Here is a 57,443-nt window from a genome sequence, read left to right on the forward strand (position 1 = left end):
CGGAGCGGAAGCGGGTGTAGATGGAGGTATCCACTTTGAGGTAGCCGTAGCCGGGGGCGGAGGGGAGGTGGAAGGCGTCGCCGTTGCCGAGCACGGTAGCGGACTCCGACTCGGTGAAGGTGCGCAGGCAGAGCCGATAGGACAGGTATGTGTCCAGGCCGCGGAGCTTTCCCGCCTCGATCCGCTGGCTGGCGAGCAGGAGGTGGACGCCGATCGACCGGCCGATGCGCCCGATCATGAGCAGGAGGTCGATGAAGTCCGGGTTGGCGGTCAAGAGCTCGCCGAACTCGTCGATGATGACGAAGAGGTGCGGCATGGGCGCCATGCTCGGGTTCGACTCGCGCAGATGTCGGTAGTGGCCGATGTCGGGGGAGTTGCCGGCGTCTCGCAGTTGCTCCTGGCGGCGGAGCACCTCACCGGCGATCGAGGAGCGCGCCCTCTCGGTCAGGCCGGCATCATCAGCCAGGTTGTCCATGAGCCCGACGATGTGCGGCATGGTGGCGAACGGGGCGAAGGCCGCGCCGCCCTTGTAGTCCACGAGGATCATCGAGAGGTCGTCTGGTGAGTGCGTGGTGGCCAGAGCAGCGATAAGCGTGCGCAGGAGCTCGGATTTCCCCGAGCCGGTGGCGCCGATGCACAGGCCGTGGGGGCCAACGCCCAGTTGGGCGGACTCCTTGATGTCGAGGAGCACGAGCCTGCCGTCGTCGTCAGAGCCGATGGGCACGCGCAGGAAGTCCCGCAGCGGGCGCTTGGCCCACGATGCGCGAGTGTCGACGTGCCGGGGGTCGGCCACGCCGAGGAGGTCGCTGAGCGAGGTGGTGGCGGCCTCCGACTCCTGGCGGTGGGCCGCCGCTCCCAGCGAATGAGGCGCGAGGGCGCGCGCGAGTCCCTCCATGAGGGCCGGGCCGACGGCGTCGGGCTCGCAGAGGAAAGGCTGGGGTGTATCGGGAACCGACGGATCCATGGATGCGCCGGGCCGCTGTTGAGTGCGCAGGTCCTCCACGAGGATGCCGTCATCGGTGACGGTCAGGCGCCAGGAGGGCGAGGAGGGCTCGTCGAGGCGGTCCTCGACGAGGTGGAGGGTGGTGACCCCGATATCGCCGGGGGTGAGCGATTGGTCGGGGATGCTCAGTGCCTGCGCCGGACCATTGAGCTCGGAGACGACCAGGAGGCGGGGGGCGTGGTACGCGGTACGGATCCATGATCCGCGCGATCCCACTTCCTTCGTCGCGGCAGCGATGTCGGGCCGGAGCAGGCGCTCGAGCTCCTGGTGGTTCGGGGCGACGCGGCGCAGGGCTATCGGGCCGTCAAAGGCCCCGGCCACGCGCAGGTGCGGCAGTCGTGCGGCGCAGTCCCAGGCGCTGGCCCGCTCCGGCTCGTAGGCGAGGGCGACCAGCAGGTCCTCGGGGGCGTGGAGAACAGCGGCCTGCGCGAGTAGGGCGCGGGCGATGGCCGCGGTCGAGTCCCTCGGGCCGATGATCGAGACGTCACCGGCGCAGTCGAGGTCAAGCGCTGCCGGCAGGCCGTGCTGCACGCTGTGGCGGCGCAGCACGGCCTGCGCCTCGGTCATGAGCAACGGGTCGATCTGGGGCGGCATCCCGCCGCCGGGAATGCGCACCATGGGGACGGGGAGGTCGGCGATGCCCAGGCGCAGGTGGAGGAAGTCGCTGTCCGACAAGCGCCGTTCCCAGCGCCGTTCCGGAGCGCGCGCCATGATGACCAGTGCTGAGGGATCGGGCTGGGTCTGGAAGAGGTCCTCCCGGTACTGCGCCGATCGCGCGGCAGCCTCGCTGTCAGTCGAAGAGAGCTCGTCGAGGTATTGGTCCCTGCGCTCTCGACGCTGCCGCCCCTGCCCGGAGCGCCGGGAGATCATCATCGCCCCCATCCCGAGCATGGTGACGACCATGACCACAGCGCCGAGCATCGCGAAGATCGGGTTGCCCCGCATGACGGTCATCATGAGCATGGATGAGCCCGCGCCGGCCAGGGGCAGGAGCATCTGGAAGGGGAAGGGCTGGCCCGCACCGGTATCGGTCAACTGGGGCGGGATCGGCAGGAGGGCCCCTTCCGGGGGCTCGACGGGGGCGACGACGCGCCCGGGCCTGTGAACGACCTCGATCATGGGGATACCTTCCCGATGGATGGCAGGAGCTGGTCGCGACCGCCGAGTCTCCTCTCGCTTGCGAGCGCTCGGCGGGAGCGCCGCGAGAGGGCGGCGATGCAACCGCTGATCGACGTGGCGGCAACATCGGCGATGGCGCGGGAGGTCAGTGGGTCGAGGAGGCCGGGCGCCGAGGCCGAGCCCCCGTCCCCGGCAAGGGAATGGTCGAAGGGCACGAGGCTCTCCCCCACCCCGAGCTCGGGCACGAGGGGGTAGCCGGGCCTGGTGGCGACGACGACGTGCAGGAGCGCGCCGCGCTTGCCCCGGGCATCGCTGAGCAGGCGAGCGGCCAGATCGCGTCCCCTGTCCATGCTGGCGCGCTGGGCGGGGGAGACGAGGATGGTGCTGTGATGGCGCCGATGGAGATCGAGGAGCGCGGGGCCGAGGTCGTCGGCGGTCCCGGTCTCGGTGACGGCTGTGTCGAAGAAGCGCAGGTAGTCGCACTGGGCGCGGGCCCAGGAGAGCATGAGCGCATCAGGGTTGTCCGGGCCCTCGGGCAGGCGCAGACAGGACAGGAGGCCGTCGGGGCTGCTCCCGAGGGCCTCGATGGCCTGGGCGACCGTCCTTGGAGCGCGCGCTGCGGGCATCTCCGCGGCGCTGGCGGAGTACGGGAGGAGATCGGCGGCGGAGCGGGGGCCGGGCGACGCGCTGATGAGCAGGCCTGGACGGCGTCTCTCCCGCGCCATCAGGGAGGACAGCAGCAGTGCGATGGTTGTCGCCCCGGCACCCGGGGCCGTGGGCACGACGAGGATGCGGCCTGTGAGCGGCAATGGCCTGCGAATGGCCCGCGATGTCTCGATCGCACGGGATCGATGCCCCGCTCCCCCGCCGATGAGCGTGCCCCATCGTCGCAGTGCGCCGAGAGGCCCTCCTGCCGTGCGCCGCGCCCGCGCCGTCATGCGAGCACCGCCAGTAGATGCGAGTAGAGGCCAGTCAGCCCGCATAGCAGGGGAAACGTGGCGACCGTCGCCAGCGTCTCGAGCCTGTCCCCGATTCGCCGCAGGCGGATGCGATCACGCGCTGGTGGATTCAGCAGGCTGGTGGTCGTGATGAGGATGGCAGCCGCGCCGATCGCCCATGGCCTGGAGATCTCGGGAATGCGTGCGGACAGGACGAGGACGGGGATCAGCGCGGCCATCCATAGCGCGGCGACCTCGGTGGTCAGGGGGAAGGCGCGCGAGCGCAGGAGCACTGCCAGGCTCAGGCACAGGGTCAGGGCGATCGCCCATGGGTCGGTGCTCGCGGCGAGAGCGGAGATGGACGCGCCCAGGCCGATCGCGGTGACGAGGACCGCGCTGAGAAGGTGGTCGTGGGCGCGCTTGACGCTCCGGTGGAGGCGGTGGCGGTCGGTCAGGCGGCCGGCCATGGCTTCGTCGTCGAGGCGGGAGATCCCCGAGGACGTCAGTGCCGACCATGGCAGAACTCCCAGGATGATGAGGCAGACCAGTCCCATGGCGCCGTGGGCGATCGCGCTGGATGCCGCGGCCCTGTCGAGGGCGACCCATATTCCGACGAGCCCGAGCCCGAGCAGCGTCCCCGACGCCCAACCGATGCGATGCTGGCCCAGGCAGTGCGCGCCCGCGCACACGAGGAGGAGGACGATCGAGGCGATGGTGGCGCCGGCGATATGCGCCGCCCAGGCTCCCGGCAGGAGGAGGCCGCAGGCGAGGAGCCCTCCCAGGGGGCCGACGACGGCGCGGTACCTGTTGGATGCGGCCGCGATGATCGACTCGGCGACCATGGCCAGGGCGCCCGGCACGAGGGCGGCCCATGCTGGGGAGGCACTGGCGCCGGCGGTGTCGGAGGCCCATGGCCAGATCGCTGACGCGAGGGCGATCGCGGTGATCGAGCCGACCAAGCGCATGCGGTCGCGCTCGGACCATCGATCCGGGTGGGTGTCAGTGGCCTCGGCCAAACCGTTCGAGATGTCGGCGACCTGCATGGGCGCGGGGGCCTGGTCATCGGCGACGACCCTGATGATCTCGCCGTCGAAAACGGATTGCGCGGCGAGGTCGAGCTCGAGATCGACCAGCGCGCCATCGGGCCTGACGAGGCTGACGGAGGGGATCTGGTGTCCGGCGGTCAGCCCGAGCAGATCCATGAGCATGGGCATTTGGATGCCCATCGGCTCATCCGACGGCAGGACCGCCTCCGCGCGGGAGCGCTCGGTGACGAGGGTCAGTCGGGTGTAGGGCATCACTGGTCGCTCACCCGTTCCGAGGGGCCTGGGTCTGATTCAGCGCCCGGGGCCGCGTGCGGGGTGGCGGGGGCCTGCACGGGCTCCGGGGTCGTGTACGGGGTCGCCTCGCGCATGGGGGTGCCGCGCGTCCCGGATGGGTTGCGGATCGTGTCCAGGTGCGTGGAGAGATAGCCGTAGCCGACGCAGCCGGCGCTGATGAGTGCGGCGACCACCAGCGAGCCGATCATCGGGGGCGCCGTGCGCCGGACGGCCGTCGAGGATCGCCCTCGCAGTAAAGCGATCCGCAGCCGGGCGTGGTGGACCTTCGCGGATTCCAGGATGGCGGAGTCGTTGTCACGCGGCATGCCGTCCACCTCCTGCGGGTGTCGCGCGCGTGGCTCGGATCATGCGGGGATCCTCTCCAGCTCGGCGGACAGTCTGACCGTGCCCAGCTCGATTGTGCAGGGAAGGGGGATGCGGTATCGCGTCGAGGGTGCGCATTGCTGGATGGCGCCGTTGAGGCCGATGATCCGGGTGCCGCCGGCCGAGCCGAGATCGGCCAGGTAGAGAGAACCGTCAAGGAGCTCGAGATGCGCATGGTTATCGGAAAGAGCAGTTCCCATTGCCGGGATGTCCACGGTCCCGTGAGGGGCGAGCGCTGGGATCTGCCGCGTTGCGCCCCCGATGATCGTGGGCGAGGACAGGAGCCACGTCCATCCATGGACGGAGCGCAGGCGGAGCGCGTACCTCGGCGAGGGGATGGGTGGCGCCGAAGGACGGGCGGGCTGCGGGGGCACCGCGGGCGGCAGGCTCGAGGGGGTCGCCGTGGGCACCGCTGAAGGCGCGGGGGCGCCGATATCCATCTGGGACGATCGGGGCCCGGGAGCGCTGGAGGCCGGTGGTTGTGAGGCGGGTGGGGCGGGGACGGGGTTGAAGGCGGCCGCGGTGGGCGCGGGCGGGAACGGTGGGGGCGGGATGTCGGAGGGGCGCGGTGTCCGCGGTTGCGGCGCGGCCCATGCGGCCTTCCGGGGGACGGCCTGGGTGGCGGGGACTCCGGAGGACTGGGGCTCGATCCTCGGCGTTTCACCGAGGGGGCCGCGAGATGGGTCGGGGCCGCGGCGCATGTCAACGGTCGTCGCCCCCATGGCGTGCCCCAGCGCGACCTGCGCGATGAGACCGCGTGGTGTTCCCGTGGGGAGCCCGGCCTGCTCGTCGACCGTGCGGAGACCGAGAAGCGCCCCTCCTGCCCACCGCCCGCGCCGACCATGGCAGTCGAGGAGGTGAAGGAGGGCGAGGGGGCACACGATGATGAGGACGAGTCGGACCCAGGCCGGACCCGGCAGGATGACACCGACCGCCAGAGGGACGACGACGAGGACGACGTCGATGATGTCGGCGGCGAGCACGGCGATGAGGGCGGCGGGGACCCATGGCCGACTGTCCGAGGCGGGGTGGGCGCGTGCCTCGGGGTGGGGTGTCATGGGGCTCCTTCCTGGGGTGGTGGGCCGGTGGCGGTCTGTTGTCACTGTAGCGATGGGGGTGGGCGTGCGGTATGTCCGTTGTCCCACGTTGGTGTGGGGATTGTCCTGGTGGGAGTTGGGGTGTGAGGGGTGCGGACGGGGTTCGCGGTGGGATGGGTGGGATAGAGCGGGGCGGTGGGCCGGGACGCGCAGCGGAGGGGTCTCGTGCCTGATGGGAGGGTCTGCTAGGGTGCGGTTGCCGCCGCGTGTTGCGGTTTTGTGATCGGGTTGGCGGGCGGGGCGCCCGTCGGCCTTGAACACGTCGAGTCCCGGAGGATGGAGGTCCTTGGTATGAAGTTCGATATGGCAGAGTCGGCGCTGGCGGAGTTGGCGAGGAAGACGTCGACGTCACATGACGATCTGGGAAGTCTGGTCAAGAAATTGGTGGCGGCGGCCGAGCCGCTGGAGGGGCGGTTCAATGGGGCCGCTCGAGCGGCGTTCGACTCGTTCAAGGGGCGGACGGACCAGGTGGCCAATGATCTGAATGGGGCGTTGGCGTCGGTGCTGGGCGGTATCAAGGGGATGGATTCGGCATTCACGAGGGGCGTGGCCGATATGGTCGAGTCAACGAGGCGGGCCGAGTCGGGGGCGAATTTTGATGGGGCCTCGTTCGGGCCGAGGGCCTGAGGCGCCTGTCGGATACTGGAGGAGTTTGAGATGGCGAACAATGTTGAGCAGCGGTCTTTTGACATGGGGGCGTCCAGTGAGGCGCAGTCGAATTTTGAGTCGGTGGCGTCTCGGCTGGAGTCGTTGATCGATCAGCGCGATGCCGACGTGAGGGCCGCGATGGCGCAGTACCAGGCCGACGGAGTGTCGGAGGAGTATCACGCGAAGGAGCAGAATTGGAGGACCGCGGCATCCGAGGTGAAGTCGATCATCACGACGCTGCGCTCGTCGATGCAGTCGAATGACGACACTGCGTCCGCAGCGTTGAAGGCGGCCGCCGCCGCGGTCCAGGAGATCGGCGGCTGAGACGCCGCCCGCTATCGTCACTCGGGAGGCAGAGCCCGGGTGAGCCGCGACTGCACGCGAGCCGCTTGACGGCTGGCACTGCGGATTTCGGCAAGCTTCGGGGACGTGAGACGGTGCGGGGGCCGAAGGCCATGTGCTCGGGCCCTGCATCGCCCCCGTGTCACGGCCGTGGGGCTCATGCCGGAGCCATGGGTGCCGATGGCGCTTGCCCGGTGGTCGTGTCCCCTGTCTGCTCGGTCTGCTTGGCTGCTTTTTCGGCCCTCTTGGCGGCTCGGCGGGCGCGGTCGCGCTCCCGGCGCCGGGCCAGGGCGGCCTGGCGCTTCTCCCACTGGGCCGCCCCGGCGGCCATCCAGTCCGGGATGAACTCCGGATCACGCGGATGACGCTCCAACTCCACATAACACGAATGCGGCTTCGGGCGCTCGGGACCATGGCCATCATCGAAGACCGGTTCCCTCATCCAATCCAGCTCACTGCGCAGCACCCACTCACCGGCCACCATCCAGAAATGAGCGCACGTCCACGCCCCACGACCAGGCAACGCCTGCCAATCACGAAGATCCGAAAGCCCGAAAGCGATATTGGGGGGGATCCTGACAGTTTTTTTCTCCCCATCGACCGTGAGCCAGTCTTTGCAGCTTATAGAACGTCCGATCCCGAGCATTTCAGAGTCGAAGCGCTCAAAACCCGGCACCTGCTGGACCCACTCACGGATCGCGGCCTCAAGACTCTCAAAATCCTCATACTTCCTTCCCGGCACACCATCGAACCCGTTAACCATTAACGCACACCACCCTCCAAGATCGCCTCATTCGGATAAATTTTCCTCCCGTCCGCGCCCCGTCCATCGACCCAGGAGACATGGAATTCTTCTGGTATGCGGGCTGTGGGGTCGAGGCCTCTGAGGGACCCGGTGGGCGAGGTGATACCAGGGTCGGCGTACTTGACTGCGATGCGTATGTCCCTGTAGTTGCCGGGATCATCACGGACCCTCCGCTCGAAGGTGTGGAATGTGTCGGTGTTCTCGACCGGCAGGTTGACGTCCTTGTGCATCGGAACCACGTTGATCGCCTCCGGCGGGCCCCCGAAACCATGAGCAGCCAGATGACCGCCCTGATACCCGCTGTCCCCGCCGAGCTTGCCGATCTGGGCCTGCATGCTCTTCGAACGCTTGCGCCACTGCGCCACCTCGAACCCATCAGCCTCCACCAGAACCGTGCGCCCCGCCCCATCAGTCGTGTAATGGAACGTCCCATCCACCGTGTACGTCACATTCGGCAACGGATCATTCAAGTCCTTATTCATCGGATTGACCCGCTCACCCCACACATGGAACCGCTCCACAGCCGACGACAGCTCCGCATGCCTGATCTGCCCAGACGCATCAGTGTAATAGTCACCCCTGCCTTCCACATGGTAGACCGCATTGGGCTCCAAATCCACACCACGACCAAACGGCGTACGAGCCCCAGGCATCAGCGCATCACCAGCCGAAACATCCACCCGACGCCGCTCAACGCCCTCGGGCAACTCCGGGCGATGAGCCCGATTGAACCCATCAGCATCACCAGCCACCCGCCGCTGCTCCAAATGCCGCCTGATCACCTCCGAACCACCCGACACAGGGCCCCAACCGTCTCACCAGGAATGGCAGGCGCTCCATCCGCGCCGTCGAGACCTCGCGGGGCGGGTCGCAGCAGGAGCGCCCCCGGTTCTCGGTGGCACGGAGTCCTGAGCGGCAGGTAGCGTTGTCCCGTCCTTGATACGACTCTTGCGGAGGAGAAGGCATCATCGGAGCGAGCATGATGGACCATCCGAGCCCCGGCGGCGCCGATGCGCGGAGCCAGGCGATCAGCGACGTTGAGAGCCTGCTCGCCGGTTACCTGCGTGATACCGGCGCGGCGCAGCTCGGCATCAACGTCGAGGCCGTCGGGCTGCGGTTCAGCGCCCACTCCGCGGTTCTCATCGATGGCGCCTGGCATGCCGACGCGGTCCCGCCCCCTCTCATCCAGGCAGTGGTCGGACTGCGCGCCGCGATGGCTGATCCCTCGCGGGGTGCGTGGACCTGCGCGCGGTTGGAGCTCGCCACCCCGGATGACCGGTTGAGCATGGAGGTCGACTACAACCGCGCCCCGGTGCTCGCCCCGCCGATGACCCCCGACGACGTCGCTCAGGAACTGCGGCGGTTCCCCCGTGAGGCGACGGCGGTACCGGAGTGGATGCGGCCCGGGATGGTTATCGCGGAGACGCCCGGTGCTCGCGGCATGGCGGCAGTGCCAGGGGCGCCGATGGTAGCCCCGGCTCGGCCCCGCCCGCCGCGGGTCGGCGCGCTCTGGCGCTGGGCGTGGAGGACATTCGCGCGCCATCCGCTGATGGCGGCGATCCCACTGAGTGGCGGGGTGGTGGTGGTCGGCACCCCGCGGCTCGTCAACGCTGTCCTCGATGGTGACGCCGCCGCTTTCGTCAGCGTTATCTCCGCATTGGTCATCATTGCCCTGACGATCACAGCGTGCGATTGGGCGGCGCTGCGGGCCGCCCGCCCCGGGGACCCGAGGTGGGCGAGGAGGCTCCTTCCTCTTCAGCCCGTGCGGACCGCGCTGCTCACGATCCTTCTCGTTCCCGGGTACATTGTCGCTTTCGTCGTCGGCCTCGTACCACTGTTCGTCACCCTGTTCTTCTTCCAGGCGGCGCCCGTGGTGTGCATGGAGGGGCGAGGCGGGGTGCGGTCCTCACTGAGGATCTCCTTCCGCACCATGCAGGACGCGGGAGGCGTGGCCGCCCTCTGCGTCGTCCTGTGGGCCCTCACCTGGATCCTCGGCGTCACGATCATCGTCCCGCTCCTGCTCATGCCGGTGGCCAGCCTCATGACGGTAGGCCTTTACCTGGCGCTGACCGACCGTCCTATCGCCTAGCCCCGGGCAGGCCCGGGTCGGGCTCCCAGCGCCCATCGGCCCCGCGATGCCACGGCCAGTCCTCGGGCGGGGGCATGCGGCGACCGTTGAGGGAAACGATCCCGCCGCTCATGATGGCGGCGTCCTGGACGATGTCCAGGTACGGGTCGAAGAGCTCGCCGGCGCCCACTGTGCACACGGTGAGGATGACCGGCCGCCACTCCGGCGGTAGGTCGACGTCGTGCAGCCTCAGGACCTCGCGCGGGTCGGAGACGATGAAGGGGCGTGGCACGTGGAGCGCCGGTGTGAGCGCGTCGGCATCGTCGAAGAGCATGACGGCGCTGCCGTTCTCCTCGCGGCGGATCGTGGCGTGCTCGAGCCGCGCCATGGCGACGCCGAGGATGAGGGTGACGTCGGGGACGTCCGGGGTGATGATCGTGGCGATCCTGGGCACGTTCGGCTCCTGCTCGGTGAGTCGATTCGGGGCGTGACTCGCTCACGCGCCTGGCGCGGGGTCGGTTCTCCGGGATGCGGGGCCCCCGGGTGGGGCGTCGTCGGCCGGCTCGGGGCGCCCGAGCACGCGGGCGACCGTCGTCGTCCCCTCCTGATCAAGCGTTTCGATGAGGTGGATGAGCGGCGCCCAGTCGCCCGGCGCCGCAGTGGTGAGGGGTGCCACGAGGTTGAGGCGCTTGCCCGCGCCCTCCACGGTGCCGCCGTGCCGCTCGGCGATGGCGGACGGGTTGACGCCGAGTTGTTTGAGCCCCGCCCGGCCGACGAGGACGGCGACCGGGGAGGCGGGAACGCGCGCGGAGGTCGGCAAGGAGGTATCCGGGAACCCCTCGGTGCGGGTGACGAGGGCGAACTGCGGCCGGGTCTCCTGGGAGAGCGCGCGCAGCAGGGCCAGGGCCCGGGGCTCGTGCTCAGAGGCATCCCTGCCCGGCACGGCGATGGCGAGCTCCACGTACTCCTCGATCCCCAGGCGGGTCCGGTTGACGCTCATCGTCCCGGTGGCGGTGAATCCCTCGCCGTGGAGGGCGATGGTGAGGTCGATGGCGGGCATCTTGCGGCGGGCGAGCGAGGTGATCCCCGCTCGGTCCCAGGGGGCGCCGGCGGGTTCGTAGCGGCCCCAGGAGACGCCGACCTCGCCGTGCGGGGCGAAGGCCTCGGCGATGAGCTCGACGCTCCGGCCCACCATCGTGGAAGTCCTGGCGGGATGGTAGAGCGATGCGGAGACATATATCACATCAATGAGGCCCCGGCGAATGAGGTGGCGAGGGGAGAGGGACGGGGCGCTCGTGGGGCCCTGGGTGAGGAAGTCTGCGACGCGGGGGGCCCATAGGCCGCCGCGCATGAGCCGGTAGCCACCGTCATCCCTGATGAGCGGCAGGGCGCCGGCCATCTCAGTGAGGCGGTCGAAGGCGGGCGTGACGCGGGCGGAGTCGTTCAGGATGAGCACGGGCACCCTGCCGCTGGTCCGGCGGACGGCGCTAAGGAAGTCGCTCAGGCCCTCGTCGAAGCCGACGATCGCGCTGTCGAGGAACGTGACGGCACCGGTGTCACCGCTCTGGGCGTCGTAGTAGTGGTGGGCGGAGCGGACGGCCATGGATGCTCCTCGCTGTCAGTGCCGTGGGTGTGGCACGGGTTGTGATGCGGGTGCCCCGAAGGCGCGATTCGGGGAGAGGGCGCGCGTTCACCATGCTAGTGGCGATGAGCCCTTGGTGGCGTGGGTGGTTCTTCTGGGTGGACTTGGTTGACGTGACCTCCCTGTGACAGGCGATGATAGGGGCCGTGCATGCGCTGGGGCGTCCCTTCCCTGATCAAGGGGGCGGTTTCAGTGTCGGCGACGTGGTTGGTAGGGCCTGCGAGGAGCGTGGAGCTTTGAGGATATTGAGAGGACGGCGAGATATGCGGGGCAGTGCCCACCGGGGCGGGATGAGGCAACGCGTTGTCGGCGCGCGACGAGTGGGAGGATGTCTGAGATGAGCTCATGGGACATCAATCCGGCGTCGGTAGCCTTGATTATCGAGTCGGTCAGGACGACGGCCGAGGAGGACCTCATGACCGCTCTGACGGGTATCGGCACCCAGGAGGATGCGGTGATCGCGCCGTGTACTGAGCCGTCCCCGTTGTCGGGCAGTGGTAATGCGCCTTTGGTGGCTTCGGCGATCGGGACGTTTTTTGAGAATCGTAAGAGTCGGTTCGAGGGGTTGGGGGAGCGGGTTTGTGCGGCGCTTAACGGGACGGTGAGTGCTGTGACTGCTTATGTCAACCAGGATGAATCGGGTGCGCTGGAGTATCAGCGCTCGGCGGCGGGTAGTTCCTGAGCCTGGCCGGGTTTGTGCTGCTTCGGCGGTTCAACGAGTGCGGCTCATTGTTGTGTGTGCTCTCGCCGAGCGTGTTGTTTCGGTAGGGCCTTGAGTGTTTGCGAGAAGATCCTATGGTTCAGAGCCCTTTTGATGAGACTAAGATTCCTTGTTTGTCCTTCGATATCGCTTCGGTGGACAGTGCTGCGTCCACGATGAAGACGAAGGCGGCAGATCTGCGCGCCGCGGGGAAGACGATCCAGACCACATGGTCCGGGATCTCCGGCTGTTACTCGGCCCCGGAGCAGGAGACCCTGTACGCCGCGATGGATCCGGTGAAGAATGATTCGGATGATCTTGCTAAGGATTTGGAGTCTCTGGCCGGGGCGCTGGGTGTTTTCGCTTCCACTGTGTCGGACATTAAGGCCCGTGCTCAGGTGCTTGAGGGTGATGGGATCGCGTTCAAGGCGAAGATCGCGGGGGATGATAAGTGGGATCATGATCAGGATAAGGTTAACGAGAATAATGCGTTGATCGCGCGGGCTAATAAGATCCAGACGGATTTGTGGGCCGCCGAGGTGGAGTGCGCGAACACGATTCGTGCTTTGGATGGTCTTGGGGACTACCACACGGATCCTTCTAGTGATGATGATCAGCTCGGTTATGGTTACAGTGAGATTCCTGCTGGGACGCAGGGCCTGGCGTGGGGCTCGCCGGTGGGACGCAAGGACGAGTGCCCCAAGGCCGCTGGAGTGCAGGTAAAACGCTTCGTGTGGGATGGCGTGGTGTGTGAGGGGCTGGGTGGCACGCTGCGCGGCCTGGGTAATCTGGTGGGCCTCGATGACAGCGGCCAGGACGGGTGGACTTGGAGCGGGCAGACGGCTTTGAACAGCTGGAAGGCCCTGGGAGGTCTTGTTGGCCTGCGCGAGGACGAGAACGGTGATTACTGGTGGCATGGCTCCGAAACTAGTTTGAGCACGATCCGGGGTTCTTGGGGCGGGGCCGCGAAAGGGTTCGTGTGCGCGGATCAGTGGGACGATGACCCGGCGCGCGCTCTGGGGGGCACTGTTTTCAATATTGCGACCGTGCTCATCGGTGTGGCGGCCGGGGCCAGCAAGGTCGGCAAGCTCGGGGCCGCGGGCTCGAGGATGGCTCGCGCCGGCAAGGTCGCGGTTACAGCCGATCGCGTGCTGACGTTCCTGGATCCCGTGGGCAGCGGGCTGGGCAAGCTGAGCGGGATTCCAACCGGCTTTGTTGTCGGTAAGATCAAGAAGACACTGGACCTGGACTTCGATCTCAGCGATACCATCGCTAAGTGGACCGGGGCGGATACCGTCTCCGGGATCGATGCGCCACGCACGAGCATGGACCTTCCCGATCACGCGACGCTCAACACACCCGCCATGGACGCGCCCGAGGCGGGTGGAGGCGCTCCCAAGGGCGAGAACATCGACGTCCCTGAGCCCGGAACGCGCTTGGAGTCTGAGGCCGCTGGCTCCCATGAGCATGACGGCCGCGGGGCCCACCACGACAGCCAGGCCGGCGCTGGTCATCGTGGGGCTGATACAGACGCCGCCCACAACGGTGAGGCGGGCAGTGCTCACGAGGACGCTGGTGGTCGGGATGGTGCTGATGCCGGCCACAACAATGACATGGGAAGCGCCCGCGATGGGGCTGGTGGCTCGCATGTGGGTCACAACGCCCGTGATGGGGCGGACTCGTCCCACCATGATGCCCATGGTGCTGGGGGCCCTGTGTCGGGTGGTTCGGAGGTGATCAGGCGGCATTTGGAGCAGCGGCGGGTGGCTGGTGATGCTGATGGGTTCAATCGGGCTCATCGCCCGGAGTTGCCCGAGGGCGTTGAGCGGCGTCGGGTGGATGTTTCGGCTGGTGATGCGCTGATGCCTGGGGCTCGTACGCCGTTTGGTCGTGGTGTGGATTTGGAGCCCAATGCGGTCTACCATGTGGAAGGCAGGGGTGACTATTACACTGATGCGTCTGGGCAGATCAGGCATGCGGAGCTGTCGTCGGCTGTGGAGCGGTTCCATGTGTGGGGTGAGCGGGTCAATCCGATGAATAAGGACTTGAATGATCCGTTGCCGAATGTGACGTACACGGTGGATGGGACGTTCCATTACACGACTGATGGGGCGGGGCGCACGGTTCTGGTGGAGGCTGATGGGTTCGAGGTGGCGCAGTGGCGCAAGCGTTCGAAGAGCATGCAGGCCCAGATCGGCAAGCTCGGCGGGGACAGCGGGTATCAGGGCGGTCATCTGGCTGCTCATGGTTTCGGGGGCCCGCCGGAGGCGATCAACGTGGTTCCGATGCACAAGGACGTCAACCTGCCGGTCGAGAACACCGACACATTCCACACCTTCGAGCGGAGGGTCCGTGATGATCCCGGCAACTACAGGGACATACGCATCGCAGTCAAGTACGCCGACCCTGGTATCACCTCGCCCACCGGGTCCCTCAGAGGCCTCGACCCCACAGCCCGCATACCAGAAGAATTCCATGTCTCCTGGGTCGATGGACGGGGCGCGGACGGGAGGAAAATTTATCCGAATGAGGCGATCTTGGAGGGTGGTGTGCGTTAATGGTTAACGGGTTCGATGGTGTGCCGGGAAGGAAGTATGAGGATTTTGAGAGTCTTGAGGCCGCGATCCGTGAGTGGGTCCAGCAGGTGCCGGGTTTTGAGCGCTTCGACTCTGAAATGCTCGGGATCGGACGTTCTATAAGCTGCAAAGACTGGCTCACGGTCGATGGGGAGAAAAAAACTGTCAGGATCCCCCCCAATATCGCTTTCGGGCTTTCGGATCTTCGTGATTGGCAGGCGTTGCCTGGTCGTGGGGCGTGGACGTGCGCTCATTTCTGGATGGTGGCCGGTGAGTGGGTGCTGCGCAGTGAGCTGGATTGGATGAGGGAACCGGTCTTCGATGATGGCCATGGTCCCGAGCGCCCGAAGCCGCATTCGTGTTATGTGGAGTTGGAGCGTCATCCGCGTGATCCGGAGTTCATCCCGGACTGGATGGCCGCCGGGGCGGCCCAGTGGGAGAAGCGCCAGGCCGCCCTGGCCCGGCGCCGGGAGCGCGACCGCGCCCGCCGAGCCGCCAAGAGGGCCGAAAAAGCAGCCAAGCAGACCGAGCAGACAGGGGACACGACCACCGGGCAAGCGCCATCGGCGTCGTGAACGGCTCAGCCACTGCCCCGCCCCCTGGGCGGCGAGCGGGATGATCGCCAAGGCACCAGGCCGACGGCATCCCAGGCCTCGGGCGATCCTCGCGACTCCCGCGAGCACCCCTCTCTCACCAGTCTCACCAGCGCGCCGCCGACTGGGCGGAGCCGAGCGAACGCCCCCACCGGGAGCCCGATTTGCGCCCTCACCCCGGCGTTACCGTCTCGGCCCGGCCTTGCGCCCTCGAACTGCGAGAATGAGGTCGCAAGGCCGGGCCGAGGCCGTTCCTGCGGGGCCAGACGGTATCTGCGGGGCCAGCGAGGCCAGACGGCTCCCAGGTCAGACGGTATCTGCGGGGCCAGATCCCTCCCGCCCCGCCTCGGCCACGAGCGCGCTCTCATAGGCGACTCGATCCGTCGCGGAGAAGGCGCAGATGACGATCCGCAGATCCGACTCCGGGCGCGCCGCGAGCCAGGCCCCGATCGTCTCGAGGACGAGTGGGGCCGCCTCCTCCTTGGGGTAGCCGAAGGCGCCCGTGGACACCGAGCACAGGCCCACCGAGTCCAGCCCCGCCCCCTGGGCGGTATCGAGGATCGCCCGGTAGCAGCTCGCAAGGCGGGTTCGATGGCGCTGTTCCACCACCCCGCCCTCGACGACGGGCCCCACCGTGTGGATGACGTGCTCGGCGGGCAGGTGGTAGCCGCCAGTGAGCACCGCGCGCCCCACGGGCTCAGCCCCCTCCCCCCGCTCAGCGCGCCCCGCCATGTACTCGGCGCACTCGGCGCGCAGCCCGGGACCGGCGACGGCGTGGATGACGTTGTCGATGCAGGCGTGGCCGGGCGCGCGGCAGCCGAGCATCCGCTCGTTGGCGGCATTGACGATGGCGCCCGCGCGCAGAGTGGTGAGATCCCCCTCCCACAGCGCCACGCGCTCGCCCAGGGCGCCGGGCACGCCGTGGGTGGCGGCCAGGACGGACAGCGCGAGGGCGTCGGGGTCGCCGGCCGCGGCAGCGCGCTCACGGGATTCGGCGGCGAGCATGTCATCGAGCTCGTCGCGCATGTCCTCATCGTCGATGGGGCGGGGCGGGCGGATGGTGAGCAATCCGTCGAGCAGGCGCCGGCGCTCGGCGAAGGGGAGCTCGTCGAGGGCGGCCGGCGGCGGGAAGGAGGCGACGTCACCGTGGTTGACGGCGTCGGTGGCGAAGTACCGGGTGAGGATCGCGATGCGCCCCTCGGCGGCGGTGCGCGGCCGGATCGGGCTGGGACCGGGCGCTGCGGACGGCTTCATCATGGCCACAGGGTACGGCGCGGGGCCGGACGGGTCAGTCCCCATCCGGCCCCGCGGCCGCACACGGGCAGGATCAGGCGGTGTAGTTCTGGGCGGAGAGGAACCAGCCCTGCTGCTCGAGCTGCTGGGTGTAGTCCTCCAGGATGCCGCTGGAGATCGGGTCCTCGGCATCGACCTCGGCGTGGACAGCGCGCAGGGTCTTCACGACGGCGTCAATGGCCGAGACGATGTAGTCCACGGCCTCGTTGGTGATCACCTGGGAGACGGGGGCCTCGGGGACCGTCGTCTTGGCGGCGATCACCCCGGGGCGGCCGTCGGGAACAACATTGATAGCGCGCATGCGCTCGGCCAGCGCGTCCGACCCGGAGCGAGCGATGTCGACCACCTCGTCGAGGTTGAGGTGGAGGTCGCGGAAGTTGGGGCCGACGACGTTCCAGTGGATCTGCTTGGCCACCAGGCTGAGGGCGGTGACGTCCACCAGAGAGGCCTGGAGGTGATCACTCAGGGTCTCGGAGGCGGTGAAGGACATGCGGACGGGGGCGGAGGTGACGGTCTTAGTGCTCATGGGCTCTACCATACTCTCGATCGGATCCAAAAAGTAATTCGTATGAGACTGGGCTCAGGCCCGCTCGCTGCCGGCGGCGTCCTGCCCGGCCCGCCCCTCCGTCCGCTCCTTGGCGATCTCGGCCTTGAGGGCATCCATGTCGAGATCGCGGACCTGCGCGATGAGCGCCTCGAGCGCCTTGGCAGGCAGAGCGCCGGCCTCGCGGTAGACGAGGACGTCGTCGCGGAAGGCCATGAGGGTCGGGATGGAGGAGATGCCCAGGGCGCCGGCGAGCTCGGGCTCCTCCTCGGTGTTGACCTTGACGAAGGCGATGTCCGGGTTCGCCTCGGCGGCCTTCTCGAAGACCGGGGCGAAGCGCATGCAGGGACCGCACCAGGAGGCCCAGAAGTCGACGAGGGTGATGCCCTCGCCCCGCACGGTCGAGTTGAACTCCTTGCCGGTGATAGTGGTCAGAGCCATGGGTTTGCCTTTCAGATCGACGACAGCCGATCAGGACAACAGATACCCCCAGCGTATATTCCGGGGGATCGTACTCAGCCCCGGGGCTGGAGGTCGGCCCAGGCCTGGGGGTCGAGGCGCCGACCGGTGTAGAAGGGGGTGTCGACGCGCACGTGAAGGCGGGCCTCCGTGTAGCGCTGGTGGTGGATGACCCCCTCGAGACGGTCGAGGGTATCGGCCTCGAAGCTGAGGATCCACTCGTAGTCGCTCATGCCGAAGGCGGCGAGCGTCGAGCCCTTGACGTCGGGGTACTTGGAGAAGCCGTTGCGACCATGGGCCGCCATGATGCGGCTGCGCTCCTCGTCGGGAAGGAGGTACCAGTCGTAGGAGCGCACGAAGGGGTAGACCATGCACCAGTCGCGCGGGGCCGTGCCCGCGAAGCAGGCGGGGACGTGGCGGCGGTTGAACTCGGCGGGGGTGTGCAGGCCCATGCAGGACCAGACCGGTTCCAGGTGGCGGCCGAGAGCCGAGGCGCGCAGCCGGTGATAGGCGTCCTGGAGCCTGACGGGGTCGTCGTCGAGCCACCAGATGAGCAGGTCGGCGTCGGAGCGGAATCCGGCGACGTCGTACCAGCCCCGGGTGGTCACGCCCGCGGCCTCGATGAATCCCGCCGACTCGGCCACGATGCGGGCGCGCTCGGCGTCGTCGGCGGGCAGGGGCGAGGCGAGGCGCAGGACGGCCCACAGGGCATAGTGGTTACGGTCGTTGATGGCGTCGAAGTCCACGTCGACGGCGTCGCGCGGATCGCGGTGGGGGCGGCGCTCCTCATCCTCGAAGCGGTGGATGCCGGGGGCGTCATTGTCGGGCGCGGTGGTCATGAGTCCTCCTCGGAGTGGCGGGTGACGCGATGGTCGCGGGCGTGATCGCCGCCGCTGGGGCGGCAGCAGGAGTCGGGGCAGACGGTGTGGAAGGGGCCGGCGCCCGTCGTGCTGGTCGGGACGACGCTCTCGCCCCGGGCGACGGCGGCCCTCTCGGCCAGCAGGTCGGCCAGCGAGGTGACCAGGGCCGGGTGCGTGCCCGCGGTGGCGGCCCGCGCGTAGGGCATGGCCAGCGCCTCGGCGGTCTCGCGGGCCTCGATGTCCAGGTCGAAGACGACCTCCATGTGGTCGGCGATGAAGCCGATGGGCGCGACGACGATGCCACCGGGGGGCTCGGGCGCCGCGGCCAGGGCCGCGATGCGATCGTTGATGTCGGGCTCGAGCCAGCGGGCCTGCGGCGGGCCGGAGCGCGAGCAGTACGCCAGGTCGAGATCGGGCGGCGAGTCCAGGCCCAGGCGCTGGGCGAGGACCGGCAGCAGGACGTGCGCCAGCCCCAGGTGCTGCTCGACGTAGCTGATCTCCGTGGACAGGTCCGCCGCGACGCCCGGCTCGCGGACGGGAGGCGAGCCGGGTACTGAAGGCGGGCACCGGGGATCGAATGCTCCACTCTCAGCGCCGAGGCCGCCCCCTGGCGCGGAGCCGCGCTCCATGGGGACCGGGATCGAGTGGGTGACGAGGATGAGGTGGACGGCCTCAGCGGGGACCCCTTGGGCTGCGAGCTCGTCATAGGCGGCGACGATGGCATCGGCGCTGGCCCGGAGCATGCCGGGGGTGTTGTAGAAGGGCCGGGTCTTATCGACCACCATCTCGACCGGCCCGCCCCCGGCGCCCCCCACGCGCGCGGCGGCGTCGGCCTCGGGGCCCCGGCCCGTCGCCCCGTCGGAGCCGACGGCGAGGAGGGCGAGCGCGCCGGCCAGGTCCTCGTGGTACTGGCGGCACCCGGAGTAGGAGCCGTAGGCGGCGGTGGTCATGGCGAGGACGCGGCGCGCCCCGGCGTCAGCGAGCCCGCGCAGGGCCTCGGAGACGAACGGGTGCCAGTTGCGGTTGCCGATGGCCACTGGCAGGCGCGAGCCGCGCGCGGCGAGCTCGGCGCGCAGGGCCCCCAGGAGCTCGGCGTTGCGGGCGTTGATCGGAGAGACGCCCCCGAAGCGCCGGTAGTGGACCGAGACCTCCGCGAGGCGCGAATCGGGCACGCCCCGGCCGGCGGTGGCGTTGCGCATGAAGGGCAGGACGTCGTCGGGGCCCTGGGGACCTCCGTAGGACAGCAGGAGGACGGCGTCGTAGGGGGCGAGGGGATCACTCATCGCGTCTCCTGAGCGGGGGTCGGCGCGGGCGAGTCGGGGCCGCCGATGGCCCCCAGGACCATGGGGAGGGCGGCGAGGTAGTCCTCGGCGAGACCGGCCTCCCCCGCGGTGCGGGCGGCCTGGCTGGGAGCATGCATGAGGGCGGCGGCCAAGCGCTCGAGGGCGCGCACGGCGTCGTCGAGGCCCACCCGCCCGTCGTCGGGGCGCAGGCGGGCCGCCTCGCGCACCACCATCTGCTCGGCGCGCCCTCGCAGCGCTCGGATGACGGGATCCATGCGGCGCCCGCCCATGAGCCGGTCGAGGGCGGCCGCCTCCTCGGCGACGATCGCCTCAGCGGCCTCCACCTGGGCGGTCTGGGCGGCGGGCACGGCCTGACGGATGCGGGGCAGGTCGATGAGGAGCGCACCGGGGGCGTCGGCGACGCCGGGGTCGACGTCGCGGCTGAGCGCGAGGTCGAGGATGACGAGGGGTCGGCGGGAGGCGCGCGGATCCTGCGGGTCTGGCTCTCGCGAGGCACGGCGGGCCAGGGCGTCGTCGATGAGCCCGCGGGTGATGACGGGGCCGCCCAGGCCGCGGCAGGTGATGACGAGGTCGGCGCTCGCGAGGCGGTCGGGGAGCTCGTGGGGGCCGACGACGGCCAGGCCCCGCTTGCGGGCGAAGGCGGTGGCGCGGTCGGGCCCGGCGGCGCTGACCGGCTGCGGCTCCCGGGCGCGCCGGGCCGCTTGATTCGGCGGGGCGGCCCGGCGGGAGGAGTGGGAGTGGACGGCGATGTCGCGCACGCCCCTGTCGCGCAGCGCGGCAACGGTGGCGCCCGCGTAGGCTCCGGTCCCGACGACGACGACGCGCGCCCCCTCCAGGACCGGCATGTGCTGGGCCGCCAGGCCGAGGCCGACGGCGACGAGGCTGCGGCCCGCCCCGGCCAGGGCCGTCTCCCGGGCAACGCGGCGGGAAGCCGCCGAGGCCCGCTCGACGAGTCGGCACAGATCGGCCGAGATGGTGCCCTCCTCCGTGGCCCGGACGAGGGATCGGCGCAACTGCCCGGCGATCTCGCGCTCGCCGATGATCATCGAGCGCAGGCCCGCCGCCGTGGCGATGAGCTCGCGGTAGGCGTCGACGCCGCGGACGGCGCTGAGCCCGGCGGAGCCCCCGGGCATGCCCGCGCGGCGCTCCAGCAGGGCGCTCGTCTCACGCACGGCGAGCGAGGACTCCCCCGGTCCGTCGGGAGGGGGGACGGCGCCGTCCGGCTCATCGAGAAGGACCGCGAGACGGTTGCAGGTGGCCAGAACGAGCACGCCGCGCAGGCCCGGGACGGCGGCGAGGATATCGGGGCCGAGGCGCCGAGAGTTGCCCCCCAGACGGGCGACGACGTCGAGGCCCTGGGAGAGGTGGTCGGCTGAGAGGAGATGGATCGTCACAGTGCTTGAATTGAAGCACCGGTCCCGCACGCGCCCATAACGAATCCGGATGATCGGCTCAATAGCGAGCGGAAATCGTCATGTCGGCACGTCAGGAACCAGTGATGACATCGCGTCATCTCTCATTTCCCGCAATATAACGCCAGCAACCCGCCCTTCCCGGAAGGAGGCGCGACCAACGTCATGGACCATGGCGAGGCGGCCCCCAGCCGGGCGATCCACCATCAGCGCACCGCATCGCATCCCATGGGAGGCCCTCATTTCCACAACATTCGCTTGTTTTAATTCAACTGTCCGCGATGACGCCGACACCCTCCCCCCGCTCCTCGCGGCACTGGGCGGTACGCGCCCCAGCCGTCCTCCCGTGTGGTTCATGCGCCAGGCCGGCCGTTCCCTGCCCGAGTACCGGACGCTGCGCGAGCACGGTGCGCGGGGCGCGGGCATGACGGGGATGCTGGGGGCCTGCCTCGATCCCGCCACCGCGGCCGAGGCGACCCTCCAGCCCGTGCGGCGTCACGGCGTCGACGCCGCGATCCTCTTCTCCGACATCATGGTCCCCCTCGCCCTGGCGGGGGTCGCGGTGCGGATCGAGCCCGAGGTGGGCCCCGTCGTCGACCACCCGATCCGCACGCCCGCCGACGTCGCCGAGCTCACCGCCCGCGCCCTGGGAGAGACTCCCACCGGCCCCAGCGGGCTAGCGGCGATCGAGGAGACCGTGCGCGCCGTCGTCGCCGAGCTCGGGGCCCCGGGAAGGCCGGGCGTCACGGGCGGAATGCCGGAGCGGGCACTGGCGGGCCTCGCCCACTCGCGCGGCACCTGGGGATGGACACCGCTCATCGGCTTCGGCGGAGCGCCCTTCACCCTGGCCGCCTACCTCGTGGAGGGGCGACCGAGCCGCGACCACCTGGCCGCGCGCACACTCATGCGCTCCGACCCCGCATCCTGGGACGCGCTGCTGGACTGGTGCGCGCAGATCACGGGCGAGTTCATCGCCCTGCAGATCCGTGCCGGGGCCAGCGCCGCCCAACTCTTCGACTCCTGGGCCGGGGCCCTCAGCCCGGAGGACTACCGCGAGCGCGTCGCCCCCCACTCGGCGCGCGCGCTGGAGATCGCGGGTCGGGCCATTTCCCCCACCGCGGGCGGGCGCGTGCCGCTCATCCACTTCGGCACGGGCACCGCCCGCATCCTGGCGGACATGCGCGCCGCAGGGGCCGACGCCGTGGGCGTGGACGACCGCACGGATCTGGCCTGGGCGATCAGTGAGCTCGGAGGCGAGGGGGCGTGCCCGGTGCAGGGCAACCTCGACCCGGCGCTGCTCGCCGCGCCCTGGACGGCGCTCGGCCCCGCGGTCGACGCCTGCCTGGAGGCGGGGCGCGCCGCGCCGGGACATGTGCTCAACCTCGGTCACGGCGTCCCCCCGGCCACCGACCCGGACGCGCTCACCCGTATCGTGGCGCGGGCGCACGGCGACGAGGAATGGGAGGGCACTGCCCTCGCGGGCTGGAACGGCTGGGTCGGCGCGCCCGGGGCCCCGGTGCCCGGCACCGGGAGTGATCGCGCGTGAGCGCGGCAGGGGCGGGCGGAGCGCACCCATCTCCGCCCTCACCGCCGCCGGAGGCGGACGCGCTCGTCGTCGGCGGGGGCGTCGCGGGGCTGACCGCGGCCTGGGAGCTCGCCCGCGCGGGGCTGCGCCCACTACTCGTGGAGGCCCGCGGGTACACCGGCGGTCTCATCGCGGGCGGTGAGATCGGCGGAGTGCCGATGGACCTGGGCGCCGAGAGCGTCGTCCTGCGGGGCGGGGCCGTGACCACCATGCTCGACGCCCTCGGCCTGGAGACCACCGCCCATCGCGGGCGCCCGAGTCTCTTCCTGCCGCCCATGGCAGGGGCGGGCCCGGCGGTCACCGGCGCCGGGGTGCCCTCCTCGGGCGGCTGGGCCCTCCATCCCTTCCCGCGCGAGGCGATCCTCGGCATCCCCGCCGACCCGCTGTCCGACGACGCCATCGCGCTCCTCGGCGAGGCGGGGGCCCGCCGCGCCGCCCGCGACGGCGAGCTCGCCGCCGGCATCGGCACCTCCCCCAGCGACCCGCGCGACCTCGCCTCACTCGTGCGCGCCCGCATGGGCGAGGCCGTCCTCGACCGGCTGGTGCGCCCCATCGTCGCCGGCATCCACGCGAACGATCCCGCCGTGCTCGACGCCGACGTCGTCGTGCCGGGCCTGCGCGCCGATGTCATCCGCCTCGGCTCGCTCCAGGCGGCGATCCGCGCGCGGCTGGAGAAGCGGCGCTCCCGCCCGGCGGGACAGCGCGGCGAGGTCTGCGTCGTCGGCGGGATGCACCGGTTCACCGCCGCCCTGCGCGCGGCGATCGAGTTCGCGGGCGGGACGGTGCTCACCCGCTGGGGAGCGCGGGGGATGCGCCCGGAGGACGGCCCCGGCGGGCATGGCCCTTGGCGCGTGGCGCTGACCCCGACGGGGCGGGGGGCGACACCGTCGGACGAACCCATCGCCGTGGGAGCGCCCCGCGAGGTCCGGGCGCGCCGCGTCGTCCTGGCCTGCTCGGCGCACGCCGCACTGCGGCTCCTCACCGGGGCCCCGGGGCTCGCCCCGGACACCCTCGACATCGCCATCCCCTCCGGCGCGCCGATCGCGCGATTGACGATCGTCGCCCGCGCGCCGGGACTCGCCGAGGCACCGGTGGGCTCGGGCCTGCTCGTCGCGCCGGCGCCCCCATCCTCAGCCCCCTGCCCCGTGGCGGCGAAGGCCCTGTCCCACCTGGACGCGAAATGGCCGTGGATCGCCGAGGGTCTGCGCGATCAGCACGGCGAGGGCACGGCCGCGCTACGGCTGTCCTACGGGCGGCCGGGCGGGCCGCGGCCCGAGCCCGCGCTGGCCGACGCTCTCGACGACATCGCGGCCCTGACCGGCGTACGAATCGATCTCGATGACGTGTTGGACCACCGCCTCGTCCGATGGGATGGGACACTTCCACCTGCGATGCCCGACTACCGGCAGCGCACCGCGCGCCTGGAGGAGGCCGTCGCGAGCCTCCCGTGCCTGAGCGTCACGGGAGCCTGGGTGGCGGGCACGGGGATCGCGGCCGTCGTCGCCCATGCCTGCGAGCGCGCGGCGGAGATGGTCGGGCCGCCCGGCGCTCGGAACGCTGAGCCCGGAGGAACAGAGGAGGATTGATGACATCCGCTATGCCCTCATCGAGAACGATCCGCTTGGGCACTCGCACATCAGCCCTGGCCACAGCCCAGTCAGGGACGATCGCCCGCGCTCTGGAAAGGGCCGCGGCAGCCGCCGGGGAGCGGGTGAGGGTCGAACTCGTGCCAGTGCGCACCCAGGGCGATGTCGATCCCTCATCCCTGGCGAGCCTGGGCGGGACGGGGGCCTTCGCCGCCGCGCTGCGCATGGCGGTGCTCGATGGCCGGTGCGACCTGGCCGTCCACTCCTTCAAGGACCTGCCGACAGCGCCCGTGGACGGATTGCGCATCTGGGCGGTGCCCCAGAGGGATGACCCGTTCGACGCCCTGTGCGCCCGCAACGGCTGGGACCTCGACGACCTGCCGCGCGGGGCGCGGGTGGGGACGGGCTCCCCGCGCCGGGCGGCCCAGCTCCTCCTGCGCCGCCCGGATCTCCGGATCGTCGATATCCGGGGGAATGTGCCGACGCGCCTGTCACGGGTCCTCGGGGCCGGGGTGTGGCCCGATGGGCCGCTCGGGGTGCGCCGGCCGGACCTGGACGGCGTGGTCCTGGCGATGGCGGGACTGATACGGCTGGGCCTGACGGCTCACGTCACCGAGGCCTTCGACGAGGACGTCATGCTGCCCGCGGCCGCCCAGGGCGCCCTCGCCGTGGAGGCGCGCATCGACGCCGACCCACTCCTCACGTCCTTGCTGGCCACTCTCGATCATGCTGTGACGCGGGCCGAGGTGGTCGCCGAGCGGGCCGTCATGGAGGGCCTGGAGGCGGGCTGCGCGGCACCGGTGGGCGTGCTCGCCCAGGTGGACGAGAGGGGCCTGCTCCTCGACGCCGCGGTCATCTCGGTCAAGGGAACGGAGGCGGTGCGTTCGCGCCTGCGGATCACCGACCTGGATGGCGCCGAGGCACTGGGCCATCGCATCGCCTCCGACCTGCTGGGATACGGTGCGGGGGATGTCGCCGATCTTCGCGCGACGAAACCGCACCGGCCTGAGGCGGGGCAGTGAGGCACGCCCTGCGCGCTGCCGGGCAGGCCGGCCCGCTGGCCGGGGCGCGGGTGCTCCTGACCCGGCGGGCGGCGGGCGACCGCATCGCGACGGCACTGGAGGAGGCGGGGGCGGAGGTCGTCGCGGTGGCGCTGACCGAGACCGTCCCGGGGGACTGCGAGGCGATGGCGCGGGCGCAGGAGCGTCTGGCCTCCGGCGCCTACGCCTGGGTGGTGGTCACGAGCGCGCGGGCGCCGGCGGCGATGAGCCTGGCGGGCGCTCCCGCCTCGACGCGCTTCGCCGCGGTCGGCCCGGGCACGGCCAGGGCATTGGAGGAATCGATCGGCCGGCGGGCGGATATCGTCGCCGACGGCGGCGCGGCGGGCCTCCTGCGAGAACCCCTCCTGGCCGGAGGGCCGGAGAGCTCCGGCGCGCACGGGGAGAGCACGCAGGACGCGAGCAGCGCGGAGCGCCCGGAGGGGCGCGGGCGCCTGCTGCTCCCGGCCTCGGCGATCGCCGACCCCGCGCTGGCCGACGGCCTTAGAGAGGCGGGATGGCTGGTGGAGGCCGTACCCGCCTACTCGACGCGGACGGCCCCGGCCGACTCCCTGCCGCCCGGTCTCACCCGGGCCTGGGGCTCCCCCGCGGACCCGGCATCGGGCGGCTTCGACGTCGTCGTCCTGCTCGCGGGCTCGGGCGCCCGGGCACTGCACGAGCTCCTGGGCCCACCACCCGCGCGGCCCGCGGGCATGGGGCGCCGCACCGCCGTTGTCGCCCTCGGGCCCTCGACAGCGGCCGAGGCGGCCCGGCTCGGGCTCGGGCCGGACGCTGTCGCCGACTCCCCCACGCCGCACGGCGTCCTGAGTGCCGTCAGCGCCGCCGTCTCAATCATCACGGGCCCGCGCTCCGCCCGCCCGCACCACGCACCGACTCCGGAGGAGCCCTCATGACCCAGCCAGTCCTGCCGAACCCGCTCGATCCCGCGACCTCACCGGCCGCCAGCGTCCTGACCAGCAGGGCAGTGCCCGCGCCGGAGCGGCCCATCATCCGGCCCAGGCGGCTGCGCGCAACAGCGGCGATGCGCGCGCTCGTGGCGCAGACGCGCATCGACCCGGCCCGCCTCATCCAACCGCTGTTCGTGCGCGAGGGCATTGATGAGCCGCACCCCATCGAGGCGATGCCCGGCCTCGTCCAGCACACGCTCGACTCGCTGCGGCGCGAGGCGGCGGCCTGCGCGGCCGCGGGTATCGGGGCGATCGACCTGTTCGGAGTGCCCGAGCGCCGCGATGAGACCGGGTCCGGCGCCTGGGCGGCCGAGGGCATCCTCAACCGGGGCGTGGCGGCGGTGCGCGAGGAGGTGGGCGACGCGCTCGTCGTGTGCGCGGACACCTGCCTCGACGAGTTCACGAGCCACGGGCACTGCGGCCTGCTGCGCCCCGAGGGCGATCCGCGCGCCGGCGAGGTGGACAACGACTCCACGTTGGCCTGCTACCAGGCGATGGCCGTGGCGCAGGCGGAGGCCGGGGCGCATATGGTCTCCCCGTCGGGGATGATGGACGGGCAGGTCGCGGCGATCCGGGCGGCCCTGGACGCCACCGGGCACGACGACGTCGCGATCCTCGCCTACTCGGCGAAGTACGCCTCGGCGTACTTCGGGCCGTTCCGGGAGGCGGTGGGCTCCACGCTGACGGGTGACCGGCGCACCTACCAGCAGGACCCGGCCAACCGCCGTGAGGGCCTGCGCGAGGCGATGCTCGACATCGCCGAGGGGGCGGACATCGTCATGGTCAAGCCCGCGGGCCCCTACCTCGATGTGCTGGCCGACGTGGCGGCGGCGAGCCCGGTGCCGGTGGCGGCCTACCAGGTCAGCGGCGAGTTCGCGATGGTGGAGGCGGCGGCGCAGCACGGCTGGATCGACCGCGAGCGCGTCATCGCCGAGTCGGTGCTGGGGATCATGCGGGCCGGCGCGGACACGGTGCTGACCTACTGGGCCCGCGAGATCGCCGAGGGACTGTGAGGCCAGGACCCGGCGGGCCCACGGGTTGAGCACCGTTGACCCCGGCCCAGTTGCTCTCCGCGCCCCGTGCTCTCCCCCGCTCCCAAGCGCGGGGCCGAGCGATTAGGCTCATCCCCGGAACCCGCACGCCAGGAGGCCCGCATGCCCGATACCACGGCCAACAGCACCAGCACCGCAGCCGGCCCGACGAGCACGGCCCTGTTCGAGGCCGCCCGCGCCATCATCCCAGGCGGCGTGGACTCCCCCGTGCGCGCCTTCGGCTCCGTGGGGGGCGCGCCGCGCTTCATCGCCTCGGCCGGCGGGGCCCGCGTGCGCGACGCCGAGGGCCGCGACCTCGTGGATCTCGTGGGCTCCTGGGGGCCGGCGCTCCTGGGCCACGCGCACCCGGAGGTGGTGGCCGCCGTACAGGAGGCCGCCGCGCGCGGGCTGTCCTTCGGCGCGCCCACCGAGTCCGAGACCATCCTGGCCGAGCTCGTGCGGGACCGCGTCCCGGCGGCCGAGCGCGTGCGCTTCGTGTCCACCGGCACCGAGGCGACGATGACGGCGATCCGCCTGGCGCGCGGCGCCACGGGCCGAGACGTCGTCGTCAAGTTCGCAGGCTGCTACCACGGGCACAGCGACGGCCTCCTGGCGGCAGCGGGCTCGGGCGTGGCCACGGGCGGGCTGCCGGGCAGCGCGGGCGTGCCGGCGGGCATCACGGCGCTGACGATCGTCCTGCCGTACAACGACATCACCGCCCTCCAGGAGTGCTTCGCCGAGCGCGGGAGCGAGATCGCCGCGGTCATCGTGGAGCCGGCCCCGGCGAATATGGGGATCGTCCCGCCCGAACCCGGGTTCAACGAAGAGATCCGCCGCCTGACCGCCGCCAATGGCGCGCTCATGATCGCCGATGAGGTCCTCACCGGCTTCCGGGTGGGGCCCGCCGGCTTCTGGGGCCTGGAGGCCATCGACGGCTGGTCCACCGATCTCCCGGATGGCGGCGCGGGGGTGGCCCCGTCGTGGCCCGGGGCCGACTGGCGCGAGCGGGCCGCCTGGGTGCCGGACCTGCTGACCTTCGGGAAGGTGATCGGCGGGGGGATGCCGCTGGCCGCCGTCGGCGGGCGCGCGGATGTCATGGACCTGCTGGCCCCGATCGGGCCCGTCTACCAGGCCGGAACCCTCTCGGGGAACCCGCTGGCGACGGCGGCCGGGATCGCGACCCTGCGGCTGGCCGACGACGCCGTCTACACCTCCGTGGCCTCCGCCTCCGCGCGGATCCAGGCGGTGGTCTCCGAGGCACTGACCGCTGAGGGCGTGGCGCACCGGGTCCAGCGCTCCGGCTCGCTGTTCTCGATCATGCTGGGCGCGGATGCCGCCGAGCGCGGAGTGCGGGACTTCGGACAGGCGCAGGCCCAGGAGACGCACTGGTTCCCACCGTTCTTCCACACCTTCCTCAACGCCGGAGTGGCGCTGCCGCCGAGCGTCTTCGAGGCCTGGTTCGTCTCTGCGGCGCACGGCGCGCCGGAGATCGAGACCATTGCGGCCGCCGCCCCCACGGCGGCGCGGGCAGCGGCGATGGCCGGCGCGGGCGCTCGCCTTGACCGCGGTCGATGAGAATGGCGGGGTTTGAGGATTGCTTTTTCCGACGCAGCCACTAGGCCATCTGTTATCGCAGGTCAGAAGCTTATTGCGACCCGAGCGTCGAGAGCGCGGACCCTCAGGGGCCCGAGCAATCCTCAAACCCCGCCACTTCCGCGGGTGATTCAGGCTCGCAGCTCCGCAGCGACCAGCTCAGCGAGCTCGACGGCGTTGAGGGCGGCGCCCTTGCGCAGGTTGTCCCCCACGACGAAGAACTGGAGGCCGTGGCCGGGCTCGAAGGCCTGGTCGGCGCGCAGGCGGCCGACGAAAGTCCCATCACGACCCGCTCCCTTGAGAGGGCTGGGGACGTCCTCGTAAGTAACACCGGGCGCGGCCTCGAGCAGCTCACGGGCGCGCTCCACGCTGATCTCCCGCTCGAACTCCGCGTTGACGCTCAACCCGTGCCCTGAGAACACGGGGACGCGCACGCAGGTGCCCGAGACCAGCAGGTCCGGGATCTCCAGGATCTTGCGGGACTCGTTGCGCAGCTTCTGCTCCTCGTCGGTCTCGCCGGAGCCGTCGCCCGCGTCGCCACCGGCCCATGCCACGGCGTTGAAGGCGATGGTGTCCACGTACACGCCCGGCTCGGGGAAGTCCACGGCCCGCCCATCAAGGGCCAGGCCCTCCAGGTCCTGGTCGGCGACGGCGCGCACCTGGCCCGCCAGCTCGGCGACGCCCGCGCGCCCGGAACCGGAGACGGCCTGGTAGGTGGACACGATGAGCCGCTTGAGCCCGGCCTCCTCGTGAAGCGCCTTGAGGGCCGGCATGGCGGCCATGGTGGTGCAGTTGGGGTTGGCGATGATGCCCTTGGGGCGGGTTGCCAGCGCGCGCGGGTTGACCTCGGAGACCACGAGCGGCACTTCGGGGTCCTTCCTCCAGGCGGAGGAGTTGTCGACGACGACGGCGCCCGCCGCAGCGAAGCGGGGGGCGTGCTCGCGGCTGGCGGCCCCGCCGGCGGAGAAGATGGCGACGTCGATCCCCGCCAGATCCGCGGTGGCGACATCCTCGACCTCGATCCTCTTGCCGTGGAACTCCACGATGGTCCCCGCGCTGCGGGCCGAGGAGAAGAAGCGGACGGCGCGGGCCGGGAAGTCGCGCTCCTCCAGCATGGCGCGCATGACGCGTCCCACCTGGCCGGTGGCCCCCACGACGGCGACGACGACCCCGTCACCTGATCCGATGTACTCGTTGACTGGGGCGCTCATCGGCCGGTCCCTCCGTAGACGACTGCCTCCGCGGCATCGGCGTCGAGGCCGAAGGCGGTGTGAACTGCTCGGACGGCGTCGTCCAGGACGGCGTCATCCACCACCACGGAGATGCGGATCTCGGAGGTGGAGATCATGTGGATGTTGACCCCCGTCTCGGCCAGGGCGTTGAACAGGCGGGCGGAGACGCCGGAGTTGGATCGCATGCCGGCGCCGACCAGTGAGAGCTTGCCGATATCCGGGTTGAAGTGCAGGGACCGGAAGCCGAGCTCATCCTTGGCGGTCTCCAGGGCCTCACGGGCCGCGGCGGAGTCGCCGTCGGGGCAGGTGAAGGAGATGTTCGTCAGGCCCGTGCCCTCGGCGGAGACGTCCTGGACGATCATGTCGATATTGGCGTCGGTTCCGGCCACGATCGCGAAGATTCGCGCAGCGGCGCCGGGGATGTCGGGCACGCCGACCAGGGTGATCTTGTCCTGGCTGCGGTCGTGCGCGATCCCTGAGATGACGGGGGCTTCCACGTGGTCCTCCTTGGCGGACGGGCGGGGCCGGGCCGCGGCCCGGGTGGTGATGGCGTGGCGGTGGGCGGCATCGACGCTGGCCGATGAGGGAGCCCCGGCGCCCTCGGGGGCGACGACGCGGCCGGACAGGCCGTCGAGGACCGGGGCCTCGGCCGCGCTGAACGCGGGGCGGGGCTGACGCTCTGCGGCACCGGCAACACCGGCCGGGCGATCGGTGCCGGCCGCATCGGCGGACTCAGTATCTGCGGCGACGACCTCGTTGAGGCGCTCGGCGGCGGCGGGCGGCACGAAGGCGCCGGGGCGGGTGCCGTCGTAGATCCAGGTGCCGGTCCTGTCCGAGAAGGAGGAGCGCACGTGGAGGGGCACCCCGAAGCGGCGGGCGTACTCGACGGCGCGCAGGTGGAGGATCTTGGCGCCGTGGGCGGCGAGCTCGAGAGTCTCCTCGCTGGAGAGCGACCCGACGCGCCGGGCTGTGGGGACGATCCGGGGGTCGGCGGTGAACAGGCCGTCGACATCGGTGTAGATCTCGCAGACGTCGGCGTTGAGGGCGGCGGCCAGCGCGACGGCGGTGGTGTCCGAGCCGCCGCGGCCCAGCGTGGTGACGTCCTCGACCTCGTTGATGCCCTGGAAACCGGCCACGATGGCGATAGCACCGGCCTGGATGGCGCGGGCGACGCGCTCGGGGAGGACTCCGACGATGGATGCCCGCCCGTACTTGGAGTCGGTGAGCACGCCGGCCTGGGCGCCGGTGTAGGCGCGCGCGGGCACGCCGAGCTCGTCGATGGCCATGGCCAGCAGCGCCATGGAGATGCGCTCGCCGGCGGACAGCAGGATGTCCATCTCGCGCGCCGGGGGCGTGGCGGTCAGGGCCGCGGCCTGGTCGAGGAGTTCATCAGTGGTGTCGCCCATGGCGGAGACGACGACCACCACCGTGTTGCCGGCCTCGCGGGTGGCGACGACGCGCTTGGCGACACGTCGAATCGCCTCGATGTCGGCGACGGATGATCCGCCGTACTTCTGGACGACCAGGGCCATCGGGTTCTCCTCACCTCGGGGCCGCGCCGCTGGGGCTGGGGCGCGGCCAGGGCCCGCGGGGCCCTTCGGCATCGGCCCACGACGACGCAGCGTGAGCCCAGCATACGGCCAGTCCGATGACCGGCCGGTTACGTCCCCCATGGTGGAACCCGTGCGGGAGGCGAGCAGGCGCGCCCTGCGCTCGGGCCCTCCACGGCGCACCGGCGCTCTCCCGCCTCCGCTCCCGCCCGCTCGGGGGACGCGGGAGCGGATGGCAGTGGCGGGACGGGGTCACTCGACGCGGCGGCGGCCCTCGAAAGCGCGGCCGAGCGTGACCTCGTCGGCGTACTCCAGGTCGGATCCCACCGGCAGGCCCGAGGCGAGTCGGGAGACGGGCACGGACATGGTGCGCAGCATCCGGGTCAGGTAGGCGGCGGTGGCCTCCCCGACGACGTCGGGATCCGTGGCCAGGATGACCTCCTCGACCTCCCCGGAGCCCAGGCGGGCGAAGAGCTCGCGCACGCGCAGGTCATCCGGGCCCACCCCGCTGATAGGGTCGATGGCGCCGCCGAGCACGTGGTAGAGGCCCCGGTACTCTCGGGTGCGCTCGATGGCGACGACGTCCTTGGGCTCCTCGACGACGCAGATGACGCGGCCGTCGCGGCGAGGGTCACGGCAGATCGCGCACTGCTCGGATTCGGCGATGTTGCCGCAGGTGGCACAGAAGCGCACGCGCGCCTTGACGGCTCGCAGGGCGTCGATGAGCCGCTCGACCGAGGCCGAGTCGGCGGCCAGGATGTGGAAGGCCATGCGCTGGGCGGATTTGGGGCCGATGCCGGGCAGATCGCCGAACTCGTCGATGAGATCCTGGACGGCGCCTTCATAGACAGCGGGCACGCCTCAGCGTCCTTCCTGAGTGACAGTGACCTCTTCCAGGACGGTGGCGCCCAGAAGCCGCTTGACGACCTCGAGGCCGACGACGCCGGACTCCTCGGCGTCCTCATCATCCTCACTGGGGGTGTCGTCCTCCGGGGACACGGCCGGCGAACCGGCGCCCCCGGCGGCGCCCGGCGTGCCGGTGCCCGCCTGTCCGGACCGGTTCCGGCCGGGCGGGGCCTGGCCGCGGGCGGCGGCGCGCGCAGCGGCAACAGCAGCGGAGACGCCGGGGGCGGGCGTCCAGGTGTCCGTGTCCTCGGGGGCAACGCCCTCGCCGTCGTCCGCGGGCTCGTCGGGGATGGGCACGCCGTCGGAGAAGGAGGAGGGGCCCTCCCAGCTGACCGCCGGGTGCGGGGCGGGAGCGGCCGGGGCCGAGGCAGATGCGGCGCTCGGCGACGGCGCGGCGGCCGACGGGGAGGCAGCGGTGGGGTGCGGGATCTCGGGCAGGGCGTGGAGGCGGTGGACGGTGGCCAGCGGGGCGTCGTCCTCAGGGGAGGGGGAGTCCGGGGCCGGGACGGCGGCGGGCTCCACGGGGGCCTCGGGCGAAGGGGTGTCCCAGGCGCGGCCCGCGGGGGCGGCAGAGGGCGATTCCGCCTGCGGCGCGGCGGCCGGGGGCTCCGGCTCGGCCTTGGCGGCCGCGAGCGCGCCACCGGGGATGGCGACCTCGCCCCACCCGTCGTCACCGACGGCGCGGGCGGTCGGAGGCGACGGCGGGACGGGCGCGGACGGCGCCTCGGGGGCGCTGGGCTCCCCCGATGACGGCGCGCGGTCGCTCGGGATGCTCGGCGCTCCGCCCCAGACGGGAGCGCCGGATTCGGGGTTGGGGCCCTGCGGGGGCTCGGGGGCCTCGTCCATCGGGGGCTCCGGCCCGAAGGGGGCGGGCTCGTCCCAGGCGGTGGGGGTGGTCTGGTGGCTGGGGCGCCCAGCCGGGGCGGCGGGGGCGCTCTGGGCGCCGCGCGGACTCCGCGGCGCCGGGGCCGGCTGGCGCGGCGGGCCACCGGGACCTCGACCGGACCCACCGCCCTGCCCGGCCGGGCCTCCCGGGCCCGCCCCGTCACCACCGGTGACGACGGCGCTCACCTGGAGCTCGAGGCCGAGGGCCTGGTGGATGGCAGTGGCGAGGATGGGTCCGTGCCCACCGTTGTCGAAGGCACCGACGAGACCAGGCGCGGTGAACAGGAGCGTGAGAGTGCCGCCGCTGATGGGCCCTGGCTGGGCGTTGGGGCCGACGAGCGCCCACGTGGCGCGGCGCGAGCGCTTCGCTGCGTCGAGCACCTCCTCCCAGCGCGCGCGCAGCATCTCGGCATCGGCGGCACCGGCGCCGGCTGGCGCGGCGGGCCGGGATGGGGCGGAGGGCGCCGACGGCGCTCCGGGCCGGGCCGCCTCGCCCCAGCCATCGATGGGGCTCGATGACTCCACCGGGGCGGAGGGCGTGCCCGGCGCCTCGGGGGTGGAGGGCGCCATGGGCGCGCTCGCTGCCATAGGGGCGGCAGAAGCCGCGGAGGCGGGTGCGGCTGGCGCTCCCGCGCCCATGCCGGGCGAGGCCGGGGCGTCCCAGTCAACGGCGACCGGCCGGGCGGGCTCCGGCTCATGGGGGGCAGCGGGCCGTGCGGCGCTCTGGGCAGGCGCGACCGGGGCAGCCGGTGCACTCGGCGCGGCAGGTGCGGAGGGCGCCGATGGCCCCTGGGCCCCTGAGGCCGCGCGCTGCGCGATCTGGGCGGCCATCTCCCGGCCGGAGCCGGCTTGGGGGGCCTGCGCCTCCCCGCCGGGTGCGCGGCCCGACTGGCCCGCGCCGCCCGTCTGCCCTTGCTGCCCAGGCGTTCCAGCCCTGCCCGTCGGCGGCGTCGGGCCCCCTGCCGTCCCAGCGCGCTGGGAGGGGACGAGGAGGCGCGCCATGAGGAGCTCGAGCTGGAGCCTCGGGGAGGTGGCCCCGACCATCTGGCCGAGGGCCTGGGCGGTGAGGTCGGCCGCGCGGGAGAGCCCGGCGGCGCCGACGGTGCGGGCCTGAACCTCCATGCGCGCCAGCTGGTCCGCGGGCAGGGAGCCCAGCGCAGGCCCTGCCTCGGAGCCTGCCAGGGCGATGACGAGTAGGTCGCGCAGCCGCTGGAGGAGGTCCTCGACGAATCGGCGGGGGTCGTGCCCGGAGGCGACCACCCGGTCCACGACGCGGAAGACTCCTGCGCCGTCGGCACCGGCGATGGCGTCCACGCAGCTGTCCAGGAGGGTGACGTCCGTGTACCCCAGGAGGGCGACGGCGCGCTCGTAGTCGACGGCGCCGCCGATGGCGCCGCCGATGAGCTGGTCCATGACGGACAGGGTGTCGCGCACGGAGCCGCCTCCGGCGCGCACGACGAGCGGGTAGACGCCCGGGCCGACGCGCACGCCCTCGGCGTCGCACAGGTGCGCGAGGTAGACCTCCAGGATGTCCGGGGGGACGAGCCGGAAGGGGTAGTGGTGGGTGCGCGAGCGGATGGTGCCGATGACCTTCTCCGGCTCGGTGGTGGCGAAGATGAACTTCACGTGCGCCGGGGGCTCCTCGACGAGCTTGAGTAGGGCGTTGAAGCCCTGGGGGGTGACCATGTGGGCCTCGTCGAGGATGAAGATCTTGTAGCGGTCCCGGGCCGGGGCGAAGGCGGCGCGCTCGCGCAGATCGCGGGCGTCGTCGACGCCGTTGTGGGACGCGGCGTCGATCTCGACGACGTCGAGGCTGCCGGGGCCGCCGGTGGCCAGGTCGCGGCAGGAGGAGCAGGCCCCGCAGGGGGTGTCGGTGGGGGCCTGCTCGCAGTTGAGGCAGCGGGCGAGGATTCGGGCGGATGTGGTCTTGCCGCAACCGCGCGGGCCGGAGAAGAGGTAGGCATGGGTCACGCGGTCGCCGCGCAGGGCCGCCATAAGGGGGGCGGTCACGTGGTCCTGCCCGATGACGTCCTGGAAGGCATCCGGGCGGTAGCGGCGGTAGAGCGCGGTGGTCACCCTCCGACTCTAAACGGGAGGGATGACGCCGCGCGAGGCGAATGGGGCGAGCGGGGGCAGCGCCATCCGCACCGACCGGTGCCGTCTGCACCCATAGGTGCCATCCGCGCCCACAGGCGCGGGCAGGACGCACCATGTCGGCGCGCACGTCACCACTCAGCGCGCAGTGCCGGCCATCGCGCCTTCGCCCGGCACGTGAGGACCCCCCGTGCACCCGCCAGAGCCCGCTTACCCTTGCTACCTTCCGGTCCTGGGGGATTCACTGGATGACGCCGCACGAGGGGCCGGGCAACACCATACCCGACGTCGCCCCGCCCCGTCGCCCTCGGCGCCCCGGCCGCCCTCTCAGAGCGTCGCGTCGGATTGCCGCGGCGGGACGAAGGCGGGCTCGACCGCGGGCCGCCTCCCCGGCGCTCACAGGGCCGGCGCCCTCAGGTGCTCGCCAGACCCGCTGCCGGCGGAGTCCGCCTCCGAGCCCTCACCGATGCGCGTGACCGATCCCACCGGCGCCGGGACCAGGTCGAGTGGCGCCGATCCGGAGGGGTCGGTATATTCGCTCTCCGTTGCACGTGGCCGCTGGCCGCGTGGAGCGCCTGGAGGATTCGCCTAGTGGCCTATGGCGCACGCTTGGAAAGCGTGTTGGGTGCAAGCCCTCGGGGGTTCGAATCCCCCATCCTCCGCCAAAGGACCGGCGCCGCGACGAGTCGACGGCCCCGTCGCGGGGGGTTTGTCGATTCTGCTGCCGTGCTCAGGGGCCGGCCGATCGACGCCGACGACGATTGCTGGAATCACACGGATCGCATGAGCCTCCTCCGCGAGGTCGAGCCCGCACGGCAGCAGAATTGACACCTCGATCCCGTCGATTCGTGCAATGCCGCCGCTCCTCCTCATCCCTGGGTCGATGGTCGACTTGGCTGTTGACAGCCCCTATCTACCCTGCTCCTTGTCGAGGAGGCGGAGCATGTACTCGGCCACGCTGCATGCCTCGCGCACGACCAGCCAGGTGAGTTCCTTCGAGACTCCGGTCGGAAGCGTCCTCCCATGCCCCGTTCCCTGAAGATTCCGGAGCGCGCTCACATTCCGAGCGATATCCCACGACGACTGATGGATCTGACGTATCTCCTTGTAACCTGCGAGGTTTGTATCGACGTTTTTCGGAAGAACACCTAGGCGCTCTTGCGCAACATGCCACAGTTGATTGAACGGCGCGCCTTTTCGCACACCCATACCCAGCTCTTCAAGAACGAACTTCGCCACCGACTCGAGAAGATCCTTCGCCGTCCCGATCGCGAGCGCTGGGTCATCAGAACTTCTGCGCAGGCGTTCAAGGGCCTCATCGAGAGCTTCCCTTCCCCCGGTAGCGAGATCGATATCACCCACGACCCTCAACTCGCCCTGAGGGCTCAGAGTCCAGCCATCGCGATGGAGGGCGTCGCGCAGTCGAGCAGCACCCTGAGTCAGTTCACCGTCAGGTGACACGATTAAAGCACGATGGCGGAGAAGCGACAGGATTTTCTCCAGGAGGTCACGCGAGGCGCCTCGACGAGCGGCCGCCTGGAATCCTTCAGGAAGGAGTCGACGTCATCCTTCGTCACCCTGTGCTTGGGGCCGTAGAACTTGCGCTGCACCGCGCACATGCCGCTGCCATCCCGGCGCCGGGCCACGAGGTCAATCCCACGGTCCGGGCGCCCGCGCCGCCCGCGCGCGCTCCAGGTCAGAGAGGGCCCATGATCGATTCTTGGCCACGGCGGGGCACGTCACCTGGTACCGAGGGGCTTCCTCCCGCCGGTCTCCCCTCACCTGAGGGTCGCACGACGTCCCTTCTGTCCTCCGCCAGTGGGGAGGGCACGCCCGGGACTGCACCCGCACCGACTCCTCGTTGTGAACGCGTTGAAGCCCGTCATCGGCGCCGTCTCGGATGCGTATAGGGCCCGTGAGTGCGCGTTCGAGGCCCGGCACCCGCGCCCCCCCGGCAGGCCATCCCCATGATCCGCCCTTCCCGCCCCCGCATGAGCGTGCCGAATCGGCCCGGACGCTCTCACAGGGACTGCACAACGCCGGCCAATGGAGGCCTTACGCTCGCCGGTCAGGCTTCCTGCCATGACCAGCACGCATAGCACCGCCATCACGCCCGGCTCCGAGGACGCCGCTGGCGCCACCGTCCCGGGGGCCGCCGCCCACGCAAGCCCCTCCTCCGCCTCCAAGCGCCGCCACAGCCGCCGCCGCTTCCTGCTCGGCGGCGCCGCCGTCCTCGGCGTCAGCGCCGCCGGGGGCTCGGCCTGGGCGCTGGATCGCTTCATCATCGACCACGTCGAGGTCACGGACGCCTCCGCCTATGAGGCCGCGAACTCCATCGTCACCAATGCGGCCCAGGCCACCGCGAGCGCGGAGCAGATCACCCTGACCGACACCTCCTACGCCTCCCCCACCACCTCGATCCAGATCGGTACCACGGCCACTGGATCCGGCTCGGACACGCTCACCTACTACACGGCGGACATCACCGTCTCAGACGCCACCGCCGTTCGCAGCGCCTTCGCCTCCAACCGGTTCGGCCTCAACATCACCGCCAAGCCCAGCGATATCGCCTCGGCCAACAACGCCATCTTCGCCATCAACGGCGACTACTACGGCTTCCGCGAGACCGGCATTCTCATCCGCAACGGCACGGTCTACCGCGACTCCCCCGCCCGCGAGGGCATCGCCTTCTACACCGACGGCCACGTGGAGATCTACGACGAGACCGCCACCAACGCCCAGGCCCTCGCCTCCGCCGGGGTCTGGAACACCCTGTCCTTCGGACCGGCGCTCGTGCGCGATGGCCGGGTCGTCTCCGGCATCGAGTCCGTTGAGGTGGACACGAATGTCGGCAACCACTCCATCCAGGGGTTGCAGCCCCGCACCGCACTGGGATGCATCGACACGAACCACTACATGCTCGTCGTCATCGATGGCCGCTCGAAGGGCCACTCGCGCGGCGCCACCATGACCGAGCTCGCGCGGATCATGGCTGATCTGGGCTGCCAGTCGGCCTACAACCTCGACGGCGGCGGCTCATCCGCCATGTACTTCAACGGCTCGATCATCAACCGGCCCTCCAACGGCGGCGAGCGGGCCACGTCCGACATCCTCTACATCGCGCAGGGGGCCTGAGATGAGCAGCACGCGAACCCTCACCGCGCCGGGGCCGATCACGGGCGCCGCGAGCGCCGCCACCGATAAGTGGGCAATGCCGCCGACGCCTGGTCGGCGCTCGCCCCGGGCGGATTCCCAGGAGCCGGTCGGGGAGGCGACGGCGGTGCTCCTGGCCGTGCTCATCCCCGCCTACCGCCCCGATGCGCGCCTGGCCGAGCTCACCGCGGACCTGCGCCGGGAGCTGCCGGGATGCACCGTGCTCGTCGTCGATGACGGCTCGGGACCCGAGTACTCGCCCGTCTTCGAGGCCGCCCGCCACCAGGGCGCCATCGTCATCGGCTACGAGGGCAACCGGGGCAAGGGGCACGCGCTGCGCACCGGACTGGCCCATGCCGCGCGGCTGCGGCCCGGGGCCGACGTGGTCTGCGCCGACGCCGATGGGCAGCACAGGCCCGCCGATATCGCTGCCGTTGCGACCCGGGTGCGCCGGACGCGGCGCATGGCGCTCGGCGTGCGCCGTTTCACCGGCTCGGTACCGCTGCGCAGCCGGATCGGGAACACGGCGACCGCCCTGCTGTTCCGGGGTGCTACCGGCTGGGCGCTCGGCGACACCCAGACCGGGCTGCGCGGCTACCCCGCCGGGGCGTTCAACTGGCTGCAGTCGGTGCCCGGGGACCGCTACGAGTACGAGCTCAGCGCCCTGCTGCGCGCCCGGGAGCTCGGGATGACCGTGGAGGAGGTGGAGATCACCACCGTCTACGAGCCCGGCAATCCGTCCAGCCACTTCCGGCCCATCGCCGACTCGGCCCGCATCTACACCCCGCTGCTGCGGTTCATCGCCGCCTCCATGAGCTGCTTCGCCATCGACTGGGCAGCCGTCATGGCGCTCTTCGCGATGACTGGGAACCTGCTGGTGGCGACCGTTGGGGCGCGCCTGGTGTCCGGGAGCGCGAACTTCTTCATAAACCGGCGGGTCTTCCGGGCGGCGCCGGGCACTGTGCACCGCACGGCCGCCCGCTACCTCCTGCTCGCGGTGACGCTGCTGGTCGGCAGCTACTTGGCGCTGCGGATCCTCACGGGGTTCGGGATCCCACTGGGCGTCGCCAAGATCCTGGGCGACGGCGCCGTGTACGTCGCCTCCTACCTCGCCCAGCGCAGGCTCGTCTTCCGCGACTCCGCGTGAGGATCCGGCCGGCGTCGGGAGGGGATCGGTGTCCGGGGCGCGCGGAGCGGGGCGGGGCGCACGGGTGCCAGGGGAATGCCGGGCGGGAAGCACCGAGCCCCGGTCCGGCCGTTCAGGGCGGCAGGACCGGGGCTCGGCCCGCACCGATGACCAATCAGAGATCGTCAGGGTCGGCCATCGGGTCGGTGCGCGCCTTCAGGGGGCGCGGCTCATGTCACGGCGCGCGTGCCGTTGATTCCTACAGGGACCAGGACCCAGGGAGATCAGGGCTCAGGGATCAGGGACGAGATCCTGGGATAGGAATCGGGCTGCGCGGGTACTCGAGGAACGAGCGGAGGTGTGCGATTGACTCGGCGGATCCCCCATGTGATCCAACTCGCCATCACCTTCCTGTGTACACCATCCTTTCGCTTCTCTGTGCTCGTGACATCGTGCGGGGTTCGGGGTGCCCCGCGACGACTCAAAGACTATGCGGCGCTCCGCGGCTCTGCAAGTTCCCTACCAATCGTTACATCCTGAGAAGAAGGTCCTCAGAGTTTAGGCCTCCGACCTGGGGATTCACCCTCCTGCACGGTCGCTTCCACGTCGCAACGACACTGAAAAGTTGCCGGAGAGGGCATTTCAGACCTCCAAACGAGATCGGTCCTTAAGAGCACCGAGACCGTTGTTTCCCCGGCGATACCGGGACTTGCTGCCCCTGAGACACTCCGTTTCCCGCCCGAGATCAGGCGTGTCCCGCCTGAGATCGCCGTAGCCGCGCCGCGATCGCGCCTTGCCATCGCCGAGACATACGGGAAGCTCCCCGCCGGGGTCGGCGCTGTCTCCGGCGCCGCCCACTCGGCCCCGGGGCCCGCGCCTCAGGCCGGCCGGTAGGTGAACCGATCCCAGCCGAGGGCCTCGATGGCCTCGGCCATGCGCTCGCACCGGGCGTCCCAGCCGGGAGCGACGACGTCGAAGGCCCCGCTCGTCCCCCTCCCGCGCGCCTGCTGGAGGGCGTAGACCCGCGCCCCGGCATCGTGGACGCGGCGGGCGACCTCGACGGCGTCGTCGGCGGTGACGTCCCCCGGCACCACGGTGGTGCGCACCTCGAGGCCCGGCCCCCCGACGGCGCGGGAAGCCACGAGCGCGGCCAGGCAGGACCAGGCCTTCTCCCCCGCACCGGGGCGGCCGACGACGGCCTCGTAGTGCTCGGGCAGGGCTTTGATATCCAGGCCCACCCAGTCGATGAGGCCGGAGGCCACGAGGTCGGCCAGCCGCCTCGGGTAGGCGCCGGCCGTGTGCAGCCCGACGGCAAAGCCCATCGAGCGCACCTCGGCCGCGGCGCCGGCGAGGGCGTCCTGGCGCAGGGCCTCCCCGCCGGTGAAGACGACGCCGTCGAGCAGACCGCGCCGCCGCTCCAGCAGCTCTCGAACCTCCTCCCAGGCCACCGCGCCCGGGGCGCGGGCGGGGATGAGCGCCCGGTTGTGGCAGTAGAAGCAGTTCCAGGGGCAGCCCTGGCAGAACACCGTGGCCACGAGGCGGTCGGGCCAGTCGACGGTGCTCATGGGCACCAGCCCCGCGATCACCAGGGAATCAGCGGGACCGGCGAGCCGGGCTCTCGACCCGTCCGCCTCAAGCATCAAGCCCGAGCTCCGCGACGATCTCATCGAGGCGGCGGGTCTTCAACTCGCCACCCCCGTCTCCGCCGTGGGCCCTCACGCGCTCACGGCGGTCAGTCGGGAGGCGACGGGGCCGTGCTCGGCGGCGGCACCCTCGGTGAACATCCGGCGCTCGGCGTACTCGCCCTTCTTGCCGATGTTGAAGGAGCGCACGGGCCGGAAGTAACCCATGACGCGGGTCCAGACCTCGCACTCGGTGGGCTCGGCGTCGGGGTGGAGAGCGGAGCACTTCTCGCAGGTGGCCTGCTCGCCGGGCAGGTAGCCGTGGACCGGGCAGATGGAGAAGGTGGGAGTGATGGTGATGTAGGGGGTGCGGAACGCCGTGAGCGAGCGGCGCACGAGCTCCTTGCAGGCGGCGGCCGAGGAGATGCGCTCGTTCATGTACAGGTGCAGAACGGTGCCGCCGGTGTACTTGGTCTGCAGCTCCTCCTGCATCTCCTGAGCGGCGAAGGGGTCGTCCGTGTAACCCACCGGCAGCTGCGAGGAGTTCGTGTAGTAGGGATTGGCGGGAGTGCCGGCCTGGAGGATGTCCGGGAAGCGGCGCAGATCCTCCTTGGCGAAGCGGTAGGTGGTGCCCTCGGCGGGGGTGGCCTCGAGGTTGTAGAGGTGTCCGGTGGCCTCCTGGAACTCCACCATCGCGGCGCGCACGTGGTTGAGGATGCGCACGCACATGGCGTGGCCGCGCGGGTCGGTGAGGTTGTACTCATCCGCCGTGAAGTTGCGGACCATCTCGTTCATGCCGTTGACGCCGATGGTGGAGAAGTGGTTGTCGAGAGTGCCCAGCCAGCGCTTGGTGAAGGGGAAGAGGCCGGTGTCGATGTGGTGCTGGATGACGGTGCGCTTGAGCTCGAGGGTGTCGCGCCCCAACTCCATGAGGTGGTCGAGGGCCGCGGTGAGGGAGGCTTCGTCACCGCGGTGGAGATAGCCCAGCCGCGCCATGTTGATGGTGACGACGCCGACGCTTCCGGTCTGCTCGGCGGACCCGAACAGGCCGTTGCCGCGCTTGAGGAGCTCGCGCAGGTCGAGCTGGAGGCGGCAGCACATGGAGCGGATCATGCCGGGGTCGAGCTCGGAGTTGATGAAGTTCTGGAAGTAGGGCAGGCCGTACTTCGCGGTCATGGTGAACAGCCGCTCGGCGTTCTCCGATTCCCAGTCGAAGTCCTTGGTGATGTTGTAGGTGGGGATGGGGAAGGTGAAGACGCGGCCGTCGGCGTCGCCGTCGGTCATCACCTCCATGAAGGCGCGGTTGATCATGCCCATCTCCTCGGCGAGGTCGCCGTAGGTGAAGTCGCAGAGCTCATCGCCGACGAGGGGGTGCTCCTCGGCGAGGTCGGCGGGGCAGGTCCAGTCGAAGGTGAGATTGGTGAAGGGCGTCTGGGTGCCCCAGCGCGAGGGGACGTTGAGGTTGAAGATGAGCTCCTGCATCCCCTGCCGGACCTCCTCGTAGGTCATGGAATCGAGGCGGACGAAGGGGGCCATGTAGGTGTCGAAGGAGGAGAAGGCCTGGGCGCCGGCCCACTCGTTCTGCAAGGTGCCCAGGAAGTTGACGATCTGCCCGACGGCGGAGGAGAAGTGCTTGGGAGGGTTGCAGGCGATCTTGCCGGGGATGCCGTTGAAACCCTGCTGGAGGAGGGACTTGAGCGACCAGCCGGCGCAGTACCCGGCGAACATGTCGAGGTCGTGGATGTGCAGGTCGCCCTCGCGGTGGGCCCGGCCGGCCTCGCGGGAGTAGATCTGGCTCAGCCAGTAGTTGGCGATGATCTTGCCGGAGGTGTTGAGGATCATCCCGCCCAGCGAGTAGCCCTGGTTGGCGTTGGCGTTGACGCGCCAGTCGGAGCGGTCGAGGTACTCGGTGATGGTGGCGACGGCGTCGACGACAGGGCGCTCCCCTCCGGCCACAGCGGAGTCAGCGGCGCCTTGGGCCACGAGCTCGGGGCGGGCCGCGGGGGAGAAGCCGACGGGCTCGGCGGGGCGGGCGGACTGGTTCTCGGGCTGTGCGGGCACTGCTCTCTCCCTCTGTGCTGTCTGCGATGACGCTCGCGGGCCCCACTGGGGTGCCGCGCGGCCGACGACGCGACCGACCTTACCCCCGAATCACACTCATGCAACACACTATGTGGGCATGTTGACTCCATCAACCACAATATCTTGTGGTCTCATACGGTTGCGAAGCAGTAACTCTCACACCGATAACCATCGACTTTTCGGCGGGACGACGGTGAAACCCAGCAGCGGGGAGGGGCGGTCGGCCGACCGATGCTAGGCGAGCGGATTGAGGCGCGCGTCACACATCCGGCGACCGGGCGGCGCGTCGACCTCGCCACTTCGGGGATCAGGCGGCACCCGCACCGCGCGCCATCGCCAGGGCGGCGGCCGCGGCCTCGCGGCCCTTGTCCTCCACGGATCCCTCCAGGCCGGCCCGATCGAGCGCCTGCTGCTCGTCGTCGCAGGTGAGCAGGCCGAAGCCCACGGGGACGCCGGTGTCGAGCATGACGCGCATGAGGCCGGCCGTGGCGCCATCGCAGACGTAGTCGAAGTGCGGGGTGCCGCCGCGGATGACGACGCCGAGGGCGACGACGGCGTCGTGGTCCGCCGCGGCCCGCTGCGCGCCCAGAGGAAGCTCGAAGCTGCCGGGGACGCGAATGATATCGGGCGTGATGCCGGCCTCGGCGGCAAGGCGCGTGGCGCCACCGATGAGGCCGTTCATGACGGCGTCATGCCACTGGGCGGCGACGATGGCCAGGCGCAGGGGACGGCCGGCGAGACCGGGGGTGATGGCAGTGGTCGGTGCTCCGGATCCGGACATGGCTCCTCCTTCAGGACAGGTGGGTGAGGGCGTGGTTCATGCGATCGCGCTTGGTGCGCAGGTAGGCGAGGTTCTGCGGTCGCGCGGGGATCTCCAGGGGCTCGGCGCCCACGACATCGATCCCAGCGCGCCGCATGGCCTCGACCTTGAGAGGATTGTTGGTGAGCAGGCGGATGCGGCGCAGCCCGAGCTCGGCCAGGATGTCCGCGGCGTCACGCCATTCGCGGGCCTCACCGGGCAGGCCGAGGAGCTCATTGGCCTCGACCGTGTCCGCGCCCTGGGATTGGAGGTGGTAGGCGCGCAGCTTGTTGACCAGACCGATCCCACGCCCCTCATGACCCCGCAGGTAGATGACGGCGCCTCCCTCGGCCTGGACGCGCGCCATGGCGGCGTCGAGCTGCTGGCCGCAATCGCAGCGGTGGGAGGCGAAGACGTCACCGGTCAGGCACTCGGAGTGCAGGCGCACGAGGGGCACCGGGGCGGGGCGGGCGCCGGGGGCCGCGAGGCTCAGGTGCTCGGCCGGGGCTCCGGCGATCTCGGCAGGACCGCTGGCGCCCGACTCGGAAGCGCCGATCGCGTCTGCGCGGCTCCAGGCGATGGCCTCGAAGACACCGCGGTCGGTGGGCAGCTCGACAGCCTCGCTGCGCTGGAAGGCGGACAGGCCGCGCAGGCAGGCGGCGAGGCGATCGATGCCGAGCATGGTCAGGCCGTGCTCGGCGCTGAAGGCGCGCAGGGCTTCGACGCGCATGAGGGCGCCGGCGTCGTCAACGATCTCACCGATGGCGGCCACGGGCTCGAGGCCGGCCAGGCGGCACAGGTCCACAGCGGCCTCGGTGTGCCCGGGGCGCTCGAGGACGCCGCCGGCGCGGGCGATGAGGGGAAGCACGTGGCCGGGCCGGTGCAGGCTCGTGGCGGTGGAACCGGGGTCGGCCAGCGTGCGGATGGTCAGGGCGCGGTCGGCAGCGCTGATGCCCGTGGTCACGCCGCTGGCGGCATCGCAGCTGACCGTGTAAGCGGTGCCGCGGGGATCCTGGTTGTCGGGGACCATGAGGTCCAGGCCGAGGCTCCGCGCGCGCTGGCGGGTCATGGGGGAGCAGATGTAGCCGGAGGTGTGGCGCACGAGGAAGCCGAGGGTCTGCGCGGTGAGCAGGCCCCCTGCGGCAATGAGGTCGCCCTCGTTCTCACGGTCGGCGTCGTCGGTGACGATGACGGGGCGGCCGGCGGCGAGCTGCTCGACAGCGCGGACGACGTCGTCGAACCCGGCGGGGATCGCGGAGGCGCTCATGCGGTCTCCCCCGTCTGCGCGGAGTGGGCGGCCCCGACGTCGGCGAGGCGCGCGACGTACTTGGCCACGACATCGGTCTCCAGGTTGACGAGGGCTCCCACCCGCGCCTCACCGAGGGTGGTGGTGGCCAGGGTGGCGGGGATGAGGCCGATCTCGAACCAGGGCTCGCGCTCGTCGGCGGGGCTCACGCCGGTGACGGTGAGGGAGACGCCGTCGACGGCGATGGAGCCCTTGGCGGCGACCTGACCCGCCAGGGGAGCGGGGAGGCAAACGCGCATGAGCATCCACCCGCCCTGGTCCGTGATGGCCAGGACTGCGCCAACGGCGTCGACGTGACCTTGGACGATGTGACCGTCGAGGCGGCCGCCCGCGGGCACGCAGCGCTCCAGGTTGACGCGGCTGCCGGCGCCGAGGGAGCCGAGCGTGGTGCGCTGAAGGGTCTCGCCCATGAGGTCGGCGGCGAAGGCGCCGGGGGCGGGCACGGCGGTCAGGCAGACCCCGTTGACGGCGAGCGAGCCGCCGTCGGGGAGGTCGGCGATGAGCTCGCCCGCATCGATGATGAGCCGGGTGACGCCGGGGCGATTAGTGGGCGCGAGGTCGAGCACGGTACCCGTGCCGGCGATGATGCCTGTGAACATGGGGGTCCTTCCGTATGGGGTCAGTGGGCGCGCGGGGAGGCGGTGCAACGGATGACGATGTCGTCGCCGAGGAGGACGGGCGGGCAGTCTGGCTGGAAGCGATGGGCGCCGGCGAGGGTGGCGATACCGAGGTCGCCGACGGCGCCGCGGCCGGAGCCCAGGAGGAGGGGTGCGATGTGGACGATGAGCTCGTCGACGAGATCCGCGGCGAGGAAGGCGGTCAGCACGGTGGCACCTCCCTCGATGAGGACGTGTCCGATGCCGCGCTCGGCGAGAACAGCGAGGGCTTCGCGGGGATCGCGGGTGGGCAGGTGGAGCCAGTGGTCGTCGGCGCGCAGGGCGGCATCCGAGGGGACGGGGCGCAGGCCCATGACGCAGCGCAGCGGCTGGTGGATGGGGGACGTGGAGGCGCTGGAAGCACCCGAGCCGACGCGGGCGGTGAGGCGGGGGTTGTCGGCAGCGAGGGTGCCCGAGCCGACGAGGATCGCGCCCGCCCGTGCGCGCAGGTCGTGGCCGGAGGCTCGGGCGGCGGGGCCGGTGATCCACTGGCTGGTGCCGTCGGCGGCGGCGATGCGCCCGTCGAGGGTCATGGCGGTCTTGGCGGTGACGAAGGGGCGGCGGGCGCGGGCGCACTCGAGCCAGCGGGCGTTGAGGACGGTGGCCTCGGAGGCCAGGAGACCGCTGCGGACCTCGACGCCGGCAGCGCGAAGGGCGGCTGCCCCACCGGAGGCGGTGGGGTTCGGGTCGTCGATGGCGTGGATGACGCGGGGGATGCCAGCATCGATGATGGCCTGGGCGCAGGGCGGAGTGCGGCCGGTGTGGCCGCAGGGCTCGAGGGTGACGAGGAGCTCGGCTCGGCTGAAGTCCGCTCCGGCGTGGCGGGCGGCGTCGATGGCGTCGACTTCCGCATGGGGCGTGCCGGCGCCCCGGTGGTGGCCGACCGCGATGATCCGCCCGTCGATGAGAATGGCCGCGCCCACGAGGGGATTGGCGCCGCGGGGGCCCTGGCGGGCGGCCTCGAGGGCCGCGGACATGGCCTCGCTCTCGGCACGCGTCCAGGTCGATTCGCGCGGGTTCCCGCCTCTCACTTCCTGCTCCTCTCGGCTGCGGGGCGAGGGGAGGGCGGCGCGTTCTACGCGAGGCGCGTTGGGACGGCGGCCCCGGGTGGGGCCGATGCGGCCAGCGCGCCCATGCTCCCTCCCATCCAGACTTTCACTGTCGGCTCTGGAGTTCCACCAGATCAGCCGGTTGTCGAGCGGATCGACCACCGGGTCGCGGGCTGTGACCGCCGGTACGGAATCTCACCGTCCCCGGGACATGACGCGAACAGTCTGCCACAGGCTGTGGGAGCGCGCCATCGTGCTGTGCCGTCCGGTCGAGGCCGATGAGTGGTGTCATCGGAGCGGTTGCCATGGTCGTGCCCCGTGACGGTGTGGTGGGTGGGCGAGTTGGCCCACGCCCCGTTCGGCTGGCGGCCGATGGTCCTGCGGGTGGGGTTGCGCCGTGAGCGCCTCCCCGGCTGCGCGCACATGTGGCGCCAAGACCCCACCCGCGCCGCATCACCGGACGGCATTCAAGACCTGACCGGCCACCCACCCCCCGACATAGCGCGACAGCCCCTCCCCCGCGCCGAGCATCGACGATCGCGCTCAGGAGCGCAACGCCCGCATCGCTGTCACGGTCTTCCCCTCATCATGCTCGCGGCCCTCCTGCCGCGCTCCTCGCCCCCGCGACTTACCGACCGCTCGCCGAGCACATGACGCCGCTGCTGGCCGTGGCGTACATGGTGGTGCCGGCCGCCCTCGACGCAACCAGCACCACCACCGTCGTTCACAGCATGCAGCTCACGCAGCCCTGGACCTCGGTTCCCTCGAGGGCGGCCTGGCGCAGGCGGATGTAGTAGAGCGTCTTGATGCCCTTGCGCCACGCGTAGATCTGGGCGCGGTTGACGTCGCGGGTGGTCGCGGTATCGGGGAAGAACAGCGTGAGGCTCAGGCCCTGGTCGACGTGCTGCGTGGCCGCGGCGTAGGTGTCGATGATCTTCTCCGGGCCGATCTCATAGGCGTCCTGGTAATACTCCAGGTTGTCATTCGTCATGTAGGGCGCCGGGTAGTAGACGCGCCCGATCTTGCCCTCCTTGCGGATCTCGATCTTGGCCACGATCGGGTGGATCGAGGAGGTCGAGCCGTTGATGTAGGAGATCGAACCGGTGGGCGGCACCGCCTGGAGATTGCGGTTGTACAGGCCGTGCTCCCTGACCTTGGCGGCCAGGCGCGCCCAATCCTCGCGAGTGGGCACGTGCACGCTGGAGGCCTCGAAGATGGCCTTGACCTTCTCCGTGACGGGGACGAAGTCCTGGGTGGTGTACTTGGTGAAGAACTCGCCGCTGGCGTAGGCGGAGTCCTCGAATCCCACGAAGGTCCGGCCCCGCTCGATCGCCAGGTCACAGGAGGCGTCCAGAGCCGCGAAGAGGACGGAGGCGAAGTAGACGTTGGTGAAGTCCAGGCCCTCCTCGCTGCCGTAGAAGATGGACTCGCGCGCCAGGAAACCGTGCAGGTTCATCTGACCCAGGCCAATGGCATGGGACTCGTGGTTGCCACGGTCGATCGAGGGGACGCTGGGCAGATGCGTCTGGTCAGAGACGGCGGTCAGTCCGCGTACAGCCGTGCGGATGGTGCGCGCGAAGTCCGGGGAGTCCATGGTCTTGGCGATGTTGAGGGAGCCCAGGTTGCAGGAGATGTCCTTGCCGATATAGGCGTAGGACAGGTCCTCGTTGAGCCGACTGGCCTCGGAGACCTGCAGGATCTCGGAGCACAGGTTCGACATGACGACTTTGCCCTTGATGGGGTTGGCCTTGTTGACCGTGTCCTCGAACATGACGTACGGATAGCCGGATTCGAATTGGATCTCGGCCAGCGTCTGGAAGAAGATGCGGGCGTTGATCTTCTTCTTCTTGATCCGGCCGTCGTCCACCATCTCGCGGTACTTCTCGGTGACGTTGATATCCGAGAAGGGGACCCCGTAGACGCGCTCGACGTCGTAAGGGGAGAACAGGTACATGTCCTCGTTATTCTTGGCGAGCTCGAAGGTGATATCCGGGATGACGACGCCGAGCGAGAGGGTCTTGATGCGGATCTTCTCATCGGCATTCTCGCGCTTGGTGTCCAGGAAACGCATGATATCCGGGTGGTGCGCGTGCAGGTAGACCGCCCCCGCGCCCTGGCGGGCGCCGAGCTGGTTGGCGTAGGAGAAGGAGTCCTCCAGGAGCTTCATCACCGGGATGACGCCGCTGGACTGGTTCTCGATCCGCTTGATGGGGGCGCCCATCTCACGCAGGTTGGTCAGCAGCAGGGCGACGCCGCCACCGCGCTTGGACAGCTGGAGGGCGGAGTTGATGCCGCGGGCGATGGACTCCATGTTGTCCTCGATGCGCACGAGGAAGCAGGAGACGGGCTCGCCGCGCTGAGCCTTGCCCTCGTTGAGGAAGGTGGGGGTGGCCGGCTGGAAGCGGCCGGTCATCATCTCGTCGATGAGGTCGAGGGCGAGTCGCTCGTCGCCGTCGGCCAGGGCGAGGGCCACCATCGTGACGCGGTCCTCGAAGCGCTCCAGGTAACGCTTGCCGTCGAAGGTCTTGAGCGTGTACGAGGTGTAGTACTTGAAAGCGCCCAGGAAGGTCTCGAAGCGGAACTTGTGGGCGTAGGCGGCCTTGAAGGCGCTCTTGACGAAGGCCGGGGCGTACTTGTCGAGGATGTGCTTCTCGTAGTAGCCCTCCTCGGTGAGGTACTCGAGCTTCTCCTCGAGGTCGTGGAAGAACACGGTGTTCTGGTTGACGTGCTGGAGGAAGTACTGGCGCGCGGCGGCGCGATCGGCGTCGAACTGGATCTTGCCGTTCGCGTCGTAGAGGTTGAGCTTTGCGTTGAGCGCGTGGTAGTCGAGCTCGGGGGCTCCAGAGGGCTCCAGACCGGTGTCCGTCAGCGTGTCTGCCAAAACTGTTCCAATCCTTGTGCGACGCGATCGACGTCGGTGGGCGTGCCGAGCAGCTCGTATCGGTACAGGTAGGGCACCCCGAGCTTGTCGGCGATGATGTCCCCGGCAAGGCCGTAGGCCTCGCCGAAGTTGGTATTGCCGGACGCGATGACGCCACGGCACAGGGATCGGTTGTGCTCGTCGTTGAGGAAGCGGATGACCTGCTTGGGCACCGCCCCCTTCACGGCGCCACCACCGTAGGTCGGCACGACGAGGACGTACTCGTCGTCAACCCTCAGGGGGGACTCCTTGGGAAGGAGGGGGATCCGCTTCGTCGGGAAGCCGAGCTTCCCGACGAAGCGATGCGTGTTCTCCGAGACGGAGGAGAAGTAGACGAGGAGGGGCGCGTCAGGCACGACTCGCCGCCGCCTCAGATCGCGACGGCCTCAGCAGCCGCGACGAGGCCCTTGATCTTGTCCGGGCGGAAGCCGGACCAGTGGTCCCCACCGGCGATGACGACGGGGGCCTGGGCGTAGCCGAGGGACTTGACCTGCTCGAGGGCCTCGACATCGACGGAGATGTCCACCGTGCTGTAGGACAGGCCGGCCTTGTCCAGGGCGCGGTAGGTCGCGGTGCACTGGAAGCAGTTGGGCTTGCTGTAGACGGTGATCGGCATGGCCGGACCTTCCTCTTGATCGGAGCCCCCTGCGGCCGCCCCGGCCTCGCTGCGATGAGGAGGTTCCACGGGCGTAACCACACGGTTGTCATTCTTGGGAGGGCGCGAGTCCCTCGCAGTCCTGAACACTACCCCTGGGGGTGGGGATGGTCCACCACCCCAAGATGATGTGTCCACCACGCTGCTGTGCATAGCACTCCTCCTCCCTGTGGACAGCGGGCCTCGGCCTGTGGACAGCAGGTGGACGACGCTGCCCGACGATCCCGGCGACGATGGGGCCCGGCCCCTTCGAACCCGCGCCACCATGCTGCCGCGGGGGTCTGACACGAATCCGGGGGCGTTAGCCACAGCCGCGGGAGGCGCCGCGCGCGCGGCGCCTCCCCACCCTGGGGATCGAGATCGAAAAGTCATCTGCATCGCAGTGCGGCGTCGGCGTGTCGCCCCTCCCGCATCCCATGGCTCGGGCCGGGCTCATTCCGGACCCGGCCCATGGGATGAATTCCATGCGCCACTCTCACCGTTCTCACAGGCTCTCCATGGGATCAGGCTTTTCACTAGTCATCACCAGCCAGTTACGACACTCAGGAGTGATCCCCATGACCACCCTCTCCCTCGCCTACATGGCTGCCGACATCACCGCGCTCGGCATCCTCGTGGGCGCCCTCTACTCCCGCCGGCACCACCGCAAGGACCTCGTGGCCGCGTACATCGGCGTCAACATCGGCGTTCTGGCGGTCACCCTCCTGCTCTCGACGGCGTCTGTGGCCGCCGGCCTGGGGCTGGGCCTCTTCGGTGTTCTGTCCATCATCCGCCTGCGCTCCACCGAGCTGGAGCAGCACGAGGTCGCCTACTTCTTCGCAGCGCTGGCTCTCGGCCTCCTCGGCGGGATCCAGACCGCCCCACTGGCAATGGTCGCCGCCCTCATGGCGCTCGTCGTCGTCTCCCTGTGGATCGGCGACCACCCCTCGCTCCTGGGGCGCAACCGCCACCAGATCGTCACGGTGGACCGCGCCATCCCCAACGAAGCCGAGCTCAGGGCCCGCCTGGAGGCCCTCCTGGGCGGCACCGTCCGCAGCCTCACCGTGCAAAGCCTCGACCTCGTCGATGACACCACGCTCGTGGATGTCCGCTACACCCTCCCCAGCGCGCCCGCCCCCGCCGCCCCGGCCATCCAGCCGCGCTACGAGCCCCTCACCGCGCTGCGCTGAGCACGCCGCGCCCCACCCCACCACGACGCCCCTGAGAGGAGGGGATCATGACCGCCGCAACCACAACAGCCACCAGCCTCTCCCCGAGCACCACCCCCCTGACCCCGGTGGCGCGCACGCTCACCGGCCATCTCACCGCAGCGGCCACGCGTCCGGCCCTGAGCACGCGGGCCCTCGACGCGATCAGCCTCGACGAGCTCAACGCCACCGCGGGGCTGCTGACCCGCATGGACCGCAAGTACCTCGTGCCCATCGAGGCGGCGCAGGGCCTCCTGGACGCGCTCGCCTCAGGGATCGCGGGCAGGTCCCGAGCCCTGGAGATCAAGGGGCAGCGCTCCTTCGCCTACGCCTCGACCTATTTCGACACCCCCGACCTCGCCGCCTATCACCTCGCGGCCCGCAAGCGCAGGAGGCGCTTCAAGGTGCGCACCCGCTCATACCTCGACTCCGACCTGTGCTTCCTCGAGGTCAAGACCCGGGGGCCCCGCGGCGCCACCATCAAGGAACGCATCCCGTGGGCCCTCGACAACGCCGACCGCCTCACCCCGGAGGGGCGGGCATTCATCGCCGCTCTCCTGTTCGGCTCGGGCGTGTGCCGCGCACGGGACGGGGCTGAGCGGATCGCCGCCGCACTCACGCCGGTCATGGGCACCACCTACGAGCGCACCACCCTCCACTTGCCGCAGGCGGAGGCGCGGGCCACCATCGACACGCGCCTGGCCTGGATGCCCATGCGGGCCTCCCGGCACTCGGCCACAGGCGCGACCCGGGGAGCCGGCCGACCCGCAGGACCGCAGGCGATCATCGAGACGAAGAGCCCCGGGACACCGTCGCCCGCCGACCGCTTCCTCTGGAGCCTGGGGCACCGGCCGGCCAAGATCTCGAAGTACGCCACCGGCCTGGCCCTCCTCGAACGCGACCTTCCCGCAAATAAGTGGCACCGGGTCATCACGAACGATCTGGCCGGCGCTGCGAGGCCCCCCGAAGCGCAGGCGCACGACTGAGCCCTCGCAGCCGCGAAGGAGCAACCCCCACCCACCGCATCAAGACGCCCAGATCCCCGGCGAGTGACCGCCCCATCGCTCCGGGATCTGGGCGCACCCGTTCTTCTCCTCGATGCTCGCGCCGGATATGGCCGCCGATGCCGTGATCGGCCTGCGACCGCCCCCGCATTTTCGCAGCCGCGTCATCCGCCATTCACAGCGGCCGCATAAGCCGTCCGGGAAGCATCGGTGGTGTCACCGACCAGGACCCACCCCAACGGGTCCCCCAGAGGAGCTCATGATGAACACACCCCTGACCACCAGACGCGCCATCCGCCGAGCGGGAGGAGGCGTGGCGGCCCTGGCCTGCGCGGCACTCGTCGCCGCTTGCGGGACGAGTGCCGCCTCCATCACCGGGGCCTCCGGATCCAGCGGTTCCACGAGCTCTCACAGCTCCGGGGCGGCCGTCGGAGCCGACTCGTCAACCACCGCCTGGACCGAGATCCCCGCGGAGACGGCCTCGGCCTCCACCGGCGCGACCGCCGCGATGATCAACAGCGCCAATGCCGAGGTGGCCGCCGACTCGACCGCGGCGGAGGACGCAGGCGGCTACGACGCCTCGTCCGCGACCGCCATCACCCTGTCCGGCACCAGCGCGAGCGTGTCCGGCTCCGGGGCCTCGGGGTCGGCCGGAGCGAGCGTCGACGGCTCCACGGTGACGATCAGCGCGGCGGGCACCTACGTGGTCTCCGGTGAGCTCACCGACGGCGAGATCATCGTGGCCGCTCCGGACGCGGATGTGCGCCTCGTCCTGGCCGGCGCCACGATCACCAACGCCGACGGGGCGGCGATCGATATCCAGGACGCGGGAACCGCCGTCATCACCCTGGCCTCGGGCACCACGAACAGCCTGTCCGACGGCGCAGCCCGTGCCGATGCCTCGGACGGCGCCGCCGACGCGGCCCTGTTCTCCTCCGACACCCTGACCATCACCGGCACCGGCGGCCTCACGGTCAACGGCGGCTATCAGGACGGTATCGCCTCGAAGAACGGGCTCATCGTCACCGGCGCCCCCACGATCAACGTCACCGCCGCCGACGACGCCATCCGCGGCAAGGACTACCTGGTGATCAACTCCGGAACCATCACGGTCAGCGCCGGAGGGGACGGCCTGAAGTCCAACGAGGACAACGACATCACCAAGGGCTTCGTGCGACTCGGCGCCGCCACGATCACCGTGACCTCCGCGGACGACGGCGTGGCCGCGGCCACCGATGTCACGGTCGAGAGCACGACCCTGCAGATCACCGCGGGCGGGGGCCAGGCCAACGCCGTCGATGAGGGGAAGGGCGACCCGGGCCGGCAGCGATCCTCCAGCTCCGAGGCCACCACCCCGAGCCCCAAAGGCATCAACGCGGGGGTCTCCTTCACCCAGGACTCCGGCGCGGTCACGATCGACGCCGCGGATGAGGGCGCGCAGGCGGCCTTCGTGAACATCAACGGCGGCGCCCTGCGCATCACCTCGGGCGACGACGGCATCAACGCCTCGAGCGGCGATCACACGATCGGCGGTTACGGGGAGGTGGACTCCGAGTCGGACGACGGCTCCGTGCTGACCATCAGCGGCGGCGAGGTGCAGGTGGGCAACGCGGGCTCCGATGGACTGGACTCCAACGGCTCGGCGCATGTGACCGGCGGAACTGTCCTGGTCTCGGGCAGCGTCGGTTCCATGGATGGCGCCGTGGACGCCAATGGGGAGACCACCCTTGTCGGGGCGAGCGCGGCCACGGCGATCGCCACGGGTGACGCGGTGACGCTCACGGACTCCTCCGGGACGACGACGATGAGGGCCGCCTTCAGTGCCCCGAGTGTCACTGTCCTCGGGCTGAGCGAGGGCACCACGTACACGGTGTCGACCACGTCCGGGGGCTCGGCCTCAGTGACCGCCACCGCCCTGACGACCGGTGGCGGCCCTGGGGGCCCGGGCGGCGGCCGGGCCCCGGGGAACGCCCCGGCGGCACCTGGCAGCGGGAGCTGAGCCCTTCTCAGGAGGGAACTCGGATCCAGGCGGCGGCGTCGGCGGGCAGGATGACCTGCCCGCCGGCGCGCGCCTCAGGAGCCGCGGGGGCGACGGGGGCCTCCAGGGGCGCGGAGGCCAGGAGGACGTCGCCGGCGGGCAGGGCGACGGGGCCCTCGAAGGCGATCCAGCATTGAAGGTCGCCCCGGGCGAAGGCGAGGGCGCTGCCGCCCGTCTCCAGCCAGCGCGCTTCACGGCCTGCTTCCGCCCACGCGCTGCGCCGCAGGGCGAGGCCGGCGCGGTAGAGGGAGAGCATGGAGGAGGGTGCCGTAGCAGGCCCGGGCATGGCGGAGGATGCTGCGCCTGCTCTCCCCTCCCCATCGGCCTCCCGGATCCTCCGGGTCTCCTGGGCCTCCTGGGTCTCGATCGCGAAGGCGCCCCACCCGGCGGGCTGGGGCAGGTGGGGCTCGGCGGCACCGTCGGGGCCGAAGCCGTGGGAGCCGCCCCCTGCGGTCCATGGCAGGGGGACGCGGCAGCCGTCGCGGCCCTTCTCCTTGTCCCGCATGCGGTGGGCGATGGGGTCGGCGAGGCGGTCCTCGGGGATGTCGGGGACCTCCGGCAGGCCGAGCTCGTCGCCCTGGTAGATGTACATGGAGCCGGGCAGGGCCATCTCGACCATCGCGGCGGCGCGAGCGCGGCGGCGGCCGAGGGCGGCATCGCAGAAGGGGGCGGCGCCGTCGTTCATGAGCCAGCGGCGGGCGATGCGCTGGCCGATCCCGCCGAGGTAGTCGGGATCGCAGTCCTCGGGGGCGTCGTCGGCGGTGAGGTCGAAGCCGAGGCGGGTGGCGACGCGCGGGGTGTCGTGGCAGCCGAGCACCCAGGTGGTGGAGCCGGTGGTGGCCAGGTCCGCCAGGCCCGCCTCGATGGCCCAGCGGAAGGAGGCGGCGGTGAAGTCAGCGTCCTGGAGCTGGAAGTTGAAGGCCTGGCCGAGGCTGGCGGCGTAAGCGGCGCGGCGCGAGGGCCAGACCCCTGCCTCGGCGACGGCGAAGCGAGGCGGATCGTAGGAATCGAGGAGGGCGCGCCAGTCGCGGTAGATGGCGTGGACGGCGTCGCGGTCGAACAGGGGGTGGGAGCCGTCGGCCGGGAGGGGCCACCAGGGGATGCGCTCGAAGGGGCGGAAGGGCTCGGTCAGGTCCTTGGCCAGGCCGGGCGCGACGTCGACGCGGAAGCCGGCGACGCCGCGGTCGGCCCAGAAGCGCAGGGTGGCCAGGAAGTCGGCGCGCACCCGGGGGTGGTCCCAGTTGAGGTCGGGCTGCTCGGGGGCGAATATGTGGAGGTACCACTGGTAGGGGCGGGCCGTACCGGGGCCGGTGAGGGGACGGCCATCCGGACCGGTGTCCTCGATGCGCTCCCAGGCGGGGCCGCCGAACATGGACATCCAGTCGTTGGGGGGTTCGGTGCCTCCCTCGCCGGTCCCGGGGCGCACGTGGTAGAGGGCGCGCTCGGGGGCGTCGGGACCGCCGGCGAGAGCCGCGCGGAACCAGGGGTGGCGGTTGGAGGTGTGGTTGGGGACGATGTCCACCATGACGCGGATGCCGTGGGCGGCGAGGGTGGCGACCATGCGGTCGAAGTCCGCCAGAGTGCCGATCTCGGGGGCGACGTCGCGGTAGTCGTCGACGTCGTAGCCGCCGTCGGCCAGCGCCGAGGGATAGAAGGGGGACAGCCAGACGGCGTCGATTCCGAGGGAGGCGAGGTAGGGGGCGCGGTCAGTGATACCGGCCAGGTCCCCGATGCCATTGCCGTCGGCATCGGCGAAGGAGCGGGGGTAGATCTGGTAGACGACGGCGTCGCGCCACCAGTCGGGGTCAGGGGCCGATGCGGGCGAGGCGTCGGCGAGGGCGGCGGGGGTGTTCACGGGGCGATGGTCACGAGCCCGGCGCCGCCGATCTCACGCTGAGAGCCGCCGCGAGGTGGGGTTCAGGTGCTCGGCGATCCAGGCGGTCACGGCGTCGGGCATGTCGGGGCCGGCGGCCCAGGCCTCGCGGAAGCGCTCAACGGTCTCATCGACGACGTCGAGCACGTCCTCGTCCCCGACGCGGAGTTCCTTCTGCAGCCGGGCGAAGTGCTCACGCCCGACGTCGGCCAGCCGCGTCGCTTTGAGGAAGGGCAGCCCGAGCTCGGCATGCCCCTCATAGGCCCCTGTGCACACGAGGTCATAGGCGGGTGAGAGTTGGGCGCGACGGCCGTCGGGGTAGATGAGGGACCAGTTCTTCAGGTGGGCGTCGCCGTTGCCGACGAGCAGGTTGAAGACGGTCCTGCGCACCGCCTCCTGG

48 protein-coding genes, 1 tRNA gene, 1 other RNA gene, 1 pseudogene and 1 riboswitch (2 of these 52 cut by a window edge) are annotated in these 57,443 nt (G+C 70.9%); of the genes and pseudogenes, 18 read left to right on the forward strand and 33 right to left on the reverse strand.

The window, feature by feature from the left end:
• From eccCa to B6G06_RS09465, 5 genes are all read right to left on the reverse strand, one after another.
• On the reverse strand, window positions 1-2,122 hold the 5' portion of the coding sequence (gene eccCa / locus B6G06_RS09445) for a type VII secretion protein EccCa (RefSeq protein ID WP_081172008.1). 1,889 nt of this gene lie to the left of the window's left edge; 2,122 of the gene's 4,011 nt are visible here — the first part of the coding sequence; it begins with the start codon at window positions 2,120-2,122; its stop codon lies off the left edge, out of view.
• Window positions 2,119-2,904: a hypothetical protein gene (locus tag B6G06_RS09450; protein ID WP_125898927.1), complete on the reverse strand. Its 786-nt coding sequence runs from the start codon at window positions 2,902-2,904 to the stop codon at window positions 2,119-2,121. The genes eccCa and B6G06_RS09450 overlap by 4 nt, the downstream gene beginning before the upstream one ends.
• Before the next feature lie 152 nt (window positions 2,905-3,056).
• On the reverse strand, window positions 3,057-4,358 hold the full coding sequence (locus B6G06_RS09455; RefSeq protein ID WP_125898928.1) for an EsaB/YukD family protein: 1,302 nt from the start codon (window positions 4,356-4,358) through the stop codon (window positions 3,057-3,059).
• A complete protein-coding gene (locus tag B6G06_RS09460; RefSeq protein WP_081172011.1) occupies window positions 4,358-4,705 on the reverse strand; it encodes a hypothetical protein in 348 nt (115 codons plus the stop codon). Before B6G06_RS09460 ends, B6G06_RS09455 begins: the two co-directional genes overlap by 1 nt.
• Before the next feature lie 39 nt (window positions 4,706-4,744).
• The gene (locus B6G06_RS09465) at window positions 4,745-5,821 is read right to left on the reverse strand and encodes an FHA domain-containing protein (protein ID WP_081172012.1); all 1,077 of its coding nucleotides are present in this window, start codon (window positions 5,819-5,821) and stop codon (window positions 4,745-4,747) included.
• 330 nt (window positions 5,822-6,151) lie between these two features.
• On the opposite strand from B6G06_RS09465, the gene B6G06_RS09470 reads away from it, so the two are divergent.
• Window positions 6,152-6,487 carry a WXG100 family type VII secretion target gene (locus B6G06_RS09470; RefSeq protein WP_081172311.1) on the forward strand — a complete coding sequence of 112 codons (336 nt, stop codon included), beginning with the start codon at window positions 6,152-6,154 and terminating at the stop codon, window positions 6,485-6,487.
• Between the two features lie 30 nt (window positions 6,488-6,517).
• Window positions 6,518-6,832 carry a pore-forming ESAT-6 family protein gene (locus B6G06_RS09475; protein WP_077240660.1) on the forward strand — a complete coding sequence of 105 codons (315 nt, stop codon included), beginning with the start codon at window positions 6,518-6,520 and terminating at the stop codon, window positions 6,830-6,832.
• A gap of 175 nt (window positions 6,833-7,007) precedes the next feature.
• Here the strand turns inward: B6G06_RS09475 and B6G06_RS10335 are convergent, their stop codons facing one another.
• Both B6G06_RS10335 and B6G06_RS09485 read right to left on the reverse strand, forming a co-directional pair.
• Window positions 7,008-7,613 carry a hypothetical protein gene (locus tag B6G06_RS10335; protein ID WP_205635456.1) on the reverse strand — a complete coding sequence of 202 codons (606 nt, stop codon included), beginning with the start codon at window positions 7,611-7,613 and terminating at the stop codon, window positions 7,008-7,010.
• Window positions 7,613-8,407 carry a DNA/RNA non-specific endonuclease gene (locus B6G06_RS09485; RefSeq protein WP_125898929.1) on the reverse strand — a complete coding sequence of 265 codons (795 nt, stop codon included), beginning with the start codon at window positions 8,405-8,407 and terminating at the stop codon, window positions 7,613-7,615. The genes B6G06_RS10335 and B6G06_RS09485 overlap by 1 nt, the downstream gene beginning before the upstream one ends.
• Before the next feature lie 227 nt (window positions 8,408-8,634).
• On the opposite strand from B6G06_RS09485, the gene B6G06_RS09490 reads away from it, so the two are divergent.
• Window positions 8,635-9,744, forward strand: coding sequence for a hypothetical protein (locus tag B6G06_RS09490; protein ID WP_081172014.1), 1,110 nt, complete (start codon window positions 8,635-8,637; stop codon window positions 9,742-9,744).
• Here the strand turns inward: B6G06_RS09490 and B6G06_RS09495 are convergent.
• Complete coding sequence (locus B6G06_RS09495) at window positions 9,734-10,177, reverse strand: hypothetical protein (RefSeq protein ID WP_081172015.1); 444 nt, start codon at window positions 10,175-10,177, stop codon at window positions 9,734-9,736. The genes B6G06_RS09490 and B6G06_RS09495 overlap by 11 nt on opposite strands.
• Window positions 10,178-10,219: 42 nt before the next feature.
• Entirely contained in the window at window positions 10,220-11,326 is a 1,107-nt protein-coding gene (locus tag B6G06_RS09500; RefSeq protein WP_081172016.1) for a DUF6177 family protein, read from the reverse strand.
• Between the two features lie 367 nt (window positions 11,327-11,693).
• On the opposite strand from B6G06_RS09500, the gene B6G06_RS09505 reads away from it, so the two are divergent.
• The 3 genes from B6G06_RS09505 (at window position 11,694) to B6G06_RS10565 (ending at window position 15,216) form a co-directional block, all read left to right on the forward strand.
• On the forward strand, window positions 11,694-12,047 hold the full coding sequence (locus B6G06_RS09505) for a DUF6507 family protein (protein WP_125898930.1): 354 nt from the start codon (window positions 11,694-11,696) through the stop codon (window positions 12,045-12,047).
• A 113-nt stretch (window positions 12,048-12,160) separates the two neighbouring features.
• Window positions 12,161-14,623 carry a DNA/RNA non-specific endonuclease gene (locus B6G06_RS09510; protein ID WP_081172018.1) on the forward strand — a complete coding sequence of 821 codons (2,463 nt, stop codon included), beginning with the start codon at window positions 12,161-12,163 and terminating at the stop codon, window positions 14,621-14,623.
• Complete coding sequence (locus tag B6G06_RS10565; protein WP_240494057.1) at window positions 14,623-15,216, forward strand: hypothetical protein; 594 nt, start codon at window positions 14,623-14,625, stop codon at window positions 15,214-15,216. The genes B6G06_RS09510 and B6G06_RS10565 overlap by 1 nt, the downstream gene beginning before the upstream one ends.
• Window positions 15,217-15,540: 324 nt before the next feature.
• Here B6G06_RS10565 and B6G06_RS09520 read toward each other — a convergent pair whose 3' ends face one another.
• From B6G06_RS09520 to B6G06_RS09545, 6 genes are all read right to left on the reverse strand, one after another.
• Window positions 15,541-16,488: a macro domain-containing protein gene (locus tag B6G06_RS09520; protein WP_081172315.1), complete on the reverse strand. Its 948-nt coding sequence runs from the start codon at window positions 16,486-16,488 to the stop codon at window positions 15,541-15,543.
• A 73-nt stretch (window positions 16,489-16,561) separates the two neighbouring features.
• Window positions 16,562-17,053 (reverse strand): Dps family protein, encoded by a 492-nt coding sequence (locus B6G06_RS09525; protein ID WP_080462233.1) that lies wholly within the window; start codon window positions 17,051-17,053, stop codon window positions 16,562-16,564.
• A 54-nt stretch (window positions 17,054-17,107) separates the two neighbouring features.
• Window positions 17,108-17,512 (reverse strand): thioredoxin, encoded by a 405-nt coding sequence (gene trxA / locus B6G06_RS09530; RefSeq protein WP_080462234.1) that lies wholly within the window; start codon window positions 17,510-17,512, stop codon window positions 17,108-17,110.
• 74 nt (window positions 17,513-17,586) lie between these two features.
• Complete coding sequence (hemQ, locus tag B6G06_RS09535; RefSeq protein WP_081172019.1) at window positions 17,587-18,369, reverse strand: hydrogen peroxide-dependent heme synthase; 783 nt, start codon at window positions 18,367-18,369, stop codon at window positions 17,587-17,589.
• Entirely contained in the window at window positions 18,366-19,673 is a 1,308-nt protein-coding gene (locus tag B6G06_RS09540) for a ferrochelatase (protein WP_081172020.1), read from the reverse strand. Before B6G06_RS09540 ends, hemQ begins: the two co-directional genes overlap by 4 nt.
• Complete coding sequence (locus B6G06_RS09545; protein WP_081172021.1) at window positions 19,670-21,088, reverse strand: glutamyl-tRNA reductase; 1,419 nt, start codon at window positions 21,086-21,088, stop codon at window positions 19,670-19,672. Before B6G06_RS09545 ends, B6G06_RS09540 begins: the two co-directional genes overlap by 4 nt.
• A 259-nt stretch (window positions 21,089-21,347) precedes the next feature.
• On the opposite strand from B6G06_RS09545, the gene B6G06_RS09550 reads away from it, so the two are divergent.
• From B6G06_RS09550 to hemL, 6 genes are all read left to right on the forward strand, one after another.
• A complete protein-coding gene (locus tag B6G06_RS09550) occupies window positions 21,348-22,652 on the forward strand; it encodes a uroporphyrinogen decarboxylase (RefSeq protein ID WP_373284808.1) in 1,305 nt (434 codons plus the stop codon).
• Entirely contained in the window at window positions 22,649-24,277 is a 1,629-nt protein-coding gene (locus B6G06_RS09555; RefSeq protein WP_081172022.1) for a protoporphyrinogen/coproporphyrinogen oxidase, read from the forward strand. Before B6G06_RS09550 ends, B6G06_RS09555 begins: the two co-directional genes overlap by 4 nt.
• Entirely contained in the window at window positions 24,277-25,299 is a 1,023-nt protein-coding gene (gene hemC / locus B6G06_RS09560; protein ID WP_080462240.1) for a hydroxymethylbilane synthase, read from the forward strand. Before B6G06_RS09555 ends, hemC begins: the two co-directional genes overlap by 1 nt.
• The gene (locus B6G06_RS09565; protein WP_081172023.1) at window positions 25,296-26,228 is read left to right on the forward strand and encodes a uroporphyrinogen-III synthase; all 933 of its coding nucleotides are present in this window, start codon (window positions 25,296-25,298) and stop codon (window positions 26,226-26,228) included. The genes hemC and B6G06_RS09565 overlap by 4 nt, the downstream gene beginning before the upstream one ends.
• Window positions 26,225-27,295 (forward strand): porphobilinogen synthase, encoded by a 1,071-nt coding sequence (gene hemB / locus B6G06_RS09570; RefSeq protein ID WP_081172024.1) that lies wholly within the window; start codon window positions 26,225-26,227, stop codon window positions 27,293-27,295. The genes B6G06_RS09565 and hemB overlap by 4 nt, the downstream gene beginning before the upstream one ends.
• 141 nt (window positions 27,296-27,436) lie before the next feature.
• On the forward strand, window positions 27,437-28,888 hold the full coding sequence (gene hemL, locus B6G06_RS09575) for a glutamate-1-semialdehyde 2,1-aminomutase (protein WP_081172025.1): 1,452 nt from the start codon (window positions 27,437-27,439) through the stop codon (window positions 28,886-28,888).
• Between the two features lie 149 nt (window positions 28,889-29,037).
• Here the strand turns inward: hemL and B6G06_RS09580 are convergent, their stop codons facing one another.
• From B6G06_RS09580 to ffs, 5 genes are all read right to left on the reverse strand, one after another.
• Complete coding sequence (locus tag B6G06_RS09580; RefSeq protein ID WP_081172026.1) at window positions 29,038-30,117, reverse strand: aspartate-semialdehyde dehydrogenase; 1,080 nt, start codon at window positions 30,115-30,117, stop codon at window positions 29,038-29,040.
• The gene (locus B6G06_RS09585) at window positions 30,114-31,670 is read right to left on the reverse strand and encodes an aspartate kinase (protein ID WP_081172027.1); all 1,557 of its coding nucleotides are present in this window, start codon (window positions 31,668-31,670) and stop codon (window positions 30,114-30,116) included. Before B6G06_RS09585 ends, B6G06_RS09580 begins: the two co-directional genes overlap by 4 nt.
• Window positions 31,671-31,940: 270 nt before the next feature.
• Window positions 31,941-32,546, reverse strand: a complete 606-nt coding sequence (gene recR, locus B6G06_RS09590; protein ID WP_080462246.1) for a recombination mediator RecR — start codon at window positions 32,544-32,546, stop codon at window positions 31,941-31,943.
• A gap of 3 nt (window positions 32,547-32,549) precedes the next feature.
• Window positions 32,550-35,555, reverse strand: a complete 3,006-nt coding sequence (locus tag B6G06_RS09595) for a DNA polymerase III subunit gamma and tau (protein ID WP_081172028.1) — start codon at window positions 35,553-35,555, stop codon at window positions 32,550-32,552.
• Between the two features lie 194 nt (window positions 35,556-35,749).
• Window positions 35,750-35,844, reverse strand: an RNA gene (gene ffs, locus B6G06_RS09600) — signal recognition particle sRNA small type.
• A 306-nt stretch (window positions 35,845-36,150) separates the two neighbouring features.
• Here ffs and B6G06_RS09605 point away from each other — a divergent pair.
• Window positions 36,151-36,238 (forward strand) — tRNA-Ser (locus B6G06_RS09605).
• Between the two features lie 244 nt (window positions 36,239-36,482).
• Here B6G06_RS09605 and B6G06_RS09610 read toward each other — a convergent pair.
• Both B6G06_RS09610 and B6G06_RS10750 read right to left on the reverse strand, forming a co-directional pair.
• Window positions 36,483-36,935: an abortive infection family protein gene (locus B6G06_RS09610; protein ID WP_125898932.1), complete on the reverse strand. Its 453-nt coding sequence runs from the start codon at window positions 36,933-36,935 to the stop codon at window positions 36,483-36,485.
• Window positions 36,936-37,036: 101 nt separating this feature from the next.
• A complete protein-coding gene (locus tag B6G06_RS10750) occupies window positions 37,037-37,291 on the reverse strand; it encodes a restriction endonuclease (RefSeq protein WP_081172030.1) in 255 nt (84 codons plus the stop codon).
• A gap of 364 nt (window positions 37,292-37,655) precedes the next feature.
• Here B6G06_RS10750 and B6G06_RS09620 point away from each other — a divergent pair, with 364 nt between their 5' ends.
• Window positions 37,656-38,708 (forward strand): phosphodiester glycosidase family protein, encoded by a 1,053-nt coding sequence (locus tag B6G06_RS09620; RefSeq protein WP_081172031.1) that lies wholly within the window; start codon window positions 37,656-37,658, stop codon window positions 38,706-38,708.
• A 1-nt stretch (window position 38,709) separates the two neighbouring features.
• Window positions 38,710-39,873, forward strand: coding sequence for a bifunctional glycosyltransferase family 2/GtrA family protein (locus tag B6G06_RS09625; protein WP_081172032.1), 1,164 nt, complete (start codon window positions 38,710-38,712; stop codon window positions 39,871-39,873).
• A gap of 857 nt (window positions 39,874-40,730) precedes the next feature.
• On the opposite strand, the gene B6G06_RS09630 is transcribed toward B6G06_RS09625, so the two are convergent.
• The 9 genes from B6G06_RS09630 to nrdH all read right to left on the reverse strand — a co-directional run bounded on the left by B6G06_RS09630 (window position 40,731) and on the right by nrdH (window position 50,902).
• Window positions 40,731-41,492: an anaerobic ribonucleoside-triphosphate reductase activating protein gene (locus tag B6G06_RS09630; protein ID WP_081172033.1), complete on the reverse strand. Its 762-nt coding sequence runs from the start codon at window positions 41,490-41,492 to the stop codon at window positions 40,731-40,733.
• A gap of 75 nt (window positions 41,493-41,567) precedes the next feature.
• Window positions 41,568-43,535: a ribonucleoside triphosphate reductase gene (locus B6G06_RS09635; RefSeq protein WP_081172034.1), complete on the reverse strand. Its 1,968-nt coding sequence runs from the start codon at window positions 43,533-43,535 to the stop codon at window positions 41,568-41,570.
• Window positions 43,536-43,863: 328 nt separating this feature from the next.
• Complete coding sequence (gene ribH, locus B6G06_RS09640) at window positions 43,864-44,337, reverse strand: 6,7-dimethyl-8-ribityllumazine synthase (RefSeq protein ID WP_080462253.1); 474 nt, start codon at window positions 44,335-44,337, stop codon at window positions 43,864-43,866.
• A gap of 10 nt (window positions 44,338-44,347) precedes the next feature.
• A complete protein-coding gene (ribB, locus tag B6G06_RS09645; RefSeq protein ID WP_081172035.1) occupies window positions 44,348-45,622 on the reverse strand; it encodes a 3,4-dihydroxy-2-butanone-4-phosphate synthase in 1,275 nt (424 codons plus the stop codon).
• Window positions 45,619-46,260, reverse strand: coding sequence for a riboflavin synthase (locus B6G06_RS09650; protein WP_081172037.1), 642 nt, complete (start codon window positions 46,258-46,260; stop codon window positions 45,619-45,621). The genes ribB and B6G06_RS09650 overlap by 4 nt, the downstream gene beginning before the upstream one ends.
• 20 nt (window positions 46,261-46,280) lie before the next feature.
• A complete protein-coding gene (gene ribD / locus B6G06_RS09655; protein WP_240494058.1) occupies window positions 46,281-47,348 on the reverse strand; it encodes a bifunctional diaminohydroxyphosphoribosylaminopyrimidine deaminase/5-amino-6-(5-phosphoribosylamino)uracil reductase RibD in 1,068 nt (355 codons plus the stop codon).
• Between the two features lie 100 nt (window positions 47,349-47,448).
• A riboswitch (FMN riboswitch) is annotated at window positions 47,449-47,581 on the reverse strand.
• Window positions 47,582-48,090: 509 nt separating this feature from the next.
• On the reverse strand, window positions 48,091-50,247 hold the full coding sequence (nrdE, locus tag B6G06_RS09660; protein ID WP_081172039.1) for a class 1b ribonucleoside-diphosphate reductase subunit alpha: 2,157 nt from the start codon (window positions 50,245-50,247) through the stop codon (window positions 48,091-48,093).
• The gene (gene nrdI / locus B6G06_RS09665; RefSeq protein WP_081172041.1) at window positions 50,232-50,642 is read right to left on the reverse strand and encodes a class Ib ribonucleoside-diphosphate reductase assembly flavoprotein NrdI; all 411 of its coding nucleotides are present in this window, start codon (window positions 50,640-50,642) and stop codon (window positions 50,232-50,234) included. Before nrdI ends, nrdE begins: the two co-directional genes overlap by 16 nt.
• 14 nt (window positions 50,643-50,656) lie before the next feature.
• Window positions 50,657-50,902, reverse strand: coding sequence for a glutaredoxin-like protein NrdH (gene nrdH, locus B6G06_RS09670; RefSeq protein WP_080462258.1), 246 nt, complete (start codon window positions 50,900-50,902; stop codon window positions 50,657-50,659).
• 596 nt (window positions 50,903-51,498) lie between these two features.
• On the opposite strand from nrdH, the pseudogene B6G06_RS09675 reads away from it, so the two are divergent.
• From B6G06_RS09675 to B6G06_RS09685, 3 genes and pseudogenes are all read left to right on the forward strand, one after another.
• Window positions 51,499-52,071: pseudogene (locus B6G06_RS09675) on the forward strand (DUF4956 domain-containing protein); the annotation flags it as partial.
• An 86-nt stretch (window positions 52,072-52,157) separates the two neighbouring features.
• Window positions 52,158-53,114, forward strand: coding sequence for a polyphosphate polymerase domain-containing protein (locus B6G06_RS09680; RefSeq protein ID WP_081172045.1), 957 nt, complete (start codon window positions 52,158-52,160; stop codon window positions 53,112-53,114).
• A 277-nt stretch (window positions 53,115-53,391) separates the two neighbouring features.
• Complete coding sequence (locus B6G06_RS09685; RefSeq protein ID WP_229657827.1) at window positions 53,392-55,131, forward strand: carbohydrate-binding domain-containing protein; 1,740 nt, start codon at window positions 53,392-53,394, stop codon at window positions 55,129-55,131.
• Between the two features lie 7 nt (window positions 55,132-55,138).
• Here the strand turns inward: B6G06_RS09685 and B6G06_RS09690 are convergent, their stop codons facing one another.
• A complete protein-coding gene (locus B6G06_RS09690; protein WP_081172047.1) occupies window positions 55,139-57,025 on the reverse strand; it encodes a glycoside hydrolase family 13 protein in 1,887 nt (628 codons plus the stop codon).
• Window positions 57,026-57,058: 33 nt separating this feature from the next.
• Window positions 57,059-57,443: the 3' end of a type II toxin-antitoxin system HipA family toxin gene (locus B6G06_RS09695; RefSeq protein WP_081172049.1), read on the reverse strand. Its footprint extends 824 nt past the window's final position; the window shows 385 of its 1,209 coding nt (coding positions 825-1,209); its start codon lies beyond the right edge, outside the window; it ends in the stop codon at window positions 57,059-57,061.

It is taken from the genome of Actinomyces gaoshouyii, assembly GCF_002076915.1.
Lineage (GTDB): Bacteria > Actinomycetota > Actinomycetes > Actinomycetales > Actinomycetaceae > Actinomyces > Actinomyces gaoshouyii.

What these genes read in the sequence shown, in the direction of transcription:
- B6G06_RS09455 (WP_125898928.1), bottom strand. Translation starts at nt 4,358, where the DNA reads ATGCCCTACACCCGACTGACCCTCGTCACCGAGCGCTCCCGCGCGGAG.
- B6G06_RS09460 (WP_081172011.1), bottom strand. Translation starts at nt 4,705, where the DNA reads ATGCCGCGTGACAACGACTCCGCCATCCTGGAATCCGCGAAGGTCCAC.
- B6G06_RS09465 (WP_081172012.1), bottom strand. Translation starts at nt 5,821, where the DNA reads ATGACACCCCACCCCGAGGCACGCGCCCACCCCGCCTCGGACAGTCGG.
- B6G06_RS09470 (WP_081172311.1), top strand. Translation starts at nt 6,152, where the DNA reads ATGAAGTTCGATATGGCAGAGTCGGCGCTGGCGGAGTTGGCGAGGAAG.
- B6G06_RS09475 (WP_077240660.1), top strand. Translation starts at nt 6,518, where the DNA reads ATGGCGAACAATGTTGAGCAGCGGTCTTTTGACATGGGGGCGTCCAGT.
- B6G06_RS10335 (WP_205635456.1), bottom strand. Translation starts at nt 7,613, where the DNA reads ATGGTTAACGGGTTCGATGGTGTGCCGGGAAGGAAGTATGAGGATTTT.
- B6G06_RS09490 (WP_081172014.1), top strand. Translation starts at nt 8,635, where the DNA reads ATGATGGACCATCCGAGCCCCGGCGGCGCCGATGCGCGGAGCCAGGCG.
- B6G06_RS09500 (WP_081172016.1), bottom strand. Translation starts at nt 11,326, where the DNA reads ATGGCCGTCCGCTCCGCCCACCACTACTACGACGCCCAGAGCGGTGAC.
- B6G06_RS09505 (WP_125898930.1), top strand. Translation starts at nt 11,694, where the DNA reads ATGTCTGAGATGAGCTCATGGGACATCAATCCGGCGTCGGTAGCCTTG.
- B6G06_RS09510 (WP_081172018.1), top strand. Translation starts at nt 12,161, where the DNA reads ATGGTTCAGAGCCCTTTTGATGAGACTAAGATTCCTTGTTTGTCCTTC.
- B6G06_RS10565 (WP_240494057.1), top strand. Translation starts at nt 14,623, where the DNA reads ATGGTTAACGGGTTCGATGGTGTGCCGGGAAGGAAGTATGAGGATTTT.
- B6G06_RS09520 (WP_081172315.1), bottom strand. Translation starts at nt 16,488, where the DNA reads ATGAAGCCGTCCGCAGCGCCCGGTCCCAGCCCGATCCGGCCGCGCACC.
- B6G06_RS09525 (WP_080462233.1), bottom strand. Translation starts at nt 17,053, where the DNA reads ATGAGCACTAAGACCGTCACCTCCGCCCCCGTCCGCATGTCCTTCACC.
- trxA (WP_080462234.1), bottom strand. Translation starts at nt 17,512, where the DNA reads ATGGCTCTGACCACTATCACCGGCAAGGAGTTCAACTCGACCGTGCGG.
- hemQ (WP_081172019.1), bottom strand. Translation starts at nt 18,369, where the DNA reads ATGACCACCGCGCCCGACAATGACGCCCCCGGCATCCACCGCTTCGAG.
- B6G06_RS09540 (WP_081172020.1), bottom strand. Translation starts at nt 19,673, where the DNA reads ATGAGTGATCCCCTCGCCCCCTACGACGCCGTCCTCCTGCTGTCCTAC.
- hemC (WP_080462240.1), top strand. Translation starts at nt 24,277, where the DNA reads ATGACATCCGCTATGCCCTCATCGAGAACGATCCGCTTGGGCACTCGC.
- hemB (WP_081172024.1), top strand. Translation starts at nt 26,225, where the DNA reads ATGACCCAGCCAGTCCTGCCGAACCCGCTCGATCCCGCGACCTCACCG.
- hemL (WP_081172025.1), top strand. Translation starts at nt 27,437, where the DNA reads ATGCCCGATACCACGGCCAACAGCACCAGCACCGCAGCCGGCCCGACG.
- B6G06_RS09580 (WP_081172026.1), bottom strand. Translation starts at nt 30,117, where the DNA reads ATGAGCGCCCCAGTCAACGAGTACATCGGATCAGGTGACGGGGTCGTC.
- B6G06_RS09585 (WP_081172027.1), bottom strand. Translation starts at nt 31,670, where the DNA reads ATGGCCCTGGTCGTCCAGAAGTACGGCGGATCATCCGTCGCCGACATC.
- B6G06_RS09620 (WP_081172031.1), top strand. Translation starts at nt 37,656, where the DNA reads ATGACCAGCACGCATAGCACCGCCATCACGCCCGGCTCCGAGGACGCC.
- B6G06_RS09625 (WP_081172032.1), top strand. Translation starts at nt 38,710, where the DNA reads ATGAGCAGCACGCGAACCCTCACCGCGCCGGGGCCGATCACGGGCGCC.
- B6G06_RS09630 (WP_081172033.1), bottom strand. Translation starts at nt 41,492, where the DNA reads ATGCTTGAGGCGGACGGGTCGAGAGCCCGGCTCGCCGGTCCCGCTGAT.
- ribH (WP_080462253.1), bottom strand. Translation starts at nt 44,337, where the DNA reads ATGTCCGGATCCGGAGCACCGACCACTGCCATCACCCCCGGTCTCGCC.
- ribB (WP_081172035.1), bottom strand. Translation starts at nt 45,622, where the DNA reads ATGAGCGCCTCCGCGATCCCCGCCGGGTTCGACGACGTCGTCCGCGCT.
- B6G06_RS09650 (WP_081172037.1), bottom strand. Translation starts at nt 46,260, where the DNA reads ATGTTCACAGGCATCATCGCCGGCACGGGTACCGTGCTCGACCTCGCG.
- nrdH (WP_080462258.1), bottom strand. Translation starts at nt 50,902, where the DNA reads ATGCCGATCACCGTCTACAGCAAGCCCAACTGCTTCCAGTGCACCGCG.
- B6G06_RS09680 (WP_081172045.1), top strand. Translation starts at nt 52,158, where the DNA reads ATGACCGCCGCAACCACAACAGCCACCAGCCTCTCCCCGAGCACCACC.
- B6G06_RS09685 (WP_229657827.1), top strand. Translation starts at nt 53,392, where the DNA reads ATGATGAACACACCCCTGACCACCAGACGCGCCATCCGCCGAGCGGGA.